This is a genomic window from Serratia sp. CY27727 (assembly GCF_052169275.1).
Lineage (GTDB): Bacteria > Pseudomonadota > Gammaproteobacteria > Enterobacterales > Enterobacteriaceae > Serratia > Serratia sarumanii.
The window spans coordinates 111,038-166,214 of the sequence record NZ_JBJNLB010000002.1; the positions used below are offsets into that span (position 1 = coordinate 111,038).

General features: G+C 61.2%; 55 protein-coding genes (1 of these 55 only partly in view). 43 read left to right on the top strand and 12 right to left on the bottom strand.

Translation table 11 applies throughout. The features are described 5' to 3' along the window. The 8 genes in view from ACJ8HB_RS05435 to mlaA are tightly spaced (at most 28 nt apart) and all read left to right on the top strand, a layout consistent with a single transcriptional unit that may run on beyond the window. On the top strand, window positions 1–95 hold the final stretch of the coding sequence (locus ACJ8HB_RS05435) for a heme ABC transporter permease (protein WP_004936270.1). Its footprint begins 643 nt before the window's first position; 95 of the gene's 738 nt are visible here — the last part of the coding sequence; its start codon lies off the left edge, out of view; its stop codon occupies window positions 93–95. Continuing rightward, a complete protein-coding gene (ccmD, locus tag ACJ8HB_RS05440) occupies window positions 92–328 on the top strand; it encodes a heme exporter protein CcmD (RefSeq protein ID WP_004936267.1) in 237 nt (78 codons plus the stop codon). Before ACJ8HB_RS05435 ends, ccmD begins: the two co-directional genes overlap by 4 nt. After that, a complete protein-coding gene (gene ccmE, locus ACJ8HB_RS05445; RefSeq protein WP_004936264.1) occupies window positions 325–819 on the top strand; it encodes a cytochrome c maturation protein CcmE in 495 nt (164 codons plus the stop codon). The genes ccmD and ccmE overlap by 4 nt, the downstream gene beginning before the upstream one ends. Then, window positions 816–2,786, top strand: a complete 1,971-nt coding sequence (locus ACJ8HB_RS05450) for a heme lyase CcmF/NrfE family subunit (RefSeq protein ID WP_033648089.1) — start codon at window positions 816–818, stop codon at window positions 2,784–2,786. Before ccmE ends, ACJ8HB_RS05450 begins: the two co-directional genes overlap by 4 nt. Then, complete coding sequence (locus tag ACJ8HB_RS05455; RefSeq protein WP_047571133.1) at window positions 2,783–3,334, top strand: DsbE family thiol:disulfide interchange protein; 552 nt, start codon at window positions 2,783–2,785, stop codon at window positions 3,332–3,334. The genes ACJ8HB_RS05450 and ACJ8HB_RS05455 overlap by 4 nt, the downstream gene beginning before the upstream one ends. Then, window positions 3,331–3,798, top strand: a complete 468-nt coding sequence (locus ACJ8HB_RS05460; RefSeq protein ID WP_047571135.1) for a cytochrome c-type biogenesis protein — start codon at window positions 3,331–3,333, stop codon at window positions 3,796–3,798. Before ACJ8HB_RS05455 ends, ACJ8HB_RS05460 begins: the two co-directional genes overlap by 4 nt. Then, complete coding sequence (ccmI, locus tag ACJ8HB_RS05465; protein ID WP_047571136.1) at window positions 3,798–5,012, top strand: c-type cytochrome biogenesis protein CcmI; 1,215 nt, start codon at window positions 3,798–3,800, stop codon at window positions 5,010–5,012. The genes ACJ8HB_RS05460 and ccmI overlap by 1 nt, the downstream gene beginning before the upstream one ends. Window positions 5,013–5,040: 28 nt before the next feature. Continuing rightward, entirely contained in the window at window positions 5,041–5,799 is a 759-nt protein-coding gene (gene mlaA / locus ACJ8HB_RS05470; protein ID WP_033635394.1) for a phospholipid-binding lipoprotein MlaA, read from the top strand. A 107-nt stretch (window positions 5,800–5,906) separates the two neighbouring features. On the opposite strand, the gene fadL is transcribed toward mlaA, so the two are convergent. Next, window positions 5,907–7,229, bottom strand: coding sequence for a long-chain fatty acid transporter FadL (fadL, locus tag ACJ8HB_RS05475; protein WP_033635393.1), 1,323 nt, complete (start codon window positions 7,227–7,229; stop codon window positions 5,907–5,909). A 405-nt stretch (window positions 7,230–7,634) separates the two neighbouring features. Here fadL and ACJ8HB_RS05480 point away from each other — a divergent pair, with 405 nt between their 5' ends. The 4 genes from ACJ8HB_RS05480 (at window position 7,635) to sixA (ending at window position 12,474) form a co-directional block, all read left to right on the top strand. Next, window positions 7,635–7,931, top strand: coding sequence for a YfcZ/YiiS family protein (locus ACJ8HB_RS05480; RefSeq protein ID WP_072270419.1), 297 nt, complete (start codon window positions 7,635–7,637; stop codon window positions 7,929–7,931). Window positions 7,932–8,127: 196 nt separating this feature from the next. Next, window positions 8,128–9,441 (top strand): acetyl-CoA C-acyltransferase FadI, encoded by a 1,314-nt coding sequence (gene fadI / locus ACJ8HB_RS05485; protein ID WP_047571139.1) that lies wholly within the window; start codon window positions 8,128–8,130, stop codon window positions 9,439–9,441. After that, window positions 9,438–11,603 carry a fatty acid oxidation complex subunit alpha FadJ gene (fadJ, locus tag ACJ8HB_RS05490; protein WP_047571141.1) on the top strand — a complete coding sequence of 722 codons (2,166 nt, stop codon included), beginning with the start codon at window positions 9,438–9,440 and terminating at the stop codon, window positions 11,601–11,603. The genes fadI and fadJ overlap by 4 nt, the downstream gene beginning before the upstream one ends. A 388-nt stretch (window positions 11,604–11,991) precedes the next feature. Continuing rightward, on the top strand, window positions 11,992–12,474 hold the full coding sequence (gene sixA, locus ACJ8HB_RS05495; protein WP_004936230.1) for a phosphohistidine phosphatase SixA: 483 nt from the start codon (window positions 11,992–11,994) through the stop codon (window positions 12,472–12,474). A gap of 71 nt (window positions 12,475–12,545) precedes the next feature. On the opposite strand, the gene smrB is transcribed toward sixA, so the two are convergent. Next, the gene (gene smrB, locus ACJ8HB_RS05500; protein WP_047571143.1) at window positions 12,546–13,076 is read right to left on the bottom strand and encodes an endonuclease SmrB; all 531 of its coding nucleotides are present in this window, start codon (window positions 13,074–13,076) and stop codon (window positions 12,546–12,548) included. A gap of 170 nt (window positions 13,077–13,246) precedes the next feature. Between smrB and prmB the strand changes: the two genes are divergently transcribed. The 6 genes from prmB (at window position 13,247) to ACJ8HB_RS05530 (ending at window position 17,925) form a co-directional block, all read left to right on the top strand. Then, on the top strand, window positions 13,247–14,179 hold the full coding sequence (prmB, locus tag ACJ8HB_RS05505; protein ID WP_033648158.1) for a 50S ribosomal protein L3 N(5)-glutamine methyltransferase: 933 nt from the start codon (window positions 13,247–13,249) through the stop codon (window positions 14,177–14,179). A 65-nt stretch (window positions 14,180–14,244) separates the two neighbouring features. Beyond that, window positions 14,245–15,330 carry a chorismate synthase gene (gene aroC, locus ACJ8HB_RS05510; RefSeq protein WP_033635387.1) on the top strand — a complete coding sequence of 362 codons (1,086 nt, stop codon included), beginning with the start codon at window positions 14,245–14,247 and terminating at the stop codon, window positions 15,328–15,330. Between the two features lie 5 nt (window positions 15,331–15,335). After that, complete coding sequence (gene mepA / locus ACJ8HB_RS05515) at window positions 15,336–16,163, top strand: penicillin-insensitive murein endopeptidase (protein ID WP_047571145.1); 828 nt, start codon at window positions 15,336–15,338, stop codon at window positions 16,161–16,163. Window positions 16,164–16,166: 3 nt separating this feature from the next. Further along, window positions 16,167–16,973 carry a sulfite exporter TauE/SafE family protein gene (locus tag ACJ8HB_RS05520; RefSeq protein WP_047571147.1) on the top strand — a complete coding sequence of 269 codons (807 nt, stop codon included), beginning with the start codon at window positions 16,167–16,169 and terminating at the stop codon, window positions 16,971–16,973. Window positions 16,974–17,053: 80 nt separating this feature from the next. Then, the gene (locus ACJ8HB_RS05525) at window positions 17,054–17,611 is read left to right on the top strand and encodes an elongation factor P hydroxylase (RefSeq protein WP_047571149.1); all 558 of its coding nucleotides are present in this window, start codon (window positions 17,054–17,056) and stop codon (window positions 17,609–17,611) included. Window positions 17,612–17,643: 32 nt separating this feature from the next. Next, window positions 17,644–17,925, top strand: a complete 282-nt coding sequence (locus tag ACJ8HB_RS05530) for a YfcL family protein (protein ID WP_016926855.1) — start codon at window positions 17,644–17,646, stop codon at window positions 17,923–17,925. A 41-nt stretch (window positions 17,926–17,966) separates the two neighbouring features. On the opposite strand, the gene mnmC is transcribed toward ACJ8HB_RS05530, so the two are convergent. Further along, window positions 17,967–19,988 carry a bifunctional tRNA (5-methylaminomethyl-2-thiouridine)(34)-methyltransferase MnmD/FAD-dependent 5-carboxymethylaminomethyl-2-thiouridine(34) oxidoreductase MnmC gene (gene mnmC / locus ACJ8HB_RS05535; protein WP_047571757.1) on the bottom strand — a complete coding sequence of 674 codons (2,022 nt, stop codon included), beginning with the start codon at window positions 19,986–19,988 and terminating at the stop codon, window positions 17,967–17,969. Between the two features lie 170 nt (window positions 19,989–20,158). Here mnmC and fabB point away from each other — a divergent pair, with 170 nt between their 5' ends. Together fabB and ACJ8HB_RS05545 are read left to right on the top strand one after the other, a co-directional pair. Further along, complete coding sequence (gene fabB / locus ACJ8HB_RS05540) at window positions 20,159–21,379, top strand: beta-ketoacyl-ACP synthase I (RefSeq protein ID WP_041036107.1); 1,221 nt, start codon at window positions 20,159–20,161, stop codon at window positions 21,377–21,379. Window positions 21,380–21,591: 212 nt separating this feature from the next. Continuing rightward, on the top strand, window positions 21,592–21,813 hold the full coding sequence (locus tag ACJ8HB_RS05545; protein ID WP_004936201.1) for a hypothetical protein: 222 nt from the start codon (window positions 21,592–21,594) through the stop codon (window positions 21,811–21,813). 62 nt (window positions 21,814–21,875) lie between these two features. Here the strand turns inward: ACJ8HB_RS05545 and apbE are convergent, their stop codons facing one another. Next, window positions 21,876–22,907, bottom strand: coding sequence for an FAD:protein FMN transferase ApbE (gene apbE, locus ACJ8HB_RS05550; protein ID WP_047571151.1), 1,032 nt, complete (start codon window positions 22,905–22,907; stop codon window positions 21,876–21,878). A 154-nt stretch (window positions 22,908–23,061) separates the two neighbouring features. Between apbE and ACJ8HB_RS05555 the strand changes: the two genes are divergently transcribed. Continuing rightward, window positions 23,062–24,174: an SLC13 family permease gene (locus ACJ8HB_RS05555; protein WP_094859992.1), complete on the top strand. Its 1,113-nt coding sequence runs from the start codon at window positions 23,062–23,064 to the stop codon at window positions 24,172–24,174. Here ACJ8HB_RS05555 and pepT read toward each other — a convergent pair. Continuing rightward, window positions 24,171–25,418: a peptidase T gene (gene pepT / locus ACJ8HB_RS05560; protein WP_047571155.1), complete on the bottom strand. Its 1,248-nt coding sequence runs from the start codon at window positions 25,416–25,418 to the stop codon at window positions 24,171–24,173. The genes ACJ8HB_RS05555 and pepT overlap by 4 nt on opposite strands. Window positions 25,419–25,635: 217 nt before the next feature. Here pepT and ACJ8HB_RS05565 point away from each other — a divergent pair, with 217 nt between their 5' ends. After that, window positions 25,636–26,532, top strand: coding sequence for an endonuclease/exonuclease/phosphatase family protein (locus tag ACJ8HB_RS05565; protein WP_047571157.1), 897 nt, complete (start codon window positions 25,636–25,638; stop codon window positions 26,530–26,532). Between the two features lie 30 nt (window positions 26,533–26,562). Here the strand turns inward: ACJ8HB_RS05565 and pdxR (ACJ8HB_RS05570) are convergent, their stop codons facing one another. Then, window positions 26,563–27,996, bottom strand: a complete 1,434-nt coding sequence (pdxR, locus tag ACJ8HB_RS05570; RefSeq protein WP_047571159.1) for a MocR-like pyridoxine biosynthesis transcription factor PdxR — start codon at window positions 27,994–27,996, stop codon at window positions 26,563–26,565. A gap of 93 nt (window positions 27,997–28,089) precedes the next feature. On the opposite strand from pdxR (ACJ8HB_RS05570), the gene ACJ8HB_RS05575 reads away from it, so the two are divergent. Further along, window positions 28,090–28,545 (top strand): rhodanese-like domain-containing protein, encoded by a 456-nt coding sequence (locus ACJ8HB_RS05575; RefSeq protein WP_047571161.1) that lies wholly within the window; start codon window positions 28,090–28,092, stop codon window positions 28,543–28,545. Between the two features lie 4 nt (window positions 28,546–28,549). On the opposite strand, the gene flk is transcribed toward ACJ8HB_RS05575, so the two are convergent. Further along, complete coding sequence (gene flk, locus ACJ8HB_RS05580; RefSeq protein ID WP_047571163.1) at window positions 28,550–29,578, bottom strand: flagella biosynthesis regulator Flk; 1,029 nt, start codon at window positions 29,576–29,578, stop codon at window positions 28,550–28,552. Window positions 29,579–29,783: 205 nt separating this feature from the next. Between flk and ACJ8HB_RS05585 the strand changes: the two genes are divergently transcribed. From ACJ8HB_RS05585 to ACJ8HB_RS05610, 6 genes are all read left to right on the top strand, one after another. After that, window positions 29,784–30,146: a hypothetical protein gene (locus tag ACJ8HB_RS05585; protein ID WP_033635372.1), complete on the top strand. Its 363-nt coding sequence runs from the start codon at window positions 29,784–29,786 to the stop codon at window positions 30,144–30,146. 49 nt (window positions 30,147–30,195) lie between these two features. Further along, window positions 30,196–32,232 (top strand): protein-disulfide reductase DsbD family protein, encoded by a 2,037-nt coding sequence (locus tag ACJ8HB_RS05590; RefSeq protein WP_047571166.1) that lies wholly within the window; start codon window positions 30,196–30,198, stop codon window positions 32,230–32,232. Further along, window positions 32,229–32,945 carry a DsbA family protein gene (locus tag ACJ8HB_RS05595; protein ID WP_047571168.1) on the top strand — a complete coding sequence of 239 codons (717 nt, stop codon included), beginning with the start codon at window positions 32,229–32,231 and terminating at the stop codon, window positions 32,943–32,945. Before ACJ8HB_RS05590 ends, ACJ8HB_RS05595 begins: the two co-directional genes overlap by 4 nt. Next, window positions 32,938–33,438, top strand: coding sequence for a protein disulfide oxidoreductase (locus tag ACJ8HB_RS05600; protein ID WP_047571170.1), 501 nt, complete (start codon window positions 32,938–32,940; stop codon window positions 33,436–33,438). The genes ACJ8HB_RS05595 and ACJ8HB_RS05600 overlap by 8 nt, the downstream gene beginning before the upstream one ends. 136 nt (window positions 33,439–33,574) lie before the next feature. Beyond that, window positions 33,575–35,116 carry a hypothetical protein gene (locus tag ACJ8HB_RS05605; protein WP_141240919.1) on the top strand — a complete coding sequence of 514 codons (1,542 nt, stop codon included), beginning with the start codon at window positions 33,575–33,577 and terminating at the stop codon, window positions 35,114–35,116. 32 nt (window positions 35,117–35,148) lie between these two features. After that, window positions 35,149–36,126 carry a DNA adenine methylase gene (locus ACJ8HB_RS05610; RefSeq protein ID WP_072021616.1) on the top strand — a complete coding sequence of 326 codons (978 nt, stop codon included), beginning with the start codon at window positions 35,149–35,151 and terminating at the stop codon, window positions 36,124–36,126. A 49-nt stretch (window positions 36,127–36,175) separates the two neighbouring features. Here the strand turns inward: ACJ8HB_RS05610 and pdxR (ACJ8HB_RS05615) are convergent, their stop codons facing one another. Continuing rightward, window positions 36,176–37,627: a MocR-like pyridoxine biosynthesis transcription factor PdxR gene (gene pdxR / locus ACJ8HB_RS05615; RefSeq protein WP_047571176.1), complete on the bottom strand. Its 1,452-nt coding sequence runs from the start codon at window positions 37,625–37,627 to the stop codon at window positions 36,176–36,178. Window positions 37,628–37,799: 172 nt separating this feature from the next. On the opposite strand from pdxR (ACJ8HB_RS05615), the gene ACJ8HB_RS05620 reads away from it, so the two are divergent. Both ACJ8HB_RS05620 and ACJ8HB_RS05625 read left to right on the top strand, forming a co-directional pair. Then, window positions 37,800–38,795 (top strand): DMT family transporter, encoded by a 996-nt coding sequence (locus ACJ8HB_RS05620; RefSeq protein ID WP_047571178.1) that lies wholly within the window; start codon window positions 37,800–37,802, stop codon window positions 38,793–38,795. 156 nt (window positions 38,796–38,951) lie between these two features. Next, window positions 38,952–39,581, top strand: a complete 630-nt coding sequence (locus ACJ8HB_RS05625) for a CatB-related O-acetyltransferase (protein ID WP_033653746.1) — start codon at window positions 38,952–38,954, stop codon at window positions 39,579–39,581. A 34-nt stretch (window positions 39,582–39,615) separates the two neighbouring features. Here the strand turns inward: ACJ8HB_RS05625 and ACJ8HB_RS05630 are convergent, their stop codons facing one another. Genes ACJ8HB_RS05630 through ACJ8HB_RS05640 form a run of 3 tightly spaced genes read right to left on the bottom strand, consistent with a single transcriptional unit; the run spans window position 39,616 to window position 42,572 of the window. Further along, on the bottom strand, window positions 39,616–41,133 hold the full coding sequence (locus ACJ8HB_RS05630) for a tripartite tricarboxylate transporter permease (RefSeq protein ID WP_033648067.1): 1,518 nt from the start codon (window positions 41,131–41,133) through the stop codon (window positions 39,616–39,618). An 11-nt stretch (window positions 41,134–41,144) separates the two neighbouring features. Further along, window positions 41,145–41,576, bottom strand: a complete 432-nt coding sequence (locus tag ACJ8HB_RS05635; RefSeq protein ID WP_033635360.1) for a tripartite tricarboxylate transporter TctB family protein — start codon at window positions 41,574–41,576, stop codon at window positions 41,145–41,147. A gap of 15 nt (window positions 41,577–41,591) precedes the next feature. After that, the gene (locus ACJ8HB_RS05640) at window positions 41,592–42,572 is read right to left on the bottom strand and encodes a Bug family tripartite tricarboxylate transporter substrate binding protein (protein ID WP_033635359.1); all 981 of its coding nucleotides are present in this window, start codon (window positions 42,570–42,572) and stop codon (window positions 41,592–41,594) included. Between the two features lie 360 nt (window positions 42,573–42,932). Here ACJ8HB_RS05640 and ACJ8HB_RS05645 point away from each other — a divergent pair, with 360 nt between their 5' ends. The 3 genes from ACJ8HB_RS05645 to ACJ8HB_RS05655 all read left to right on the top strand — a co-directional run bounded on the left by ACJ8HB_RS05645 (window position 42,933) and on the right by ACJ8HB_RS05655 (window position 45,425). Further along, window positions 42,933–43,178, top strand: a complete 246-nt coding sequence (locus ACJ8HB_RS05645; protein WP_223307145.1) for a hypothetical protein — start codon at window positions 42,933–42,935, stop codon at window positions 43,176–43,178. 167 nt (window positions 43,179–43,345) lie between these two features. Next, window positions 43,346–44,020 carry a transcriptional regulator TctD gene (gene tctD, locus ACJ8HB_RS05650; RefSeq protein ID WP_033648064.1) on the top strand — a complete coding sequence of 225 codons (675 nt, stop codon included), beginning with the start codon at window positions 43,346–43,348 and terminating at the stop codon, window positions 44,018–44,020. Next, a complete protein-coding gene (locus tag ACJ8HB_RS05655; protein WP_033635356.1) occupies window positions 44,007–45,425 on the top strand; it encodes a sensor histidine kinase in 1,419 nt (472 codons plus the stop codon). The genes tctD and ACJ8HB_RS05655 overlap by 14 nt, the downstream gene beginning before the upstream one ends. Here ACJ8HB_RS05655 and ACJ8HB_RS05660 read toward each other — a convergent pair. Next, window positions 45,422–46,342: a DMT family transporter gene (locus ACJ8HB_RS05660; protein WP_047571181.1), complete on the bottom strand. Its 921-nt coding sequence runs from the start codon at window positions 46,340–46,342 to the stop codon at window positions 45,422–45,424. The genes ACJ8HB_RS05655 and ACJ8HB_RS05660 overlap by 4 nt on opposite strands. Window positions 46,343–46,459: 117 nt before the next feature. Here ACJ8HB_RS05660 and ACJ8HB_RS05665 point away from each other — a divergent pair, with 117 nt between their 5' ends. The 9 genes from ACJ8HB_RS05665 (at window position 46,460) to cvpA (ending at window position 55,162) form a co-directional block, all read left to right on the top strand. Continuing rightward, window positions 46,460–47,233: an AraC family transcriptional regulator gene (locus tag ACJ8HB_RS05665; RefSeq protein ID WP_033635354.1), complete on the top strand. Its 774-nt coding sequence runs from the start codon at window positions 46,460–46,462 to the stop codon at window positions 47,231–47,233. A 53-nt stretch (window positions 47,234–47,286) separates the two neighbouring features. Further along, the gene (gene pdxB, locus ACJ8HB_RS05670) at window positions 47,287–48,408 is read left to right on the top strand and encodes a 4-phosphoerythronate dehydrogenase PdxB (RefSeq protein ID WP_047571184.1); all 1,122 of its coding nucleotides are present in this window, start codon (window positions 47,287–47,289) and stop codon (window positions 48,406–48,408) included. Window positions 48,409–48,518: 110 nt separating this feature from the next. Further along, window positions 48,519–49,529 carry an aspartate-semialdehyde dehydrogenase gene (locus ACJ8HB_RS05675; RefSeq protein ID WP_047571186.1) on the top strand — a complete coding sequence of 337 codons (1,011 nt, stop codon included), beginning with the start codon at window positions 48,519–48,521 and terminating at the stop codon, window positions 49,527–49,529. Next, window positions 49,529–50,350 carry a tRNA pseudouridine(38-40) synthase TruA gene (truA, locus tag ACJ8HB_RS05680; RefSeq protein WP_033635351.1) on the top strand — a complete coding sequence of 274 codons (822 nt, stop codon included), beginning with the start codon at window positions 49,529–49,531 and terminating at the stop codon, window positions 50,348–50,350. Before ACJ8HB_RS05675 ends, truA begins: the two co-directional genes overlap by 1 nt. A gap of 78 nt (window positions 50,351–50,428) precedes the next feature. After that, a complete protein-coding gene (locus tag ACJ8HB_RS05685; protein ID WP_019453745.1) occupies window positions 50,429–51,091 on the top strand; it encodes a DedA family protein in 663 nt (220 codons plus the stop codon). A 232-nt stretch (window positions 51,092–51,323) separates the two neighbouring features. Beyond that, complete coding sequence (accD, locus tag ACJ8HB_RS05690) at window positions 51,324–52,232, top strand: acetyl-CoA carboxylase, carboxyltransferase subunit beta (protein WP_025303691.1); 909 nt, start codon at window positions 51,324–51,326, stop codon at window positions 52,230–52,232. A gap of 191 nt (window positions 52,233–52,423) precedes the next feature. Further along, window positions 52,424–53,689: a bifunctional tetrahydrofolate synthase/dihydrofolate synthase gene (gene folC / locus ACJ8HB_RS05695; RefSeq protein ID WP_047571189.1), complete on the top strand. Its 1,266-nt coding sequence runs from the start codon at window positions 52,424–52,426 to the stop codon at window positions 53,687–53,689. Further along, window positions 53,690–54,427, top strand: a complete 738-nt coding sequence (dedD, locus tag ACJ8HB_RS05700) for a cell division protein DedD (RefSeq protein ID WP_047571191.1) — start codon at window positions 53,690–53,692, stop codon at window positions 54,425–54,427. A 234-nt stretch (window positions 54,428–54,661) separates the two neighbouring features. Beyond that, window positions 54,662–55,162 (top strand): colicin V production protein, encoded by a 501-nt coding sequence (gene cvpA / locus ACJ8HB_RS05705; RefSeq protein ID WP_004936119.1) that lies wholly within the window; start codon window positions 54,662–54,664, stop codon window positions 55,160–55,162. Window positions 55,163–55,177: the final 15 nt, after the last annotated feature.

A 55,177-nucleotide genomic window follows, 5' to 3' on the forward strand; every position in this document is an offset into this window, starting at 1 on the left:
CGCTGACGCTGATGCGCCTGCGCAATCTGATCCTGTTCCAGGAGCGCCAGCGCCCGTGGGTCGCCGGGCTGGTGAATAAGGAGCGTCAGTCATGAATGCCGCATTCGATTCCTGGTCGGCGTTTTTCGCCATGGGCGGTTACGCCTTCTATGTCTGGCTGGCGGTCGCCGCCACGCTGATTTCGCTGTTGGGGCTGGTGGCGCACACCGTCTGGCAACGGCGCCAGCTGCTCGCCGAGATCGGCCGCCGTCAGGCGCGCGAGCGGCGCATTCGCCATGCGCAACAATCAAAACAAAAATCCGCCGCACCGCGGGAGAAATCATTGTGAATCCACGTCGTAAAAGCCGCCTTTATCTGGCGATCGTTGTGCTGATCGGCATCGCGCTGACCGCGACCCTGATGCTGTACGCGCTGCGCTCCAATATCGATCTGTTCTATACCCCGGGTGAAATTTTGCAGGGCAAGGGCGAGAATCATGAGAAGCCCGAGGTCGGCCAGCGGCTGCGCATCGGCGGCATGGTGATGCCGGGCTCGGTGAAACGCGATCCCAATACGCTGCAGGTCAGCTTCAAGATTTACGACGCGCGCGGCGCGATCGGCGTGACCTACACCGGCATTCTGCCGGACCTGTTCCGCGAAGGGCAGGGCGTGGTGGCGCAGGGCGTGCTGGGTGAGGGCAACGTGGTCAATGCGCGCGAAGTGCTGGCCAAACACGACGAGAAATACACCCCGCCGGAAGTGGCCGACGCGATGAAAGAGAACCACAAAGGCCCGGCGGAAGCGTATAACGCGCCGCAGGCGGAGGGCGCCAAGTCATGATGCCGGAACTGGGCAGTTTTCTGCTGTGCCTGGCGCTGGCGATCGCGCTGCTGCTGAGCATTTACCCGCAGTGGGGCGCGGCGCGGCAGGACAGCCGCATGATGGCGGTGGCCCGGCCGCTGACCTACGGCATGTTCGCCGCGATTGCGCTGGCGTTCCTGTGCCTGGTGCACGCCTTCGTGGTCAACGATTTTACCGTCGCCTACGTGGCCACCAACTCCAATACCCAACTGCCGGTGTATTACCGCATCGCCGCCACCTGGGGGGCGCATGAAGGTTCGCTGCTGCTGTGGGTGCTGCTGCTGAGCTGCTGGTCGCTGGCGGTGGCGTTGTGCAGCCGGGCGATGCCGCAGGATGCGGTGGCGCGGGTGCTGTCGGTGATGGGGATGATCACCGCCGGTTTCCTGCTGTTCATCATCATGACCTCCAATCCGTTCACCCGCACGTTGCCGAACTTCCCGATCGACGGCAGCGATCTCAACCCGCTGCTGCAGGATATCGGCCTGATCTTCCACCCGCCGCTGCTGTATATGGGCTATGTCGGCTTCTCGGTCGCCTTCGCGTTCGCCATCGCCTCGCTGATGGCCGGCCGGCTCGACACCGCCTGGGCGCGCTGGTCGCGCCCGTGGACCACCGCCGCTTGGGTGTTTCTCACGCTGGGCATCGTGCTCGGATCGGCCTGGGCCTACTATGAGCTGGGCTGGGGCGGTTGGTGGTTCTGGGATCCGGTGGAGAATGCCTCCTTTATGCCGTGGTTGGCCGGCACCGCGCTGATGCATTCGCTGGCAGTGACCGAAAAACGCGGCACGTTCAAAGCCTGGACGGTGCTGCTGGCGATCACCGCCTTTTCGCTGTGCCTGCTGGGCACCTTCCTGGTGCGTTCCGGCGTGCTGGTCTCGGTGCACTCCTTCGCCTCCGATCCGGCGCGCGGCATGTTTATCCTCGCCTATCTGGTGATCGTGATCGGTGGTTCGCTGCTGCTGTACGCGGTCAAGGGCGGCCAGGTGCGCAGCCGGGTGCAGCACGAGACCTTCTCGCGCGAGACCTTCCTGCTGGGCAACAACGTGCTGCTGATCGCCGCCATGCTGGTGGTGCTGTTGGGCACGCTGCTGCCGCTGGTACACAAACAGCTGGGGCTGGGCAGCATCTCGATCGGCGAGCCGTTCTTCAACACCATGTTCACCTGGCTGATGGCGCCGTTGGCGCTGCTGTTGGGCATCGGCCCGCTGGTGCGCTGGCGCCGCGATGAGCCGAGCAAGCTGTGGCGCCGCCTCGGCGTGGCGCTGTTGGCGACGCTGGCGCTGTCGATTCTGCTGCCGTGGCTGCTGCAGGACAGTATCGCCGGCATGACGGTGGTGGGCCTGATCATGGCGCTGTGGGTGATCATCCTGACGCTGATGGAACTGCATGAGCGTGCCACCCACCGTCACGGTTTCTGGCGCGGCCTGCGGCAGCTGTCCCGCAGCCACTGGGGCATGGTGCTCGGCCACCTCGGCGTGGCGGTGACGGTGATCGGCATCGCCTTCAGCCAGAACTACAGCGTGGAGCGCGACGTGCGGATGAAGGCCGGCGACAGCGTGGATATCCACAACTATCACTTCGTGTTCCGCGACGTGCATGACATTCGCGGCCCGAACTACAGCGGCGGCGTCGGCATCATCGACGTCACGCGCAACGGCAAGCCGGAGGCGACGCTGCGCGCGGAGAAACGCTACTACAGCGTGGCGCGCAGCATGATGACCGAGGCGGCGATCGACGGCGGTTTCAGCCGCGATCTGTATGCGGCGCTGGGCGAGGAGCTGGAGGACGGTTCCTGGGCGGTGCGCCTGTATTACAAACCTTTTGTGCGCTGGATTTGGTTCGGCGGCGTCTTTATGGCGATTGGCGGCCTGCTGTGCATCCTCGACCCGCGTTACCGCATGAGCAAAAAACTCAAGCGCGAAGGCAAGCTGGAGACGCAACCATGAAGCGCAATCTGCTGTTTATCCCGTTGGTCCTCTTCCTGCTGCTGGTGGCGGCGCTGATGGTGCAGCTGACGCGCAACGCCGGCGGCGAAGATCCGACCATGCTGGAATCGGCGCTGATCGGCAAGCCGGTGCCGACCTTCAGGCTGGAATCGCTGGATCAGCCCGGCAAAACCTACGATCAGGCGGTGTTGCGCGACGGCAAGCCGATATTGCTCAACGTCTGGGCCACCTGGTGCCCGACCTGCCGCGCGGAACACCAGTATCTCAACACGCTGGCGGCGCGCGGCGTGCGGGTGGTTGGCCTGAACTACAAAGACGATCGCGCCAAGGCGGTGACCTGGCTGAATTCCCTCGGCAATCCCTACGCCCTCAGCCTGTACGACGGCGACGGCATGCTGGGGTTGGATCTCGGGGTGTACGGCGCGCCGGAGACCTTTCTCATCGACGGCCAGGGGATTATTCGCTATCGCCACGCCGGTGACATGAATGAGCGTGTCTGGCAGCAGGAAGTGCTGCCGCTGTATAAAAAGTACGGAGGTGAGGCATGAGGCTGATTGTCCTGCTGTGCGCCGCGCTGCTGAGCTGGAGCGCCGCCGCGGCGATCGATACCTATCGCTTCAACTCCGTCGAGCAGGAGCAGCAGTATCGCGAGTTGACCGAACAGCTGCGCTGCCCGAAATGTCAAAACAACAGCATTGCCGATTCCAACGCCATTATCGCCGCCGACATGCGCACCAAGGTGTACGAGCTGATGATGCAGGGGCAAAGCAAGCAGCAGATCATCGATTACATGGTGGCGCGCTACGGCAACTTCGTCACCTACGAGCCGCCGGTAACGCCGGCGACGCTGATCTTGTGGATCGGCCCGCTGCTGTTCGTGTTGATCGGCGGGGCGGTGGTGATCCTGCGCGCCCGGCGCCGGCCCGACGCGGCGGTGGACGATGTATTCTCCGAACGGGAACGGCAGCGCCTGGCGGCGCTGTTGCAAGAGACTGACAGGAAGAAACCCTAATGGCTTTTTGGCTGATTATTTGCGTGTTGCTGGCTGGCGCCGCCGCGTTGCTGGTGGTGCCGGCAATGCGCCACGGCAAGCAGAGCGCCGCCACGCGCGATGCGTTGAACAAGGCTTTTTATCAGGATCGTCTCAGCGAGCTGGAGCAGGACGAGCAGCAGGGCGTGGTGGCCGAGCGCCCGGAGCTGGTGAAAGAGCTGCAACAGAACCTGTTGAACGACATCCCGGCCGAGCAAGCGGCGCAGGCGAAACCGATCAATCGTTGGGCGCTGGTGCCGGGCGTGCTGTTATTGCTGGCGGTGACCGTTGGCTTTTATCTGAAAACCGGCGGATTGGCGCAGGTGCTGGACTGGCGTCTGGTGCAGGCGCAAATGCCGGAATTGCGCGAGCGCGTCGCCAATGAGCGCGCCAAACCGCTGAGCATGGAAGAGATCGCCCGCCTCGGGCTGGGGCTGCGCACCGCGCTGCAGCAGGACGATCGCAACATCAACGACTGGATGATGCTGGGGCGCGTCGGCATGGCGTTGAACAACGCCACCACCGCCACGCAGGCGTTTGCCCATGCTTATCAATTGGATCCGAATAGTCTGGAAGTGCGGCTCGGCTATGCCGAGGTCTTGACGCGCTCCAACGATCCGGAGGATAACAAGCAGGCGACGCAGCTGCTGCGGCGCATGATCGCGGAAAACCACGGCGATCCGCGGGTGCTGAGCCTGTTGGCGTTCAATGCCTTCGAACAGGGCGATTTCAAGCAGGCGATCGGGGCCTGGCAGGTGATGCTGCAGCTGCTGCCGGCCAACGATCCGCGCGCGGAAGTGATAAAGCGCAGCATTGCACAAGCAAAAGCCCAGGCAGGCGGAGAAAATGTTAAACTGAATGTGACCGTTTCGCTGTCACCGCAGGCGGCGAAAGCCTTGCCGGCGCAGGGGACGCTGGTCATTTCGGTCACTGACGGCGTCAGCTCGGTGCCGGTGGCGGTAAAACAATTGCCGCTGAGCCGTTTTCCGCTGTCTTTCTCTCTGGATGACAGCAACGCCATGATGCCCGAGCGTCTGCTCTCGGCGCAGCATCAGGTGCAGGTGCGTGTGCGCCTCTCACAGGACGGATTGGCCACGCCGCAGCCGGGGGACTGGTTCGGCGAAAGCTCGCTGCAGACATTCAGCGGTAAAGAGCAGGTTAGCGTTCAGATAAACAAGCAGGTCACTGAAAAATAAGACCGAACGTGTTTTTATGGAGAAAAATATGAACTTTCGCCTGACTGGGGTGGCATTCGCAACGGTATTACTGGTGGGCTGTGCCAGCGCGCCAGACAACGATCCGCAAGGGCGTTCCGATCCTCTGGAAGGATTCAACCGGACGATGTTCGACTTCAACTACAACGTCCTGGATCCCTATATCCTGCGTCCGGTCGCGGTGGCCTGGCGTGACTACGTGCCGATGCCGGCGCGTAACGGCATCAGCAACTTCACCTCCAACCTGGAAGAGCCGGCCAGCATGGTCAACGCCTTCCTCAAGGGCGACCCTTACCGCGGGATGATTCACTTCAACCGCTTCTTCCTGAACACCCTGCTCGGGATGGGCGGCCTGATCGACGTGGCCGGCATGGCCAACCCGAAACTGGCGCGCGAAGAGCCGAACCGCTTCGGCAGCACGTTGGGGCATTACGATGTGGGTTACGGCCCGTACGTGATGCTGCCGGGCTACGGCAGCTTCACCCTGCGTGAAGACGGCGGCGACTTTGCGGATACGCTGTATCCGATGCTGAGCTACCTCACCTTCTGGATGTCGGCGGGCAAATGGGTGGTCGAGGGGATCGAAACCCGCGCCCAGCTGCTGGATTCCGACGGCCTGCTGCGCAACTCCTCCGATCCTTACATCATGGTGCGCGAAGCTTACTTCCAGCGCCACGACTTCATCGCCAACGGCGGCTCGCTCAAGCCGGAAGAGAACCCGAACGCCAAGGCGATTCAGGGCGAACTGGACGAGATCGACTCGCAGTAATCACGGGCGTCACGCCAATGAAAAACCCGCCGGCAGGCGGGTTTTTTATGCCGGCGGCAGGCAAAGAAAAAGCGCCCCGCGGGGCGCTTTGGCATCCTCAGGCGAGATTAGAAGCGGTAGTTGAAGTTGGCGCCGTACAGCCAGGCTTTACCTTCAGAGTTGAAGGTGTAAGGGCCTTCTTTGATGGTGACTTTCTGGCCGTGCATGTAGGAAACGCCGACGTCGACCGACGCGTCTTTGTTGAACGCATAGGTAGTACCGGCACTCAGCCAGAAACGGTCCTGATCCGGAATGGAAATCGAACGGTTCTGTGCTGGCACTGGGCTGTCATCGAAGGCGATACCGGTACGGAAGGTCCAGTTGTCGTCGTAGAAGTAGGTGGTACCCAGCGCGATGCGGTAAGCGTCTTTGAAGCCTTCATGCTTCTCGAACAGCGTTTGGCCGTTGTTGCCGGTGGCTCTCAGCTCCTGGAACTGGCTCCAGCTGGTGTAGGCCAGGCTGTAGTGGATGGCCCACTGCGGCGCCACTTTGTTGTAACCGGACAGCTCCCACATTTCCGGCAGGTGCAGGCTCAGAGAACCCGGAATGGTGTTGCCGTTGGTGCCCCACGGAAGACCTCTAGAGGTCAGCAGCGGGTTGAAGGCAGAAGGCAGGCTGCTCTTGTAATCGCCGTCGAAGTCGATTTTCACTTCAGAGCGGTAGGTGAGGCCGTAACGGTTGTTTTCATCCACTTCGTACAGAATACCGGCGTTCCAACCGAAGCCCCATTCGTCGCCTTTCAGGTGCGAAATCTGGGTATCTGCCGGGATCTGCGAAACAGGGCCGGCTAGCTGCGGCGGTAATTGGCCGGAACCGGCGATGAGCTTCGGCAATTCACCGGCGTAACGTTCCAGTTTGGCTTTGGCGTACACCGCATCGAAGCCCAGACCGAAGCTGAAGTGTTGATTCAGACGGTATGCGCCGCTGAGGTTCAGGTTGAGGGTGGTCAGATCGGTCTTGCCGCCGTAAGCGCCGGCGGTATAGCCGTCGTTGAATTCTGTCGCCAGACCGTAGTTGCTGGTGACCGAGCCGCCTACGGCGAACTGATCGTTAATCGGGTGAACATAATGCAGGTTCGGCACCCAGGCGGTCGGCGCGATGTTTTTCGAATCCAAACTGGCGCCGGAAGGGGATTGACCGGTAATGTCAACGTCCGGGTCGATGAAGACCGCGCCGAAAGAAAGTTCCGGGCGGGTATACATCATCAGCAACGCCGGGTTGCGGCTTGCGGAGGCCGCCGTATCCGCCATGGCGCCTTCGCCAGAATACGAACGTCCTAAACCAGCTGATGAGAACTCATTCAGCTGGAATCCTGCGGCAGACACGTTTGAAGAGATAATTGCCACTGCAGCTGCGAGAGCTGATTTAGTCAATAGGTTTTTCTGGCTCATGACCAAAACCTCATTATGTGTTTATTATTTAAACTATTGTTACACGAGGTAACAAGGAGCGCGGGATTGTAGGGTCCGTTATCGTTCAGACAAATCAGACCAGTGGCTGAAGTATAGGTCTGACCTGTGAAAATGTTGCAAGTTTGTTTTTGAAATATTTCCAACCTGATATCAAAAAAGAGATCTGCTTAACAAAACGCCAGCAGTAAATAACAAAATTCTTACCATTCCTTAGCAGGCGCTCATTTTTATTTGTGATTTCCATCACTTAAAACACCCATTAAAAGTAAGTGCTAGTGATTGCCGGCGTGGAAGCGTAAAATACCTGCAGAATTTTGTGGCTTTGTGCCGGTGAGTAAAACGGCAATTTGGGCTGATAACCGAGGCCTTTGAGGAGAACCAATCATGTCAGATGCAATTAATAAATGCAGCGCCCAGGAAACCGCCGCGTGTTGCTGTGTGGATGTCGGCACCGTGATGGATAACACCGATTGCACCGCGTCCTACAGCCAGGTGTTCAGCAATCAACAAGATGCGGAGGCGATGCTGGCCGCCCTGAGCGAAAAGGCGCACGCGGTCGAATCCGACCCTTGTGACATCAGCAGTAGCATTAAACCGGTTGACGGCGGCGTGCAGTTGGCGGCCGATTTTACCTTCGCCTGCCAGGCGGAAACCCTGATCTTCCAGCTCGGCCTGCGTTAATCCCCGTTTTACCCCGGCGCCGCCTGCCGCGTGCCGGGGACTGCCTTTCCCCACACCGCCCCCGATAGAAAGTGCGCCTGCTCGCAGTTTTGATCTCTGCCGGTTTGCCAAATGTAACCGTTTGGTTAACAATGACCTCATCAGGTCAGACCTCTTTCTGCCCATTGCGCTGACGTTATTTTCTTCAGGAGCATTTATGAGTAAGGCACTGCCGTTGGTGACCCGTCATGGTGACCGCATTGCGATTGTGAATGGACTGCGTACCCCCTTTGCCAAACAGGCGACTGCCTATCACGGCATTCCGGCGGTGGATTTAGGGAAAACGGCGGTGAGCGAGCTGTTGGCGCGCAGCGGCATCGATCCGGCGCTTATCGAACAACTGGTGTTCGGCCAGGTGGTGCAAATGCCCGAGGCGCCGAACATCGCGCGTGAAATCGTGCTCGGCACCGGCATGAGCGTCCATACCGACGCCTACAGCGTGTCGCGCGCCTGCGCCACCAGCTTCCAGGCGATCGCCAACGTGGCGGAGAGCATCATGGCCGGCAGCATCAGCGTCGGCATCGCCGGCGGGGCGGATTCTTCTTCCGTCTTGCCGATCGGCGTCAGCAAGGCGCTGGCGCGCACGCTGGTGGACGTCAACAAGGCGCGCACACTGTCGCAGCGCCTCAAACTGTTCAGCCGGCTGAAATTCCGCGATCTGATGCCGGTGCCGCCGGCGGTGGCGGAGTATTCCACCGGCCTGCGCATGGGCGATACCGCCGAGCAGATGGCGAAGAGCCACGGCATCACCCGCGAGGCGCAGGATGCGCTGGCGCACCGTTCCCACGAGCTGGCGGCCAAGGCCTGGCGGGAAGGGTGGCTGCGCGACGAGGTGATGACCGCCTATGTGCCGCCTTACCGCGCGCAGCTTTCTGAAGACAACAACATCCGTAAAGATTCCAGCCTGGCTTCCTACGCCAAGCTGAAGCCGGCGTTCGATCGCAAGCATGGCAGCGTCACCGCGGCTAACAGCACGCCGCTGACCGACGGCGCGGCGGCGGTGCTGATGATGAGCGAATCGCGCGCCAAAGAGCTGGGGCTGCAGCCGCTGGGCTATTTGCGCAGCTTCGCCTTCGCCGCCATCGACGTGTGGGAAGACATGCTGCTGGGGCCTTCCTACGCTACGCCGCTGGCGCTGGATCGCGCCGGCATCGGTCTGGCCGATCTGACGCTCATCGACATGCATGAAGCCTTCGCCGCGCAAACGCTGGCCAACCTGAAGATGTTCGCCAGCGAAGAGTTCGCCCGTGAGAAGCTTGGCCGCAGCCAGGCGATCGGTGAGGTGGACATGGACAAATTCAACGTCTTGGGCGGTTCCATCGCCTATGGCCACCCGTTCGCCGCCACCGGCGCGCGCATGATCACCCAGACGCTGCATGAGCTGAAACGCCGCGGCGGCGGGCTGGGCCTGACCACCGCCTGCGCCGCCGGCGGGTTAGGGGCCGCGATGATCGTGGAGGTGGAAGGATGAGCTTCGAAAACGCATTGCATGAACAGCGCGCCAAACCGTCGGCCTTTCAGCTGACGATTCGCCCCGACAACATCGGCGTGATCACCATCGACGTGCCGGGCGACAAGGTGAACACGCTCAAGGCCGAGTTCGTCGAACAGGTGAACGACGTGCTGATCCGGGCGCAACAGCATACCGCGTTGGAAGGGTTGGTGATCGTTTCCGGCAAGCCGGACTCGTTTATCGCCGGCGCCGACATCACCATGATCGCCGCCTGCACCAGCGCCAAAGAGGCGGAAACGCTGGCCAAGAAAGGGCAGAGCACGCTGGCGCAGATCGCTGCGTTCCCGGTGCCGGTAGTGGCGGCCATTCACGGCGCCTGCCTGGGCGGTGGGCTGGAACTGGCGCTGGCCTGCCACGGCCGCGTCTGTTCGCTGGATGACAAAACCGCGCTCGGGCTGCCGGAAGTGCAGCTGGGCCTGCTGCCGGGCTCCGGCGGTACGCAGCGCCTGCCGCGCCTGATCGGCGCCGCCAAGGCGCTGGACATGATCCTGACCGGCAAGCACATTCGCGCCCGTCAGGCGCTGCGCATGGGGTTGGTGGACGACGCCGTGCCGCAGTCGATTCTGTTGCAGACCGCCATCGAGCGGGTGAAGCAGGGCTGGAAACATCAGCGCGAGCTGCCGTGGCAGGATCGCCTGCTCAACGGCCCGCTGGGCAGAAATCTGCTGTTCAGCATCGTGCGCAAGAAAACGTTGGCGAAAACCCACGGCAACTACCCGGCGGCGGAGCGCATCATTCAGGTGGTGCGCACCGGGCTGGATCACGGCAGCGCCAGCGGCTATGAGGCCGAAGCGCGCGCCTTCGGCGAACTGGCGATGACGCCGCAGTCGGCGGCGCTGCGCAGCCTGTTCTTCGCTTCCACCGCGCTGAAAAAGGAGCGGGGCGGCAATGCCCAGCCGCACGCCCTGCATCGCGTCGGCATTCTCGGCGGCGGCCTGATGGGCGGCGGCATCGCCTGCGTCACCGCCACCCGCGGCGGATTGCCGGTTCGCATCAAAGACATCAATGAAACCGGTATCAACCATGCGCTGAAATACAGCTGGGACGTGCTCGGCAAGCGGGTGCGCCGCAAGCGCATGCGCCCGGTGGAACGGCAAAAGCAGATGATGCTGATCTCCGGCTCTACCGATTACACCGGCTTTGAACAGGTGGATATCGTGGTCGAGGCGGTGTTCGAAGATCTGGCGCTGAAGCAGCAGATGGTGGCCGAGGTAGAAGCCAACTGCGCGCCGCATACCGTGTTCGCCTCCAATACTTCCTCGCTGCCTATCGGCCGCATCGCCGAAAAGGCCCAGCGGCCGCAGCAGGTGATCGGCCTGCACTACTTCAGCCCGGTGGACAAGATGCCGCTGGTGGAAGTGATCCCGCACGCCGGCACCAGCGAAGAGACCATCGCCACCACCGTGGCGTTGGCGCACAAGCAGGGCAAGACCGCCATCGTGGTGGGCGACAGCGCCGGTTTTTATGTCAACCGCATCCTGGCACCGTACATCAACGAAGCGGCGCGCTGCCTGCTGGAAGGCGAGCCGATTGAGTCGCTGGACAAGGCGCTGGTGGACTTCGGTTTCCCGGTCGGCCCGATCACCCTGCTGGATGAAGTGGGCATCGACGTCGGCACCAAGATCATTCCCGTGCTGGTCGAGGCGCTGGGGCCCCGCTTCGCCGCGCCTGCCGCGTTCGATGCGGTGCTGAAAGACGGGCGCAAAGGGCGCAAGAACGGCCGCGGTTTCTATCTCTACCCGAGCGAAGGGCAGCAGCGGCAGCGGCGCAAACGTGCGGATACCTCATTGTATACGCTGCTCGGCGTCACGCCGAAGGCGCACATGCTGCCGGCGAGCGTCGCTCAGCGCTGCGTGATGATGATGCTGAACGAAGCGGCACGCTGCCTGGACGAAGGCGTGATCCGCAGCGCGCGCGATGGCGACATCGGCGCGGTGTTCGGCATCGGCTTCCCGCCGTTCCTCGGCGGCCCGTTCCGCTATATGGACGAGCTTGGCGCCGAGAAAGTGGTGAAGACGCTGGACTACCTGCGTCAGCAGCACGGCGAGCATTTCGCCCCGTGCGAACGCCTGCAGCGCATGGCGCAGCAGGGCGAGCGCTTTTACCCGCTGGGGAGCTGAACGCAGGGCGGCCCGATTTGCACTATAGTTGCAACAGGGCCGCGTTGTGATCGCCATCACTCCTTGCAACAGCGTCAGCCGGTGAGGCTGTACAGCGAGGCTGCGGCAGCGGTAAGTTAGCTTGACCGCCATCAATAAATTTCATGGCGGAAAGGTTAAAATTTAACCCGTTGAATTGATTGTTCTGTGAGCAATCGAGGTTTGCCCGGGGAGAATTGCTGTAAAAAACAGCGTTTTCTTTAAGCAAACTTTCAGGCAAAATGCCCGGCCGCCATAAAGAGACGGCGCGTTATCGTTTTAAAGCTTTGGCTTTGGGTTGTAAAACTCGGCGGTACAGCACGCACGGCGTTTCTGTATAGCGTTACTTTGTCAACAACAGCGGTGCAATATGCAAGTTTTGATTATGCGTCACGGAGAGGCGGCGCTCGAGGCAGCCAGCGATGCGGTAAGGCCCCTTACCCTGTGCGGCCGCGACGAGTCCCGTCAGATGGCGGCCTGGTTGAACACCAAGTCTGTGGATATTGAACGCGTGCTGGTCAGCCCCTATCTGCGGGCCGAACAGACGCTGGCGACGGTGCGTGAAGCCTTGACGCTGCCGGAGGGCGAAGAAGTGCTGCCCGAGCTGACGCCGGGCGGCAACGCCGAACAGGTCGGCAGCTATCTGCAGGCGCTGGCGATGCAAGGGGTGAGCTCGGTGCTGATCGTGTCGCACCTGCCGCTGGTGGGCTATCTGGTGGCCGAACTGTGCCCAGGCGAGTGCCCGCCGATGTTCGCGACCTCGGCGATTGCCAACGTCGATCTGCCGGCGGACGGCAGCTACGGCAAGTTTGAATGGCAGGTCAGCCCGTCGCAGGTGATGGCCAAAGTGTGAACCGCGGATGCGGTGCGGAATAAACTCAGGGCGATGTCTGACATCGCCCTGAGTCGTTTCTGCGGCGGGGGCTACTCGGCCAGCTCCACCAACAGCAGGATGGCGGCGTTGCCGCCCCATTCCTTCGGCGCCTGATGAAACGCCAGCACGTCGGGATGCTGCGCCAGCCACAGCGGCGTTTGCTGTTTGAGAATGTGCTTGCCGTGCCCGTGCATCACGCAGGCGCAGTGCACGTGTTCGCGTTTGCAGGCGGCGACCAGCGCCCCCAGTTCCTGCTTGGCCTGCAGCTGGGTCAGGCCGTGCAAATCGAGAAACAGCTCCGGCGAGTAATCGCCGCGTCGCAGCTTCTTCAGCTCATACGGGCTGCTGCCGGGGCGCACGTAGCGCGTCGGGCCTTCTTCTTCCAGCTGCGGCTGGTATTCATCTGAAAAATAATAGCTGGCATCGACCTGCTCCTGCAGCAGCCGCTGCGGGGCAATCTGTTTGACCTTGGGCTTCGGCGGGCGGTGGACGATGGTGTCCTGGCGCAGCTTTTTCGCGCCCGCCACCGACTCTCTGAAGAGCTGTTGTTCGTCTTGGCTCAGAGGGGGCTTGTTCTTCATGCTTCATTCACCGGAAATCGTTTATTTCGCTAGTTTACCTTGTGAATGAGCGCTGTCGACGCAAAACTCGGGCCAGAGTGAAAAGCGCGAGGGGTAAGCGTGATTTGTCGCGGGCTTCATGGCAAACTATGCGGCTAAATCATGAAACACAGCGCCTGCCGGAGGGCAAATTGGACAAAATTTTCGTCGACGAAGCAGTGAACGAACTGCACACCATTCAAGATATGCTGCGCTGGACGGTAAGCCGTTTCAACGCCGCCAATATCTATTATGGTCACGGAACCGATAATCCGTGGGACGAAGCGGTGCAATTGGTGCTGCCAAGCCTGTTCCTGCCGTTGGATATTCCGGAGGACATGCACACCGCCCGTCTGACCTCCAGCGAGCGCCATCGCATCGTTGAGCGTGTGATCCGCCGCGTCAACGAGCGCATCCCGGTCGCCTACCTGACCAACAAGGCCTGGTTCTGCGGCATGGAATTCTACGTCGACGAGCGCGTGCTGGTGCCGCGTTCGCCGATCGGCGAGCTGATCAACGATCGCTTCAGCGCGCTGATCCCACACCCGCCACGCCATATCCTCGACATGTGCACCGGCAGCGGCTGTATCGCCATCGCCTGCGGCTACGCTTTCCCGGAGGCGGAAGTGGACGCGGTGGACATCTCCAGCGAGGTGCTGGCGGTGACCGAGCGCAACATTCAGGCGCACGGCGTCGAACACCAGGTGATCCCGATCCGTTCCGATCTGTTCCGCGACGTTCCCGCGATCCAGTATGATCTGATCGTCACCAACCCGCCGTACGTCGATGCGGAAGACATGTCCGATCTGCCGCAGGAGTTCCGCTTTGAGCCGGAGCTGGGCCTGGCGGCGGGCAGCGACGGCCTGAAGCTGGTGCGCCGCATCCTGGCCTGCGCGCCGGACTACCTGACCGACGACGGCGTGCTGATTTGTGAAGTGGGCAACAGCATGGTACACCTGATGGATCAATATCCGGACATTCCGTTCACCTGGCTGGAGTTCGAAAACGGCGGCGACGGCGTGTTCATGCTGACCAAACAGCAGCTGGTGGATTGCAAGGAACACTTCAGCCTCTACCGCAGCTAAACCGCATTTCCAGGGCCCGCACGGCGGGCCTCATAACGATAAAAGACTAACGGTAAGGAGCCGTGATGGCAGGAAACAGTATTGGGCAGATTTTCCGCGTCACCACCTTCGGTGAATCTCACGGGGTGGCGCTGGGTTGTATCGTCGACGGCGTGCCGCCCGGCATCCCGCTCACCGAAGCCGATTTGCAACACGATCTGGACCGCCGTCGTCCGGGCACCTCGCGTTACACCACCCAGCGTCGCGAACCGGATCAGGTGCGCATTCTCTCCGGCGTATTCGAAGGCGTGACTACCGGCACCAGCATCGGTCTGATCATTGAAAACACCGATCAGCGCTCGCAAGACTACAGCGCCATCAAAGACGTGTTCCGCCCGGGGCATGCCGACTACACCTACGAACAGAAATACGGCCTGCGCGATTACCGCGGCGGCGGCCGCTCTTCGGCGCGTGAAACCGCCATGCGCGTTGCGGCGGGCGCTATCGCCAAGAAATACCTGCAGCAGAAGTTCGGCGTGCAGGTGCGCGGCTATCTGGCGCAGATCGGCGACGTGACCTGCGAGCTGAAAGACTGGGATCAGGTTGAGCAGAATCCGTTCTTCTGCCCGGATCCGGACAAGCTGGAAGCGCTGGACGAACTGATGCGCGCGCTGAAAAAAGAGGGCGACTCCATCGGCGCCAAGGTCAGCGTGATTGCTGAAAATGTGCCGGTTGGCCTGGGCGAGCCGGTGTTTGACCGCCTCGACGCCGATCTGGCGCACGCGCTGATGAGCATCAACGCGGTGAAAGGCGTGGAGATCGGCGACGGGTTTGCCGTGGTGACCAAGCGCGGCAGCGAAAACCGCGATGAAATCACCCCGGAAGGCTTCCAGAGCAACCATGCCGGCGGCATTCTCGGCGGTATCAGCAGCGGCCAACCGGTGGTGGCGCATCTGGCGCTGAAGCCGACCTCCAGCATCATGGTGCCGGGCCGCACCATCAATCGCCAGGGCGAAGCGGTGGAAATGGTCACCCGCGGCCGCCACGATCCGTGCGTGGGTATCCGCGCCGTGCCGATCGCCGAAGCGATGATGGCGATCGTGCTGATGGATCACCTGCTGCGCCAGCGTGCGCAAAACGGTGATGTGGTTTCCGACGTGCCGCGCTGGTAATCGCCATGAGAAACTGGATGTTGGGCCTGGTGGCCCTGACGGCCTCCGCCTCCGCCATGGCGCTGACGCCGTGGCAGAAAATCGATCATCCGGTGGCCGGCGCGCCGCAGGCGGTGGGCGGTTTCGCCAACGGCTGCGTCATCGGCGCCCAGCCGTTGCCGCTGAACTCACCGAACTACCAGGTGATGCGTACCGACCAGCGCCGTTATTTCGGCCACCCGGATCTGTTGGCGTTCATTCAGCGCCTCAGCAGCCAGGCGAATCAGAAAGCGCTGGGCACGGTGCTGATCGGCGATATGGCGATGCCGGCTGGCGGGCGCTTCAGCAGCGGCCACGCCAGCCACCAGTCGGGGCTCGACGTCGACATCTGGCTGCAGCTGCCGCGTCAACGCTGGAGCGCGCAGCAGCTGCTGAAGCCGCAGCCGATCGATCTGGTGTCAGGGGACGGCAAGCAGGTAGTGGCGCGCCAATGGCAGCCGCAGATCGAGTCGCTGATCAAGCTGGCGGCGCAGGATGCGGACGTGACGCGCATCTTCGTCAACCCGGCCATCAAACAGCGCCTGTGCCTGGACGCCGGCGCCGATCGCGCCTGGTTGCACAAGGTGCGCCCGTGGTTCGGCCATCGCGCGCACATGCACGTGCGCCTGCGTTGCCCGGCCGACAGCCTTGAATGTAAAGAGCAGGATACGCCGCCGCCGGGCGACGGCTGCGGCGCCGAACTGGCGAGCTGGTTCGTGCCGCATCAACCGAACGCCAAACCGGGCAAACCGGTGCCGCCGCCGTTACCGCCGACCTGTCAGGCATTGCTGGATCACCATTTCTCAGCGGAATAACACATGGACTGGTTCGTCATCGGCCCCGAGATGCTCGGGGTGTTGTTTGCAGTAGCGCTGCTGGCGGGGTTTATCGACTCCATCGCCGGCGGTGGCGGGTTGCTGACGGTGCCGGCCCTGCTGGCGGTGGGGGTTCCCCCGGCGCAGGCGCTGGCGACCAACAAACTGCAGTCGGTCGGCGGTTCCTTCTCCGCCAGCCTGTACTTTATTCGTCGGCGTGCGGTGAACCTCAACGATCAAAAGCTGACGATCGTTCTGACGCTGATCGGTTCGATCATCGGCGCCATTCTGGTGCAGCATATGCGCGCCGATGTGTTGCGGCAGATGTTGCCGCTGCTGGTGATCGGCATCGGCCTCTACTTCCTGCTGATGCCGCGGCTGGGTGAGGAAGATCGTCAGCGCCGTCTCAGCGCCTTGCCGTTCGGGCTGGTGGCCGGCGGCTGCGTCGGGTTTTACGACGGCTTCTTCGGCCCCGGCGCCGGATCTTTTTACGCGCTGGCTTATGTGACGCTGTGCGGTTTCAACCTTGCCAAGTCCACGGCGCACGCCAAGGTGCTTAACTTCACCTCCAACGTCGGCGGGTTGGCGCTGTTCATCATCGGCGGCAAGGTGGTGTGGAGCATCGGTCTGGTGATGCTGGTGGGTCAGGTGCTGGGGGCGCGTTTAGGCGCCCACATGGTGCTGACCCGCGGGCAGAAGCTGATTCGGCCGATGATCGTGATAGTCTCGCTGGTGATGAGCCTCAAGCTGCTGTACGACAATCACGGCGCGGAAATTCAGCAGTGGTTGAGCGCCCTGGTGCACGGTTAAAGATGAAGAGAGGGCGCTGCTTACGCGCCCTGTCTTATCGGGTATAATGGCCTCTTTATTTTTGTGGTTATAGAGTTTTTATGTCAGACACGCAGACCTGCCATCACTATGAGCAACTGATCGAGATCTTCAATCAATGCTTCAGCGATGACTACAACACCCGCCTGGTGAAGGGCGACGACGAGCCGATCTACCTGCCGGCCGACGACGAATTGCCGTATCACCGCATCGTATTTGCCCACGGCTTCTACGCCAGCGGCCTGCACGAAATCTCGCACTGGTGCATCGCCGGCGAAGCGCGCCGCCAACGGGTGGACTTCGGTTACTGGTATTGCCCGGACGGGCGCGACGCGCAAACCCAGAGTGAATTCGAAGCGGTGGAGATCAAACCGCAGGCGCTGGAATGGATGTTCTGCGTGGCGGCCGGTTTCCCGTTTAACGTCAGCTGCGACAACCTGAACGGCGACTGCGAGCCGGATCGCATTGCGTTCCAGCGCAAGGTGCGCGACCGGGTATTGACGCTGCTGGAGCAGGGAATACCCACACGGCCTGCGCGCTTTATTCAGGCGTTGCAATCGTTCTACAATACGCCACCGTTGGCGGCCGAGCATTTTCCGTATCCGGAAGATCTCAACTGACGCCACAGCCCGTTATTTAATGAGGAAATTTGATGATCGCAGAATTCGAAGCGCGCATTTTGGCGCTGATTGATGACATGGTAGAGCACGCCAGCGATGATGAACTGTTTGCCGGTGGCTACCTGCGCGGTCATCTGACGCTGGCGGTGGCCGAAGCGGAAGAGCAGGGCGAGCACACTGCCGAAGCGCTGAAAGCGCGGGTGGAAGAGAGCCTGCACAAAGCGATTGCCGCCGGGGAACTCTCGCCGCCGGATCAGATCCTGGTGCGCGGCATGTGGGAAAACCTTTATCAGGCCGCTACCCCTGCCGCCTGACCGCCATGCCGGGGCGCGCCGCCGCGCCCCTCATTCATGAATTAAACCGCACGTCCTTTCAGCAGCTTCCGCACCCACATCCGATTTGGATTCAACGCCGCCAGCAGGCGCGCATCGCCCGGCAGCGGTTCGCCGAACAGCTGCGCCGCCAGAATTTCCGCCGCCAGCGGCGCCGAGCACAGCCCGCGCGATCCCAACCCGCCGATAGCGAACAGGCCGGGATAAACCGGCGCATCGGCGACGGTTTCGCCGCGCTGGTTTCGCCGCTGCAAATCCTGATACTGCGTCACCGTGGCCTGATAGTCCGGTAGCGCGCCGACCATCGGCAGATGATCGCGGGTGGCGCTGCGCACGCCGCAGCGCGCCTGATGAGCGCTGACGTCCACCTGCTGCGGCCAGGCCTGCTCCGGCAGGCAGCGCAGCAGGTGGACGCGGTTTTCCTGTTGCTCCTGCTCGCGGTAGTCGGTGGCGGTGTCGCCGCGCTGGTAGCTGGCGCCGATGCAGTGCTGGCCGTTGTTGGCGTTGACCGGCGTCAGGTAGCCGTCGTAGCACAACACCTGCTTCAGTTGACCGAGGGCCGGCGAGGTTGGGATGTGCGACACCTGCCCGCGCACCGCATACAGCGGCAGGGCTTGCGTCGGCGCCAGCTCGGCCAACCGGTGGCCGTTGGCCAGGATCACCGTCGCATGGCGGCGGCTTTCGCCGTGGGCGAAATCGATGCGCCAGCCGTTTTTTTCACGCGCCAGCGCCAGCGCATCGTGCCGGTAGCGGCAGACCAGACCCTGTCGCTGCGCCAGCGCGATAGCGCCGCGCGTCAGCTCGGCCGGGCAGAGCCAGCCGCCCTGCGGGTAGGTGATGCCGCCAAAGCCGGTATCGACGCCGCACAGTTCGCTGAGCGTCTCGCGGTCGGCTGCCGCCGCCAGCGCTGGCGGCCAGTCTGTTTTCAGCATATTGGCGATCTTGGCGCCGCTCTTTTCGTCGTAGGCCAGCTGGCTGACGCCGCACCACTGGTGATCAAAGGCGACGCCTTGTTGCATCAGGGCGTCGTATTGGCGGCGGGCGAAGGGAAACGCGGCGCTGAAGAAACTCTCCAGCGCGTCGCCGCTGCCGTTCAGCAGGGGGTAAATCGCCCCCTGACGGTTGCCGGATGCGCCCTCGGCCGGCTGCTCGTCGGCGCAGTACAGCGTGACGGTGGCGCCGCGCCGCAATAGGGCCAACGCGGTGAGCGCGCTGGCGACGCCGCCGCCGATCAGAGCGATGTCGGCGGTGTTGTCCGCCGCCGGACGCCGATACCAGGGCGCCGGGTGGGGCGTGGGCTGCGCATCGGCCGGCAGACTGCCGGCGAGCATCTCACGCTTTTGGCCGAAGCCTTTGCAACGGTTGACCTGAAAACCGGCCTGTTGCAAGCCGCGGCGCACGAAGCCGGCGGCGGTAAAGGTGGCGAAGCTGCCTTCCGGCCGGGCGAAACGCGCCATGGCGGCGAACAGTTGCTCGGTCCACATGTCGGGATTTTTGGCCGGTGCGAAGCCGTCGAGGAACCAGGCGTCGACCTGGTTATTCATGCTGGCGTCGAACTGCGGCAGCAGCTCGTTGACGTCGCCGAACCACAGATCGAGCGTAATGCGGCCTTCGGCCAACAGCAGGCGATGGCAGCCCGGCAGCGGCAGCGGCCATTGGGCGCGCAGCTCATCGGCATAGGGAGCCAGTTCCGGCCAGCGCGCATGCGCCGCCGCCAGATCGGCCTGCTGCAGGGGGAATTTCTCGAAGCTGATAAAGTGCAGGCGTTGCAGCGCGGCGTCCGGCTCGGCCTGGCGGAAGCCCGCGAAGGCCTGCCACAGCGTAAGGAAATTGAGCCCGGTGCCGAAGCCGGTTTCTGCCACCACCAGCAGCGGGCGCGGGTGAGTGGCGAAACGCTGCGGCAGCCGGTTGCCGTGCAGAAAGACATAGCGGGTTTCTTCCAGCCCATCCTGATTGGAAAAATAGACGTCATCAAACTGTTTCGAAACAGGTGTACCCTGTTCGTTCCAGGTTAGCGTTGCGGTTTGGATGGGGGCGTGGTTCACGGTCAATAGCTCGAAATTCAAGGGATGCCGCGAATTCTAACGGCGCTGGCGCCCTGGCGCAAACTGGACAACAATAAAGCTGAAAAACGCTGATCGGACTTGTTCGGCTTACATCTGTACGCTAAAGTGCGATGCAAAATCCCGTAGGTAAATAGTGGAAGAGGTATTGAATGAAACGTGCAGTGATTACTGGCCTGGGAGTTGTCTCCAGCATTGGTAATAACCAGCAGGAGGTCCTGGCGAGCCTGCAGGAAGGACGTTCTGGGATCACTTTCTCCCAGGAACTGAAAGATTCCGGCATGCGTAGTCACGTATGGGGGCAAGTTAAGCTCGACACAACCGGCCTGATCGACCGCAAGGCGGTGCGTTTCATGAGCGATGCTTCCATCTATGCCTTCCTGGCGATGCAAGAAGCGATCGCTTCTTCCGGCCTGAAGGAAGAAGAGTATCAAAACAACCCGCGCGTGGGCCTGATCGCCGGTTCCGGCGGCGGTTCCCCGCGCTTCCAGGTGTTCGGCGCCGATGCGATGCGCAGCCCGCGCGGCCTGAAAGCGGTTGGCCCGTACGTGGTCACCAAAGCCATGGCTTCCGGCGTTTCCGCCTGCCTGGCTACGCCGTTCAAAATCCACGGCGTGAACTACTCCATCAGCTCCGCTTGCGCGACCTCCGCACACTGCATCGGTAACGCGGTTGAGCAAATCCAGCTGGGCAAACAGGACATCGTGTTCGCCGGCGGCGGCGAAGAGCTGTGCTGGGAAATGGCCTGCGAGTTCGACGCGATGGGCGCGCTGTCCACCAAGTACAACGACACGCCGGAAAAAGCCTCCCGTACTTACGACGCCGATCGTGACGGTTTCGTCATCGCCGGCGGCGGCGGTATGGTGGTGGTTGAAGAACTGGAACACGCGCTGGCGCGCGGTGCGCACATCTACGCGGAAATCGTTGGCTACGGCGCAACGTCTGACGGCGCCGACATGGTAGCGCCATCGGGCGAAGGCGCGGTGCGTTGCATGAAGATGGCGATGCAGGATCTGGATGCGCCGATCGACTACATCAACGTGCACGGCACCTCCACGCCGGTGGGCGACGTGAAAGAGCTGGGCGCGATTCGCGAAGTGTTCGGCGACAATACCCCGGCTATCTCCTCCACCAAGGCGATGACCGGTCACTCGCTGGGCGCCGCAGGCGTGCAGGAAGCGATCTACAGCCTGCTGATGCTGGAGCACGGCTTTATCGCGCCGAGCATCAACATCGACACTCTGGATGAGCAGGCGGCCGGCATGAACATCGTGACTCAGCCGACTCAGCGCGAGCTGACCACCGTGATGTCCAACAGCTTCGGCTTCGGCGGCACCAACGCCACCCTGGTGATGCGCAAACTGGCGAAATAATCCCGCCTGAGTCTCACCTCGCTATCAAGCCCGCGTTTTCGCGGGCTTTTTACTGGCCGAAGCCCGCCGGCCGGGCGCTCGGAGTTTTCCCAAATCACATCCCCTGACACATCATTACCTCGCCATTACACGCGTTGGGCATACAATAGCCGGGTAGCGTGATTATCGCTCGGCGTAGTTTTCCAAAGTGATCGAACATTGAGGCACGAAGTATGAAAAAGTTAATTGCGGTTGGGTTACTGTCGGCCGTGTTGGCCGGATGCGCCACCGATTCTCCCTGCGTGCCGGTCTACGATGACCAGGGGCGCCTGGTGCACACCAACACCTGCATGAAGGGCACCACTCAGGATAACTGGGAAACCGCGGGTGCGATCGCCGGCGGCGCGGCGGCGGTTGCCGGCCTGACTCTCGGCATCATCGCGCTGACCAAGTGATCGGCGCAGCGCCTGCGGGCGCATGCAACCAGCCCGGCCATCGCGCGCCGGGCTTTTTTATTTCACTGCACCAAAAACGCCTTGAACTGCGGCGTCATCACGGCGCTGAAACCGTCGTCGGTTTTGCTGATCAGGTAGACCGCCAGCCCTTTCTCTTCGGCAAGTTTCAACGCCTTCTCCGTGCCCAGCACCATCAGGCCGGTATCCCAGCCGTCGGCCTCGAGCGCGGTGGGGGCGATCACCGTGGCGGAAACCAGGCGGTGGTTGATCGGCCTGCCGGTGCTCGGATCGATGACATGGGAGTAGCGCTGGCCGTTTTGTTCGAAGTAGTTGCGGTAGCTGCCGGCGGTGCTGATGCCGTAACCGTGTAGATTCACCAGCGCCTGCACCGCATTTTCACGGTCGGTCGGCTTTTGGATTGCCACCCGCCAGGGTTTGCCCTGGCCGTTGACGCCGCGTGAAGAGACCGCGCCGCCGACCGATACCAGGTAGTTGGTAATGCCGTTGCGGTTCATCAGGCGCACCAGTTCATCGGCGCCGTAGCCTTCGCCCAGCGTCGAGAGATCGACATACATATCCGGCAGATCTTTTTGCAGCCACTCCCCGCGATTGTCGCTGATAAGCTTCAGGTGCTGCAGGCCGGTGCGCTGCTTCGCCGCGTCGATCTGCGCCTGTTCCGGCACTTTGACCGGGTGCTTGTCGGGGCCGAACCCCCACAGGTTCACCAGTGGGCCGACGGTGATGTCCATGGCGCCGCCGGTATCGCGGCCGATGCGCTGGGCCATCAGCACGATGTCTGCCATGCCACGCGGGATCGGCTGCGGTTCGAGGCCGGCGCTGCGGTTAAATTGCGACAGCACCGAGTCGGCGCGGTAGGTGGAGATATCGTCGTTGGCCCGTTCGAGCACCGCGTCGATCTGCCGCTGCAGTTCTTGCTTGCCGATCGCGACGTCACCGCTGACTTTAACGCTGTAGAAGGTGCCCATGGTCTTGCCGTCGATATCGATTTGCGGGCGGGAGGCGGCATCGTCGCAGGCGGCGAGCAGGGCGCATAAGGCGCTGAGCAACGCCCCTTTGGCGAACAGGGAAGCCATAACATGTCCTTTGAAAACGAGAAAGCCGCTACAAATAAAGTAAAGCGCGGCAAATGGAAAGCGGATAAAGGTAAAATAGCATTTTGCTGGCGTAGATGCCGCGCCTGAGCTAACGTCTCGCTCATGCTTTTCGCTGAGGTTTCAAGCTGCCACCATGAGTTCAACCGCCATTTCCCGGCTTATCCACCCCTTTGTCAAAGACCGTTTCCTGCACGTGCTGTTGCTGGCCGGCGCAGCGATGTTCGCCTTTCATCCGCCGCCGCTGGCGGCACTGGGCGGTTTCATCGACGTCCGCACCCTCATCACTCTGCTGGGGCTGATGCTGCTGACCAAAGGCGTCGAGGTCAGCGGCTACTTCGACTTCGTTGGCCGCAAGATTATCAACCGGTTGCACAGCGAACGGCGGCTGGCGCTGTTCCTGGTGTTTTCCGCCGCGCTGCTGTCGTCGTTTCTGACCAACGACGTGGCGCTGTTTATCGTCATTCCGCTCACCATCACGCTGAAAAAGCTGTCGGCGCTGCCGGTTGGCCGTTTGATCATCTTTCAGGCGCTGGCGGTGAACGCCGGTTCGCTGCTGACGCCGATCGGCAACCCGCAAAATATCCTGCTGTGGAGCCGCTCCGGCCTTTCTTTCCTCGGCTTCATCGGCCAGATGGCGCCGTTTGGCGCCGCGATGATGCTGAGCCTGCTGGCGTTGACCTGGTTCAGCTTCCCGGCGCGCGACATCGTGAAAACGCCGAATACCGAGGGCTACCCCTATCAACGGCCGCTGTTGCTGAGCTGCGTGGGGCTGTATGCGATCTTCCTGCTGTGCCTCGATATCGGCCTGCCGCTGTATGGGCTGCTGGCGGTGTTCGCCGGCTTTTTGTTGCTGGCGCGCCGGGTGCTGTTGCAGATCGACTGGAGCCTGATTTTCGTGTTCGCCGCCATGTTTATCGATGTTGGCCTGTTTACCCGCCTGCCGCCGCTTCAGCCGGCGTTTGCCGCCATCGCCGGGCTGAGCGACGGTGGGGTGTATGCGTTGGGCGTTGGGCTGTCGCAGATCGTCAGCAACGTGCCGGCCACCATTTTGCTGCTCAACTATGCGCCCTCCAGCACGCAACTGGCCTATGCGGTCAATGCCGGCGGCTTCGGGTTGGCGATCGGATCGCTCGCCAACCTGATTGCGCTGCGCATGGCGGGGGAGCGCAAGATCTGGTTGCGCTTCCACTATTACTCGCTGCCGCTGCTGGCGTGGGCCGCGCTGGTCGGCTGGCTATTGAGCTAACTCTGATTACCGCTCTGCCGGGCGGCCAGCAGGCAAATGCTGCGGGTCACCTGGTAGGATTTCACGAAGGCGCTGACGGGTAAAAACTCGAAGCGCGAGTGGAAGTTATGCGCGCCGGTGAAGTAATTGGGCGTCAGGATGCCGCGGCTCGAGAGCGCCGCGCCGTCGGTGCCGCCGCGCATCGGGATCACCTTCGGCGGGATGCCGTGGGCGGCAAGGGCGCCGAAGATCAGATCGATGGCGCGCCGATCTTCGCCGATGGCGTTGCTGATGTTGCTGTAGATGTCGCTGATGCTGAAGCTGACGTTGGCGCGCGGATAGCCGGCCGCCACCTGACGCACCGTCTCCTCAAGGCGGGCTTTGCGCGCCTCGAACGCCGCGCTATCGAAGTCGCGAATCGACACCTTCAGCGTCGCCTGATTGGCATTGGCGGCCAGATCGGTGAACCAGAAATAGCCCTCGCGCCCGTCGGTGTGTTCCGGGGTATCCTGCACGTCGAAGCGGTTGATGATGTCGTTGGCGATGCGTATCGGGTTGATTAACACGTTTTTCGCCGACATCGGGTGCGCGGTCACCCCCTCGATGCGGATTTCCGCCGCCGCCGCGTTGAAATTCTCGTAAACCACTTCACCCAGTTCGCAGCAGTCGATGGTGTAGGCGAAATCGACGGGGAAACGCTGCAGATCCAGCGCCTTGGCGCCGCGCAGGCCGATCTCTTCATCCGGCACGAACGCCACCACGATATCGCCGTGGCGATCGGCGGCGGCCAGGTTGGCCAGCAGCGTCATCACCACGGTGACCGCCGCCTTGTTGTCGGCGCCCAGCACGCTGGTGCCGTCGCTGAACAGGATCTCTTCGTTGCGGTAGGGCAGGATCTCCGGGTGTTCGGCGACCCGCAGCCAGATGTCTTGCTCGGCGTTCAGGCATACATCTTCGCCGGTGAAGCGCAGGCGCTGCGGGCGAATTTCGGGCGACAGGCCGACGTCCACGGTGTCGATATGGGTGATGAAGCCGATGCGCGGCGCGCCGGGCTGGGTGGCGGGCTTGCGGGCGGTGACGGTGGCGTGGTCGTCTATCTGCACGTCGGCCAGGCCGAGCCGGCGCAGCTCTTCCGCCAGCAGCTGCGCCATTTCATGCTGCCCCGGCGTGCTGGGAAGGGTGGTTGCGGCGGCGTTGCTCTGGCTGGTGACCGCCAGGTAGCGGAAGAAACGTTCGGTAAGCTGTTCGGCAATCGGGCTGGTCATCGGAACTCCTCGCGGTTGGCAATCTACCGGTTTTAAAACGAAATCAGCCGTTTGTCCAACGGTGCAATGCGTAAACCGCCAGAATGCGAAGCATCGCGCAGAAACGAAAAATAGCGGTGCAACTAGGAAATAGTCGCAGGTTTCTGCGGCAAAATCGGTGTTAGCTGTGGGCCGGGAAGCGCCTACATAACACTTATCTGTCCCTCAAGGAGAATTCATGCACACCGGTCACGCTCTGCTTATCACCTTACTGTCCCTGGGCCTCTCTCACAGCGCCTGGGCCTCTGCCGATGCCGGCCATGCCAACAGCAACGCCAACAGCCGCGAAGTGGCCAGCGCGTTGGGTGGCCTGAAAAATAAAACCTATGAACTGGAGCAGGCGCCGAAGATCCGCGTCGCCAGCTTCAATATCGCCGCCGGCAAGGTCAGCGACATGACCGCCATCGCCAAGGCAATTCGCGCGATGAACGTCGACGTGGTGGCGCTGCAAGAGGTGGATAAACTCACCGCCCGTAGCGGCCGGGTCGATCAGGCGGCGGAGCTGGCGAAGCTGACCGGCATGCAGGCGGTGTTTGGCCGGGCGATCGATTACGACGGCGGCGAATATGGCCTGGCGTTTCTCTCGAAGTATCCGCTGCACGATGCCGTGATCTATCCGCTGCCGTCCGGCCAGCGCGAACAGCGCATCGCCTTCAGCGCCAAGGTTGACGTGCCGGAGTTCCCGGCGCCGATCACGCTGTTCAACGCCCACCTCGATACCAAGGAAGATCCGACGATGCGCCTGGATCAGGTGCGGGAGCTGAACGATCGCGCCATCGAAGTACGCGGTATCAAGCTGCTGTTCGGCGATATGAACGATGTGCCGAGCAGCGTGACCTGGCTGGAGCTGAGCCGCTATTGGAACGACATCATGCCTGACGGGCAGGACGGCCGCAGTTGGCCGGCGGAAAACGCCGAGATCAAGGTGGATTACATCTTCACCGGTAACGCGCAGCGCTGGCATCTGGACAGCCTGACGGTGCCGAACGCCAGCGGCGACTGGAACGGCGTGCATTGGCCGGCGGTGAGCGACCACCTGCCGCTGGTGGCGGAGATGCGCCTGACCGAGCAATAAACGGGGGGGGGGCATTCCATTGGGGCCGCGCTAAGCCACGGCGATCCGTGCCAGCCGCTCGACGGCGCTGCGGATCTCGCCCGGCGTCAGGGCCGAAAAGCCCAGCAGCCAGCCGTCGCGCTGCGCCTGCGCCGTCTGATATTGCGCCTTCAGCCCGGGCGTGAGGATGCCGAGCCGCCGCGCCTGTCGGCTGAGCGCCGCCTCCTGGCCGGGCGGCAGCCAGACGCTGAGCTGCAGGCCGCCGGTGGCGGGAGCGGGCGTGGCGAAGTGGCCGAGTTTTTCGCGTACTTCCGCCAGCAACACATCGCGCCGGCTGCGGTAGAGCTGGCGCATGTAGCGGATATGCGCGGCGAAGTGCCCCAAGTGGATGAATTCGGCGGTGACCGCCTGCATCAGCTGCGCGCTGTGGCCGTCATACACCGTACGCGCGGTGACGAACGCTTCAACCAGCGCGGGCGGGGCGATCAGATACGCCAACCGCAGTGAAGGGAACAGCGACTTGGAGAAGGTGCCAAGGTACAGCACTCGGCCACGGCGATCCAGGCCCTGCATCGCCGGTATCGGCAGGCCGTCGTAATGAAACTCGCTGTCGTAATCGTCCTCGATGATCCAGGCCTGTTGCCGCTCTGCCAGCGCCAGCAACGCCAATCGGCGCGCCAGGCTGAGCGCGGCGCCGGTCGGGTATTGGTGTGAGGGGGTCAGATAAATCAAACGAGGGTCGGGCAAGGAGGGTTCAGCACGCAGGCCGTCGCCGTCCACCGCGACCGGCGTCAGGGCGGCGCCGGCGCTGATAAAGGCGTTTCTTGCCCCGGTGTAACCCGGCTCTTCCATCCAGACGCTGTCGCCGCTGTCCAGCAGCAACGTGGCGATCAGCTGCAGCGCCTGCTGCGAACTGGTCAGCACGATAACCTGCCGTGCATCGCAGACCACGCCGCGCGTTTGGTTGACGTGGGCGGCAATCGCCTCACGCAGCGGTAAATAGCCCTGCGGGTCGCCGTAGCGCAGCAGGCTTTCTCCCTGTAGCCGCAGGCGCTGTGCGGTCAGCTGCTTCCACAAGGCCAGCGGAAACGCGCGCAGGTCCGGCGAACCGGCGGCGAACGCCTGTGGCTGCTGCGGATCGCGGCAGCCGCCGGTTTGCACGATCTGTTGGCCGCGCTGCGAAAGGCGCGGCATGCCGGAGCCGCTTGCCGGCGGCGGCGATTTGGCGATGGTAATCGCCACAAAGGTGCCCTGGCCGACGCGGCGCTGCAGATATCCCTCCGCCTCCAACTGACCGTAGGCCGCTTCGACGGTCACTCGCGAGAGGCTCAGATCGCTGGCCAGCACCCGGCTGGAAGGCAGGCGTTGCCCAACGTTCAATGCCCCTTGATGGATGGCCTGCCGCAGTGCGCCGCACAGGCGATCGCGCAGCGTGCCGGCGGTGTGGGGCGATTGCTGAAACAGCGTGACCAGCGAGTGCCGCATAATTGGCCTTATGATTTATGGAAAATGGGTATCAATCATAAGACCAAAATGAGGCACTATTGTCATCTGTCTTGATGCACGGGAGTGAGTGGTATGTCGAAAGAATCATTGGTGCTGGCTTTTCCACCGGCGGCGCCGGAAGAGAGCCTGGCTTACCTGGCGGCCAAGCTGAGCCGCTATGCGGATGCCTGGGACGTGGCGGAAGATCTGCGCAACGGCGTGGACGGGATAGTAGTGATCGACACCCGCGCAGAGGCGCTGTACGCCGCCGGGCATATCCCCGGGGCGATCAGCTTGCCGCATCGCCTGATGGATGAAGCCGGCACGGCGCAGCTGGATCGCCAAAAGGTGTACGTGACCTACTGCGACGGCATCGGCTGCAACGGTTCCACCAAAGGCGCCTACAAGCTGGCGAAGCTGGGATTCAGGGTGAAGGAGCTGATCGGCGGGCTGGATTTCTGGCTGCGCGACGGCCATCCGTTGGCCACCGGCGAACAGCCGGGATCGCTGCGCGATCGGGCGGCGGCTGAGGACTGCGGCTGCGCCTGAGGCGTTAAAACACCAGCGCCAGTACGATCGCCAGCGCCAGCAGCAGCAGGATCAGCGCCACGGCAGGCTTGCTGAGCGCTTTTTGCAGCGGCAGCGGCAGGGCGGCGATCAGCGGGTTGAGCAGCGGCTGCGGCTCGACGGGCTGGCTGACGATCGGCTGCGCCTGGCCGGCCTTCTCCAGGCGGCGGGCAAACAGCTGATGAATGGCGTCGCTCATTTGCGGATGCGTCAGCGGCGCATTGGCGCCGCAGTTGAAGCGCGTCTGGCAATAGTCGTTCATCTGCTGCAGCTCTTGCTCGTCCGCCGGCTGCTTGAGCGCCGCCAGCAGATTGTTCAGCGTCGGCGCGCTCTGCGGGCTGAGGGCCACCTTTACTTGCAAGAATTGGTTTAACAGCTGGAAGTGGCGCGCCGGCAGCGGATCGTTGGTTTTCACGCCCGCCAGATCAAACAGCGTTTGCCAGATTTTAGCCGGCGCTTCACCGGTGGCCGCGCTAAGTTTGGTGACCTGCTGCTGCAGGCTTTGATGCTCTGCGGGCAGCAGCGGGCGATCGCTGGTGGCGGTTTGCTGCGGCTGGGGAATGGCCAGGCCGCCGGTCTGCAACAGATTCAGCACCTGCTGCAGCTGCGGTGGGCTCAGCTGGCTCAGTACCGTGTGGCCGAACTGCTGGCGAATAAAGTCGCTGACCGCCTGGCGGTTGTTGCCCTGCGGCAGCAATTCGGCCAGCTGTTGCAATAGCTGGCGCCCGGCATGGTTTTGCTGCGCCTGCGTCAGGCGCGTTTGCAGCAGCTGTTCCGCCGGTTGAAAATGACGCGCCAGCAGTTCACCGCCGTTATCGGCGCCGAGATCGTGACGCAGAGTCGCCCAGATCTCCGCCGGCTTTGCCGGGCTGAGCGTCATGATTTTCACGATCAGCTTTTCCAGCGTCGTGCGCTGCGCCGGAGAGAGGGGTTGATCGTCAGTGGCCGCCGTTTTGCCCGGGGAGGGAGGGCGTTCGCCGGCGATTGGGGTGCCCGGCCCACTCAAAGGTTGCATATCACCAGTCCTTCGCTGTGTATCCCCGCAGAATGCCTGGAGGAGAGAATCATCATCGTACCCGGCGAAAAGCACAGGCTTACCCACTATGATACCTATAAATCGCCGCCATCAATACCGTCGCTCAGACATTTCTTTACCGACAAAACGTTGCTAATCGCGCCCGCGCCGCTAAGATAGCCCCAGACCCGAACGTGAGGATGGCATGGTTAAACGGCAGCGGATTGCAAAATGGTTTTTATGCCTGGCTTGCCTGGTGGTGCTGACGTGCATGACCCAGCGCATGGCGGGCCTGCATGCGCTGCAGCAAACGCTGGGGATCCCGGCGGCCACTGCCGTTCAGTCCGGTGATACCGCCGCCGAAGCGCAGCCGACGCCCTGTGAGCTGAGCGCCAAGTCATTGCTGGCCGCGCCGCCGGTGATGTTCGAAACCGTGCTGTTCGGGCTGGGTCTGCTGCTGGCGCTGTTGGCGCCGACCATCGCCGCGCGCCTGCGCATTCCTCCTCCCCGCGCCATTTCACCCCCCACCCTCAGGGTGCACCTTCGATTATGCGTCTTCCGTGAATGAGTTAATCGCCCGTTTTTCGCGGTGATTTAATCATTTATGGAGAATTAACATGTTGAAAATTATCAGGCTGGCCTGTGCTTGCCTGTTTATGCTGTGGCTACCTGCCTTGCAGGCGGCGGACAGCGGCTGGCTGCAAAATCCGGCCAACGATCATGCCAAGGTGCGGCTGCGCGCCGACACGTCACAGCCGGGGGAAACCCGCCTGCTGCTGTCGGTCGAGCTGCAAAAGGGCTGGAAAACCTACTGGCGTTCCCCTGGCGAAGGCGGCATCGCGCCGGCTATCGTCTGGCAGGGCAACCCGCCGCCGGCGACCTGGCACTGGCCGACGCCGCAGCGTTTCGAAGTGGCCGGCATTTCCACCCAGGGCTATCACGATCGGGTCACGCTGCCGATCGTGATGTCAGGCCCGGTATCCGGCCCGCTGGCGGGCACCCTGACGCTGTCCACCTGCAGCAACGTCTGTATTCTGACCGACTACCCGTTCAGTCTGGATCTGACGACGCCGAACGATCCGCAGTTTAACCACGACTTCGCGCAGGCGATGGGGCAGGTGCCGATCGCCGCCGGGGTGGCGGAGAGCGTCAAGGCCGGTTACCGCAACGGCGAGCTGCAGATTGCCGCCGAGCGCGCCGCCGGCTGGCAACAGCCCGCGCTGTTCTTCGATACGCTGGCGGATGCCGATCTCGGCAAGCCGCAGGTCGAGACCGACGGCGCTCAACTGTTGGCGCGGGTGCCGGTCAGCGACGGTTGGGGCGATGCGGCGCCGGATCTGCACGGCAAAACGCTGACGCTGGTGATCGACGACGGCGGCATGGCGCAGCAGATTACGCTGCCGATTGGCGATCCGCTGGCCGCGCCCGTCGGTGCGGCGTTCCCGCTGTGGCAGGCGGTATTGATGGCGCTGGCGGGCGGGTTAATCCTCAACCTGATGCCGTGCGTGCTGCCGGTGCTGGGCATCAAGCTCGGCTCCATCCTGCAGGTGGAGCATCGCGATCGGCGCAGCGTACGCTTGCAGTTCCTGGCGTCGTCGCTGGGTATCGTCGCCTCGTTTATGGCGCTGGCCCTGTTGATGACGCTGCTGCGGCTCGGCAACCATGCGCTCGGCTGGGGCATTCAGTTCCAGAATCCGTGGTTTATCGGCTTTATGGTGCTGGTGACGCTGCTGTTCAGCGCCAACCTGTTTGGCCTGTTCCACCTGCGCCTCTCGTCCGATCTGAACACCTCGCTGGCTACCCATAACGGGCAGGGGCTGAGCGGCCATTTCTGGCAGGGCGCGTTCGCCACGCTGTTGGCGACGCCGTGCTCGGCGCCGTTTCTCGGCACGGCAGTGGCCTTCGCGCTGGCGGCGTCGCTGCCGGTGCTGTGGGGCATGTTCATCGCACTCGGCATCGGCATGAGCCTGCCGTGGCTGCTGATCGCCGCCTGGCCGTCGCTGGCGCTGCGCTTGCCGCGCCCCGGCCGCTGGATGAATACCGTCAAGCTGGCGATGGGGCTATTGATGCTGGCGTCGTCGCTGTGGCTGCTGAGCCTGTTGAGCAACCATATCGGCGTGCAGGCCACGCTGTGGCTGGGGGCGTTGGCGCTGCTGGCGTTGCTGCTGGCGGTGTGGCGTCAACAGGGCGCACGGTTGGCGGCCAAGCTGGCGGCGGGCACGTTGGTGCTGGCGGGCGTGGCCTTGCTGGCCGGATCGCTGACCGCCGGCCTGTGGCGCCAGCCGTTGCAGGATCGGGTGCAGTGGCAACCGCTGAGCGAACAGGCGATTACCGAAGCGCTGGCCCAGCATAAGCGGGTGTTCGTCGACGTGACCGCCGACTGGTGCGTGACCTGTAAAGCCAACAAATTCAATGTGCTGTTGCGTGATGACGTGCAGCGCGCGCTGAGCGCCGACGACGTGGTCGCGCTGCGCGGCGACTGGAGCCGCCCGTCGGCCGACATCAGCGCCTTCCTGCAAAAGCGCGGCAGCGTCGCCGTGCCTTTCAACCAAATCTATGGCCCCGGCAGCCCGGAGGGCGAGGTGTTATCCCCGCTGTTGACCCGTGACGCCGTGCTGCAAACCCTTTCCCATGCCAAAGGAACCGAACAATGAAAAAGCTACTGATTTTACTGATGGTCATCGCCGCCCCGGTGTGGGCCGCCGAGCCTTTCACTCCGGCACAAGAGGCGCGTATCAAAGAGATGATCCGCGAAACGCTGGTGTCCAACCCGGACATTCTGGCGCAGGCGGTGGACGCCTGGCAGCAGCAAACCGCCGGCCAGCAGATCAGCCAGGCTATCAAGCAGAACGCCAAAACGCTGTATCAGGATCCGGCTAGCCCGCGCCTGGGCGCCGCCAACCCCAAACTGACGCTGGTGACCTTTACCGACTATAACTGCCCGTACTGCAAGCGTTTCGATCCGATGCTGGAGAAGATCGTCAAGCAATACCCGGACGTGGCTCTGGTGGTGAAACTGCTGCCGTTCAAGGGCGAAAGCTCGGTCAGTTCGGCGCGCGTGGCGCTCACCACCTGGCAACAGCACCCGGATCAATTCTGGGCCCTGCACCAGCGGCTGATGGCGAAAAAGGGCTTCCACGACAACGCCAGCATCGCCGCCGCGCAAGAGAAAACCGGCGTCAAGGCGGTGGCGCCCAGCGAACAGAGCATGACCACGCTGCGCACCAACATGGAATTGGCGGAGCAACTGGGCGTGCAGGGGACGCCGGCGACGCTGATCGGCGATCGGATGCTGCCGGGGGCGGTATCCTATGAAGAGCTGGAAGCGATGGTGAAACAGCAGCTGGCGAAGGCCAACAATGGCTAAGCTCAAGCGCTGGGGGCGCGAGTTGCTGCTGCTGGCGCTGATCGCGCTGGCGGTGGTGACGGTGATGGATTGGCTGAACGCGCCGCAGGCGCCGCCGGCCTTCGATGCCCAGACCCTGACCACGCTGGATGGCGAGAGTGTGTCGTTGGCGCAGCTCAGCCATGAGCGGCCGCTGCTGGTTTACTTCTGGGCCAGCTGGTGCGGCGTCTGCCGTTTCACCACGCCGGACGTCGCCCGTTTGCAGGCGGCGGGCGGCAACGTGCTGACCGTCGCGCTGCGCTCGGGCGACGATGCCCAGGTGAAACACTGGCTGGCGCGCAAACGGCTGGCGCTGCCGGTGGTCAACGATCCGGCCGGTACGCTCTCGGCGCAGTGGCAGATTGGCGTGACGCCGACCTTCGTGGTGGTCTCGCAGGGCAAGGTGGTGCAGAGCACCACCGGCTGGACCAGCTACTGGGGGATGAAGCTGCGGCTGTGGTGGGCCGCACAATAGGATTAAATTAATATTTAATTATTTCAATAGAAATAATTAAAGTGATTTGTGTTCTATTTTGTGCAATCACTTTTGATTGCACAAGTTTTTTTTTGTATTCTATCGTTGTGAAATTATAGTTAAATGTGAGGATGGAATGTTTGGTAAAATAAAGCTTGGCTCTCGTTCTTTATCTAGTTTGAAATTGGATGAGCTCAATCCTAGGCTTATTGGATATAGAAAAAGAGGGAAGATTGGTACCGAGAAAAATATAATATCCACGTTGGTTAATCATTATGATGTTATGAGTCTGTGTAGATCTATATTGCAGAATGGGTTTCAGCCGGATGAAGTGTTAATTGCTATTCCGGACGATTCTGGCTCCTCAAAAAGAATAGTCGTTGAAGGAAATAGAAGGCTATCTGCTTGTAAAATACTGAAAAAACCCGAATTATTAAAGGGGACCAATTATGAAGGTCAAATAAACAGAATAAAGAAACATAAGAACTATTTGTATGTAATTGATACGATAAAGAAGATAAATATTGTTGAGCTTAATAATCGTGCTTCAGCTAGGTCGTACATAGCATCAAAACATACAAAAGAGTCGATAAAAAGATGGAGTGTTTATACGCAGGGTGCATATTATATTGACCTCTTGAATGAATGCAGTTCTGTTCAAGAACTAAGGGGTATGATAAACAACACTGTTTCCATCTCTAGAATAAAAACTGTAATACTTTTTTCTCGTATTGCAGATTATATTGTAGATCTCAATGACTTGTCTCTAGATGAGAAGGCATTAATACTTGAAGATATTGATAATATTAAAGTTGAAGCCATTCTTAGGTTGATGCAACGCTCTGATTTTAAAGAAAAGATAGCGAGGGTAAAAATAGATGATAGGGGAGGGATGGTTTTAAATGGAATCAGTCATGATGCATTTGATGTGATATTGGCCAAATTGGCTAGAGATTCCAATTTTGAAAAAACTCTTACTACACGTCAAGAGAACTCTAAAGAGATGCAAGATTACCTGTTAGAGTTGGAGTCTTTAATATCAAGCTTTGACAAGCCAGATGTTTATTCTGACGAGCCTGGAACTTCAGAGGATATTGACCTTGGGCTTTTTAGTAATGAAGATGATGATAGTGATGATTTGTTAGAAAGTAATAATGATAATAACTCAACGCAACCAAAACCTGACGATGGGAATACAAAAAGAATAAGGGTAAGTTACAAACTTTTGAACAAAAAAACGCTGTTAATTACTGATTATTATAAGCTAAATTCACTCATAGAAGAGGCAAAGAAAATCAATTGCATGACATATAAACATGCCTCTGTGCTACTTAGTCGTACTATTATACAGGTTATGTTGACTATTCATATTAAATCGACGGAGTTGCATGATGATTATAAGAAAAATGCAAAACACAAATATTTAGAGCTCGATAGTTTGCTTGAATATTATATTTCTAACACAAGCAAGCTGATCCAGGATGATGTAAAGTTAATAAAAGAAGCAATTAAAAATTTCAAAAACGATGGCAAGAATATTGCGAATTTGGCAACACACAGTGATAAAGATATTCTTACTGAGTTAGAAGTAAAGCATATCCAAGCTAAGCTACAAATTCTTGCTGATCATTTTTTAAAAGTATTTATAGATTCAAAAAATGAAGTTTTAGCTGTATAATGTATAAGGATTTTTAAAAATGGTGATGATTTATGCAGGTATATGAGAAAGAAACATTAGAAATGCTTAATAAACAGTCTATTAGGCGTAGCCTAGGGATGCCTGTCATTCCTTCTGATGTTTCACCATTTCGCTATCCTGGTGGAAAAGGCAAGCTCTCAAAGTTTCTTGCCTTATTTATCATCACAAATCAACTTCAAGGATGTAAATTGGTTGAACCTTTTTGCGGTGGGGCTGGAGGAACTTTGCCTCTGTTGCTTACAGGTTTAGTCGATAAACTTGTTCTTAATGATGCCAACCCAGCTGTTTCTGCTTTTTGGGAGACGCTCAAGCTTAATCCTGACGCTTTAATCAATCGGGTGGAAAAAGAAGAAATAAGCATAAATAGATGGCATCATTGGAGGGAAGTCTATTTTGAGAGAAATAATGTTTCTCAAGAGGAAAAAGGTTTTTCTGCTCTGTTTCTAAATAGAACAAACCGTTCTGGCATGTTTCATGCGGGCCCTATTGGTGGGCGGGCACAATTAGGCGATTATTTACTTAATTGCCGCTTCACTCGCTCAACACTAATTAATCGGATAAAAAAAATTGTAGCTGTATCTGATAAGCTGATAGTCACAAATAAAGATGCTATTGATGCTATATCTCGACTGTCTGCTAATGACTTTATATATGCCGATCCTCCATATGTTAAAGAAGGTAAGAATATTTATAATGCCTTCTGCTTTTCTGAAGTTCAACACCAACGATTTGCTAGCTCTTTGAAGCGAAAAAAAGCACATTGGTTACTTTCCTATGATGACCATCCACTTGTTCATAGGTTTTACTCCAAGTCAGGGATAAACATTATTGAGTTAGGATATGCCATCAATAAAGCTCGAGTTGGTCAAGAGCTTTTAATAGCATCTGCAAATTTAAGACAGCCTATTATTGCCAATGTGTCGAGCTTTGATAAAACCACAATGGATAATAATGATGTATTGCTACATCGAGCTGAAGGTAAAACCTAGCAATATTAAATCAAAGTTTTTATTAAAGTGATTTTAATATTTTATTTCACTACTTTAACACCTCCTCAATCGCCCGGCACAGCCGGGCGATACCTTCTTCAATCTGCGGCGGTGAGTTGGCGGCGAAGTTCAGCCGCAGGCCGTGCGCGCCCAGCTGTTCCTGCGCATAAAAGCATTCGCCGCGTGCGAAGGTTACGCCGTGCCGCCAGGCGACCGGCATCAGTTCGGTGGTGGTCACCGTCGCCGGCAGCGTCAGCCAGATAAATAAGCCCCCCTGCGGCGTTTCGAAGCGGCACCCCGGCGGCAGCCGCCGTTGCAAGGCATCAATCATCACCTCCAGATGGCGGCGGTAGACGCGCCCGGCGCGCCGCAGCTGCTTGTCGTAACGGCCGACGGTGACGAACGCGTCCAGCGCCCGCTGGATCAGGCTGGAACTGGTGAAGCTGTCGACGTGTTTCAGCCTGGCGAAACGCTGATAGTGTTCGCTGTCCGCCACCAGATAGCCGATGCGCATGCTGGGCAGCAGCATTTTGGAGAAGGTGCTGACGTAGATCACCGCGCCCGGCTGCGCCAGCGCGCGCAGCGACGGCAGCTGTTTGCCCTGATAACGCAGATCGCCGACGAAGTCGTCTTCCAGGATCACCACGCCGGCCTGTTGAGCGATCGCCAGCAGGCGTCGCCGCCGCGCCTCGCTCAGGCAGCGGCCGGTCGGGTTGTGGAAGTTGGGGATGGTGTAGATCAGTTTGGGGCGGTGGCGTTCTAACAATTCCGGCAGCAAATCCACCCGCATGCCGTGTCGGTCGCCCGGTACGGTGACGATATTGACGCGGTGCTGGCGCAGCAGGCCCAGCGCTTCGGCGTAGGTCGGCTCTTCGACGATCGCCGTATCGCCCGGCGCCAGCAGGCTTTGCACCACCAGGCTGATGGCGTGCTGCGAGCCGTTGGTGATCAGCACCTGTTCCGCCTGCGTGGGGATGCCCTGTGCGCTGAGAATGCGGCTCAGCGTATCGCGCAGCGGGTAGTAGCCGCAGTATTCCCCGTAGCTGAAGGCCTCTTCCGCGTGGCGGCTGAGCACCGACAGCAGCACTTTGCGAAACGCCTCCAGCGGAAACACCTTAGGGCTGCCGACGCCGGCGGCGAAGTTGATCAGCCCCTCCGGCAGCGGGGCGTCGGCGCAGCCGTCCAGCCGCGAGGTGAGGGTGGTGAAGCTCTCCAGCGGGAAAGGGGCATCGCTGCTCGGCCGGGCCGGGCGCGTTTGCGCCTGCGGGTGCGCGACATAGGCGCCGCTGCCGCGCCGCTGATGCAAAAAGCCCTTGGCCGCCAGTTCGGCGTAGGCGTTATCCACCGTTAAACGGCTGACCGCCAGTTCGGCCGCCAGCGTGCGCGTCGAGGGCAGTTTGTCGCCATCGACGAATACGCCGGTGAGGATGGCGCGCCGCAGCGCTTCTTCGATCTGTAAATAGAGCGGAACGTCCTGCTCGCGATCCAACGGGATATGCATGGGAAATTGGCCCGGTTATGGAGAGAGATTTTTACTATACCCCATGTCAACAGGGCTTCAAGCGCAGAAAAGTGGCCTGCATGACAACGCCGCAAAGTGGCTATAGTGAGAAAAAATGGCCGCGTTACACTGTGCGCCTGAGCATTTATGTCGCCATTTTTCCGAGGATCTCATGTCATTACCGTCAGGCGTTTCCGCCCGGCCGGCGCTGCCCGGCGCGCGCCTCTTTCAGGGCAGCAGCCAGGGTTACGTCATCGCCATTATCAGCGCCATGCTGCTGGCCTTTACCGCCATCATCATCCGCGCGCTGACCGAGTACTATCACCTGCCGACCTTCGTGCTGGCGTTCTGGCGCGCGGCGCTGGTGGCGCTGGTGCTGTTGCCGCTGCTGTTGCTGGTGAAACCGCAGTGGGCGCGCCTGCGCCGTAAACAGGTGGCATTCTACGCGCTTTACGGGCTGCTGCTGGCGCTGTTCAACAGCCTGTGGACGCTGTCGGTGGCGCTGAACGGCGCATCGGTGGCGACCATTCTGACCTACTGTTCGGTGGGCTTTACCGTGTTCCTCGGCTGGGTGATGTACAGCGAACGCCTGACGCTGCGCCAATTGCTGGTGATCGCCATCAGCCTGGGCGGCTGCTTCCTGGTCAGCAACGGCGACAGTATGGGGAACAGCCACTTCGATCTGTTGGGGCTGCTGGTGGGGATGCTGTCGGGCATCGGCTATACCCTGTATACCCTCGGCGGGCGGGTGGCCAGCGAACGCGGCTATCCGGTGTGGAACACCATCCTGTACGTGTTCGGTTTTTCGGCGCTGTACCAATTGGTGTTCAACGCGGCGCTGACGGCGTTCCCGCTGGCGGCGTTCCACGGCATGGCCGGCTCCCTGTGGTTCCTGTCGCACGGCGCGCAGGGCATTCAGTGGAGCGGCTGGCTGTTGCTGCTGGCGCTGGCCGCCGGGCCGACGCTGCTGGGCTTCGGGCTGTACAATATCAGCCTGAAAACGCTGCCGCTGGCGGTGGCCAACCTGATCCTGTCGCTGGAGCTGGTGTTCACCGCGGTGATCGCCTATTTCCTGCTGGGGGAAAACATGAATCAGCTGCAGCTGCTGGGCAGCGCGCTGGTGATGGGCGGGGTGCTGCTGTTGAAAAGCAAGACCGCCGAGGCGTGATCGGCTACCATTACGCCTCGCAAGAGAGGCGGCAATGATGAATAACCCGAGATTGAAACGAGCGCTTATCGCTTGAATGGCCGTGTTGAGTGAACGACAACACGGCCACAGACATTCCGTTCCGTGGCTTTTATTCCCGTAACCAGAGAATACGCCATGTCCGAAAAACACTGGTCCAACACCGAGCTGCTGCATCAGACGGTGACCAACCCGAATATTATCGTCAAAGGCACCCACAGCTACTACAGCGACTGCTGGGATAACGGCTTCGAACGCTCGGTTGTGCGCTATCTGCACGGCGACGCGGTCAGCCGGCAATGGCAGCCGCTGGGCGACATAGACCGCCTGCTGATCGGCGATTACGTGTGCATCGCGGCCGAAGCGGTGATCCTGATGGGCGGCAACCATACCCATCGCATCGATTGGCTGAGCCTGTATCCGTTTATGGCAACCATCAAGCAGGCGTACCGCCCCAAAGGCGATACCCGGCTGGGCGACGGTTGCTGGATCGGCATGCGGGCGATGCTGATGCCGGGAATCTCGATAGGTGAGGGGGCGATCGTCGCCGCCGGCAGCGTGGTGGCCGGCGATGTTGAGCCTTATGCCATCGTCGGCGGTAATCCGGCGAGGTTTATCCGTTGGCGGTTCGCGCCGGAGGTCATCGCGCGGTTGCTTGCCTTGCGCCTCTATGACTTGTCGGAGGCGGACTTTACGGTGATTCAGCCCCTGCTCGCCGATGGCGATATCGATGCGTTGGAAAGGGGAATTGCGGCCTTGCGCCGTTAAACGAAACGGGCGGGGATTCCCCGCCCGTTTCGCGTTACTCGGCCTTGGCCTCGATCGCCGATTGGCGGCGTTTGCGCATCAGGCGCAGCAGCGGCGGCAGCGCCAGTACCGCGACCGCCAGCACCAGCAGCGTTTGCGCGATGCTGCTGCTCCACAGGATGCCGAACTCGCCGTTGCTGATCGACAGCGCGCGACGCAGATTCTGCTCCAGCATCTCACCCAGCACGAAGCCCAGAATCAGCGGCGACATCGGGAAGTGCATTTTCCGCAGGATGTAGCCGAACACGCCCAACCCGACCATCAGCAGCAGGTCGAAGGTGGTGCTGTGCACCGCATAAACCCCCACCGCCGAAACCGCGGCGATCGCCGGCACCAGGAACCACAGCGGGATGGTCAGCATGCGGGTGAACAGGCCGACCAGCGGCAGGTTCATGATCAGCAGGATGACGTTGGCGATCAGCAGCGCCGCGATCAGCCCCCAGACGATATCCGGCTGTTCGGTGAACATCGCCGGGCCGGGGGTGATGTTATACAGCGTCAGCGCGCCCATCATCACCGCCGTGGTGCCGGAACCCGGCACCCCCAGCGTCAGCATCGGAATGAACGAACCGCAGGCCGAGGCGTTGTTGGCCGCTTCCGGCGCCGCTACGCCGCGGATGTCGCCCTTGCCGAAGGTGTCGCTGTTGCCGCTGATTTTCTTCTCGGTCATGTAGGTCAGCGCGCTGGCGATAGTGGCGCCGGCGCCCGGCAGAATGCCGACGAAGAAGCCGATCACCGACGAGCGCAGGGTAGGGCCTGCGCACTGCGCCGCCTCTTTGCGGTTGAACAGCAACCGGCCGGTTTTACGCACCAGCTTTTGTCCGGCGCTGGTGCTTTCCAGCATCAGCAGGATTTCGCTGACCGAGAACAGGCCGATCACCACCACGATAAACTGCACGCCGTCAGAGAGGTGCACGCTGTCGAAGGTAAAGCGGTAAACGCCGGTATTGGCGTCGACGCCCACCGTCGCCAGCCCCAGGCCGATCAGCGCCGCCAGCAGCGATTTCAGCGGGTTCTGGCTCATCATGCTGCCGAGGCAGGCGATGGCGAACACCATCAGGGCGAAATACTCCGCCGGGCCGAAGGCCAGCGACCAGCGGGCCAGCAGCGGCGCGAACAGGATGATGCCGCCGATGGCGATCATCGAGCCGACGAACGAGCTGACCGCCGAGATGGACAGCGCCACGCCGGCGCGCCCCTGCTGCGCCATCGGGTAGCCGTCCAGCGCGGTCATGATCGCCGCCGCGTCGCCCGGCACGTTGAGCAGAATCGACGAGATGCGCCCGCCGTACTCGCAGCCGATATACACCGTCGCCAGCAGGATCAGCGCCGATTCGGCCGGCAGCTTGAGGGCAAACGCCAGCGGCAGCAGGATCGCCACGCCGTTGATCGGCCCGAGGCCCGGCAGCAGGCCGACGATGGTGCCGACGAAGCAGCCGATCAGGGCGATAATCAGGTTCTGCGGCACCAGCGCCACTTCGAACCCTTGGGTCAAATACATCCAGGTATCCATCATCGCTCCCGTTAGCTCAGCCAGGCGCCGAGCGGCAGTGTGACATCAAGAAGGCGGTCAAAGGCGTAATACAGCACTGCGCCCATGACGACGCCGGAGATCGCCGCCGCCGGCAGGCTGGCCTGAAACAGCAGGCCGATGCTGAACGTCAGCAGCGCGGTCGCCAGCGGGAAGCCCAGCCATTCAAAGCCCCAGGCATACAGCACCAGGGTGATCACCAGCACCAGCAGCCGCTGCAGCACCTTGTTGTGCGGCCACTCCACCGCCTGCGGGCGGCGCAGCAACAGCAGGGCCGAGCACAGCGCCATCAGGCTGAGGATCGCCAGCGGGAACGGGCGCGGCCCCAGCGGTTCATAGCTGTATTCGCTTTGGATGCCCCAGCCGATGAACAGCCCGCCGATACACAGCAGCAGCCAAAAGCCGGCAAAAATACGATCGCTCATGGTTTTCCCCTGCGGTTATTTGGCCAGGCCGAACACTTTCGCCTGCTCACGGTACTGGGCAACCTGATTCTTCACGTAGGCGTCCAGCTCTTTGCCAGTCATGTTGAATTCGAACAGGCCGCGCAGATCGCGCTGCTGCTTGAATTCGTCGGTCGCCATCATTTTCTGGAAGGTGTCGATCCACCACTGATACTCTTCATCGCTGACTTTCGGCCCGACGTAGAAGCCGCGAATAATCGGCCACACCAGGCTGTATCCCTGTTCTTTGGCGGTCGGAATGTCGGCCAGTTGGCCCGGCAAACGTTGCTCGGCATACACCGCCAGGACGCGGATCTTGTCGCCCTGCAGGTAAGGCACCATCTCGCTTAGATCACCGGAGACCGCCTGGATATGGTTGCCGAGCAGCGCGGTAACCGGCTCGCCGCCGCCTTCGAACGCCACGTAGCGCATCTTGCGCGGATCCACGCCGACTTCGCGCGCCAGCAGCGCGGTTTTCATCCAGTCCTGGCTGCCGATGGAGGCGCCGGCGCCGAATACCACGCTGTTGGGATCTTTTTGGAAGGCGTCCATCAGGTCTTTCAGGGTTTTGTAAGGCGAGTCGGCGCGCACCGCGATCATGCCGTAGTCGGTACCGACCGCCGCCAGCCATTTCACGTCGTCCACGTTGTAGCGGCCGAACTTGCCCTGGGCCAGATTGAGCAGCGAACCGCCGGAGAAGGCCACCACGGTGCCGAACTCCGCCGGGCGCTGCGCGACGATGGCGTTGTAGGCCACCGCGCCGACGCCGCCGGGCATATAGGTGACGCGCATCGGTTTATCGATGGCCTTGGTGTCCTGCAGCGACACCTGAATCAGCTTGCAGGTCAGATCGAAGCCGCCGCCGGGCTTGGCCGGCGCGATGCATTCGGTGCGTTTGGGCGCTTCCACGGCAAAGGCCTGATTGGCTGCCAGCAGCAGGGCGGCGGCGGTAAAGGTACGGGTCATTATTTTTTTCATTGTGACTTGCCCTCGGTATTGTTCTGATTGTGAAATCCCGCCGGGTGCGGTTGCAGGATTGTTAAAACAACAACCTTTCATTTACCTTTCAGTGGCCGGAAAAGTTTCCAGTCTGTGATTAGGGTCTCTTGTCGCCGGCGAATAACGGATGCGCTACCATAGAAAAGCGGGCAAGAACAGGGCGCAAAACCGGGCAAAATCCTGCGTAATATCAGGTTTGCCGTTCTGCTTTCGCGATAAAATCACGATCGGTGAAATGAATAGAGACGCAGTGATATGTTTTCGTTAGGGAAATTGTTTGGTGGCAGGGACAGCGCCAAAGTAGGTGCGATTAAACGGTTGCCTGAGGTTTACGCTGAAATGACGGGAAAAACCGGGCAGTGCCGTTTAAAGCGACTGCGTGCCGACGTTGGCGTTTTTGAGCTGCATTTCGTCAACGCCGACGGTGAAAAATATGCTTGCCAGATGACCGCCTGCGTGACCGGCATCGATCTGGTGTTTGCCGTCAACAACCGCTCCGTGCTGGTTTCTTCACCGTTTACCGCCGACAAACTGCGCCCGGTGCTGGACATCGCCGTTGCCGATAGCCCCATTCCGCTGATCTGACTCCGCCCTGCGATCGCGCCCCATACGCATAATTGTGTGCCAGCTCCCAAAACTGGCGGCGCGGCGCTCTTTTATCCCCTTATTTTCCATGCCATTCTCTGTTATCGGCCTGTTAACAGGCGCCGTGTCGGCGTCAGGTTGTTCAGGTAAATCAATGGAATGGGAACATGCGACTGTTATTGGTTGAAGATCACCCCGAGCTGTCTCACTGGTTGCAAAAGGCGCTGACTGGCGCCGGCTTTGCCGTTGACGTCGCCCCGGACGGCGTGGCGGCGGATCACCTGCTGCTCAACGAACGCTATGCGCTCGCGGTGCTGGATGTGGCGCTGCCGCGTATGAACGGCCTGGATTTGCTGGCGCGCCTGCGCAAGCGCGGGCAGGATCTGCCGGTTCTGCTGCTGACGGCACGCACCGACGTGGCCGACCGGGTGAAAGGCCTGAATCTGGGGGCGGACGATTACCTCACCAAGCCGTTCGAACTGGACGAGCTGGAAGCGCGCATCCGGGCGCTGCTGCGCCGCAGCGTCGGCGCCCCGCAGCCGGCGTTGCAGTACGGCGCGTTGACCTATCACGACGAAGGCTATTTTCTGCTGGAGGGCAAGCCGCTGGCGCTGACGCCGCGCGAACTGGCGGTGCTGACCGCGCTGATGCACCGGCGCGGCCGCCCGGTGGCCAAGCAACAGCTGTTCGAACAGGTGTTCACGCTGTCCGACGAAGCCAACCCGGAGAGCATCGAGCTTTACGTACACCGCCTGCGGAAAAAGCTGCAGGGCAGCGACGTGGCGATCGTCACGCTGCGCGGCCTGGGCTACAGCCTGGAGCTGTGCAATGCGGTGGTTTAACGCGCCGCGTTCGCTGTTCTATCAACTGCTGCTGTTTTTTGGCCTGCCGTTGCTGGCGTTGGGCGGCATCTCTATCTACACCCACTATTTCAGCGCCATGAGCGCCGCCACCCTGGCTTACGATCGCACGCTGCTGGCGTCGGCGCGCACCGTGGCGGAGCGGCTGGTGGTGCGCGAAGGCAAGCTGGCGGTCGATGTGCCCTATGTGGTGCTCGACAGCTTCGAGCGCAACATGAACGATCAGCTGTATTACGAGGTGATTTCGCCGCAGGGGAAAAGCATTTCGGGCTATGACGATTTGCCGCCTTTGCCGCCCCATATCCCGCGCTCCACGCTCTACCCGGCGCTGGTGCATTTTTACGATGCGGAATACCTCGGCCGGCCGATCCGCGTGGCGGCGCTGTTTCAACCGGTCAACGAGTCGGGGGTGAGCGGCATGGCGACCATTTTGGTGGCGGAAACCCTGGAGTCGCGCCGTTACCTGGCGCGGCAGATGATGATCGCGGCGCTGTTGAGCCAGGGCACGGTGGTGGTGTTGACCCTGATCCTGGCGTTCGCGCTGCTCAAGCGGGTGTTGAAACCGATGCGTAAACTCTCCGGCATCATGCTGCGGCGCGATCCGGGTGAGCTGACGCCCTTGCCGCGGGTATTGCCATGGTCGGAGATGCAGCCGCTGCTGGTGGCGTTCAATCGTTACATCGAACGGCTGCGGCTGATGGTGGCGCGTCAGGAACGTTTCAGCGCCGACGCCTCCCACCAGCTGCGCACGCCGCTGGCGGTGTTGAAGACTCAGGTCGGGGTGGCGCTGGCCAGCGATCGGCCGCAGCAGTGGCGTGAAAGCCTGCAGGCGATGAGCGCGACGCTGGATAATACCGTGGCGCTGACCGATCGCCTGCTGCACCTCTCACGCCTGAAGGCCAGCGAGCACCAGGCCGAGCGCCAGCTGCAGCCGGTCAATCTGGCGCAGGTGCTGCGCGACGCCTGCTTTTCCCGCTTGCCGCAGGCGCGCAGCAAACAGATCGATCTGGGTTTCGAAGGCGAGGCGGCGTGTCAGGTGGCGGGGGAGCCGCTGCTGTTGGCCGAACTGTGTGCCAATCTGCTGGACAATGCGCTGAAATACACGCCGCGTCAGGGGATAGTGACCGCCCGCCTCACTCAGGATAAGGCGGCGGGGGAAGGCGTGCTGGAGATTGAAGACAGCGGCCCCGGCATCGCCTTGCAGGATAAGGCGCTGGCGTTGCAGCCGTTTCACCGGCTGGACAACGTGGGCGATCAGCCGGGCGCCGGCCTGGGGCTGGCACTGGTGAAGGACATCACCGCCTATCACGGCACCCGCCCGGAGCTGCTGAGCTCCGCCGCGCTGGGCGGCCTGTTGGTGCGGGTGCGCTTCAGGCTGCTGCCTTAAGCCTGTTCTTTGCAGGACTCGACGTTGGCCGCCGGGGCTTTGGTTTTACGCGTCAGCGGCGTGCGCAGCCGCTGCGACAGGATAACGCCCAGCAGGGTGATGCCGCCGCCGATCAGGTGGTAACCGTGCAACTGCTCATGCAGGAACAGCACGGCGATAGCGGCGGTAAACACCGGCGCCAGGTTCATGAAGATCGAGGCGGTGTTGGCGCCTAGGCGCATCACGCCCTGGATCCACAGGAACGGGGCGATGATCGAAGCCGGAATGCCGGCGAACAGCACCAGCGGCAGGTTATGGCCATTCAAGCCGACATCCTGCGCCATCAGGAAATTAGGCAGCAGCAGCAGCACGCCGAATAGGATCTGCACGTACAGCGATTGCCAGTTCGGCAGCGCGATGGCCCAGCGTTTGGTCAACACGCCATACAGCGCGTAAGAGGCGGTGGCGAGCAGCATCATCAATTCCCCCTTGCCGATACCGTGCTGCAGCAGCACGCCGGGCTGGCCGCCGCTGACCAGCCAGATCAAACCGCCGAAGGAGAGTATGCTGCCGAGCAGTACGCCGACGGTCGGGGCAATGCGCAGCAGCACGATGCTGATCAGGATGGTCAGCAGCGGGATCAGCGACACGATGATGCCCATAAACAGCGCGCTGACGCTGTGCGCCGCGTAATAGGCCAGGCTTTGATACAGCACCATGCCCAGCAGGCCGAGGATCATCAGCTTCCACCAGTTGGCGCGCACCTGCGCCCAGTTGCGCAGCACGCCCGGCAGCACGAACGGCGTCAGGGCAATCAGCGCCAGCAGCCAACGGTAGAGCGAAATGGCCGCCGGATCGATGGCGGTGGCGGAGAGTTTGCTGACGACGGCGTTAATCGACCAAATCAGCACGGCCAACAGCGGGAAGAGCATATTCATGATAATTATTCTCAATAACGTCCAACATGCTGGCTAGTCTACGCGTGTCCGGTTTATCATATATAGCGATATCCAGACAAAAATTGGCGTAAACAAGACAAATCACGGGACGAAACCATGCCAGAAATCCGCCATTTCCCCGAGTCGCTGATCCCGGCACCCAACCCGGTGCAGTTCCGCTGCGAGGAGTTCAATGCGCGCACCGAATTCCAGCCGCACAGCCACACCTGGGGCCAGTTGATGTGGGTTAAAGCCGGGGTGATGGTGCTGCGCATCGGCGGGCAGCGCTTTCTGGCGCCGCCGGAGTTCGTGCTGTGGGCGCCGGCGGGCATCGAACACTCCTGTTACAACCAACGGCTGGCGCAGTGCCGCATGGTGGACATCACGCCGGCACTGTGCGCCGGCATGCCCGCCGATCCCTGCCTGGTGAGCGTGACGCCAATCTTCCGCGCCATCGCCGAGGATTTCTATGCGCGCAAACAGTACATTCCGCAGGCGGAGGAGGATTTGCGCCTGTGCCAGGTGCTGATCGACCAACTGCGTCTGTCGCCGCGCCAGCAAACCTATCTGCCGTCGTCGGACGACAAGTTTTTGGCGCCGGTGCTGGAAGCGTTGGAGCACTGCCCGGCGGACAACACCTCGCTGGCGGCGTGGGCGGCTCGGGTCTACACCACCGAGCGTACGCTGTCGCGCCGCTGCCAGCAGGATCTGGGCATGTCGTTCAGCGAATGGCGCCAGCGTCTGCGTTTCCTGCACGCCGTGTCGCTGCTCGAGCAGGGCAAGACGGTGCAGGACGTGGCGCTGGACGTCGGCTACAGCTCCGCGTCGGCCTTTATCGTCATGTTCCAGCAGATCGCCGGCACCACCCCTGAGCGCTTTCGCCGTGCATGATTCAGTGGCACACTATTTCGCAGACAAATAGCCGTAAACCGTCGGAGAACGCAGTGAAAATTCTGGTTGATGAAAATATGCCGTACGCGGCCGAGCTGTTCAGCCGCCTGGGCGACGTGCAGGCGGTGCCGGGCCGCCCGATCCCGCGCGAGGCGCTGGCGGATGCCGATGCGCTGATGGTGCGTTCGGTCACCAAGGTCAATGAAGCCTTGCTGGCCGGCTGCCGCATCGGCTTTGTCGGCACCGCCACCGCCGGCACCGATCACGTCGATGACGCCTGGCTGCAACGGCAGGGCATCGGCTTTTCCGCCGCGCCGGGCTGCAACGCCATCGCGGTGGTTGAGTATGTGTTCTCAGCCTTGATGCTGCTGGCCGAGCGCGACGGCTTCCACCTGCGGGATAAAACCGTCGGCATCGTCGGCGTGGGCAACGTCGGTTCGCGCCTGGACGCGCGCCTCAAGGCGCTGGGCGTGCGCACGCTGCTGTGCGATCCGCCGCGCGCCGATCGCGGCGACGCCGGGGAATTCTGGCCGTTGGAGAAGCTGGTGGCCGAGGCCGACGTGCTGACCTTCCATACGCCGCTGAATAAATCCGGCCCATACCATTCGCTGCATCTGGCGGACGCAGAGCTGCTGGCAGCGCTGCCGGACAACCGCATTCTGATCAACGCCTGCCGCGGGCCGGTGGTGGACAACGCCGCGCTGCTGCAGGCGCTGGAAAAAGGCAAAAAGCTGAGCACGGTGCTGGACGTGTGGGAACCGGAGCCGGATCTCTCCTTGCCGTTGCTGGCGCGGGTGGATATCGGCACTGCGCACATCGCCGGGTATACGCTGGAAGGCAAGGCGCGCGGCACCACCCAGGTGTTCGAGGCGTTCAGCCGCCATCTGGGGCAGCCGCAGCAGGTGGCGCTGGCCTCGCTGCTGCCGGTGCCGGAGTTCAGCCAGATCCGCCTCAACGGGACGCTGGATGAAGCGCGGTTAAAACGATTGATGCACTTGGTGTATGATGTGCGCCGCGATGATGCGCCGCTGCGCAAAGTCGCCGGGCAACCGGGCGAATTCGATCGCCTGCGCAAGCACTACCAGGAGCGCCGCGAGTGGTCTTCGCTGGCCGTGCAATGCGATGACAGCGCCAGCGCCGAGCTGCTCGGCAAGCTGGGCTTCAGCGTGGCATAGCGCGTAAGGTTGTCTTAAGCCAACGCCGCTACAGTGAGCGGCAAAGATTATCGGGCGGTGGCTGCACTGCCCGTCTGCTTTTATGAATGAAATACTCTGGAGAAAACCCGATGTCTGACGGCTGGAATATCGCGCTGCTCGGCGCCACTGGCGCGGTAGGTGAAGCGTTGCTGGAATTGTTGCAGGAACGCCAGTTCCCGGTGGGTGAGCTCTATCCTCTGGCAAGCGAACGCAGCGCGGGCGCCAATGTGCGCTTCAACGGCAAGTCTCTTTTGGTGCAAAACGCCGAAGAGTTCGACTGGTCGCAGGCGCAGCTGGCCTTCTTCGTCGCCGGCAGCGAAGCTTCCGCGCGCTATGCCGAAGAAGCCGGCAACATGGGCTGCCTGGTGATCGACACCAGCGGCCTGTTCGCCATGGAGCCGGATGTGCCGCTGGTGGTGCCGGGCGTTAACCCGCAGGTGCTGGCGGATTACCGCAACCGCAATATTGTGGCGGTGGCCGATAGCATGGTCAGCCAGCTGCTGACGGCGATCAAGCCGCTGACCGAACAGGCGGGGCTTTCGCGCCTGCACGTCACCACGCTGATGTCGGTATCGTCGCGCGGCAAGGCGGCGGTGGACGACTTGGCCGGCCAGAGCGCGCGCCTGCTGAACGGCATCCCGGCGGAGGAAGGCGTTTTCGGCAAGCAGCTGGCGTTCAACCTGTTGCCGCTGATTGCCGACGAGCAGGGCAGCGTGCGCGAAGAACGCCTGATCGTCGATCAGGTGCGCAAGGTGCTGCAGGATGAAGGGCTGCCGATTTCGGTGAGCTGCGTTCAGTCGCCGGTGTTTTACGGCCATGCGCAGGTGGTGCATCTGGAAGCGCTGCGCCCGCTGTCCGCCGAAGAGGCGCGCAGCGAGCTGGAAGAGGTCGAGGACATTCAGCTGAGCGAAGAGGACGATTACCCGACTCAGGTCACCGACGCCTCCGGCAGCGATGCGCTCAGCATCGGTTGTCTGCGTAACGATTACGGCATCCCCGAACTGCTGCAGTTCTGGACGGTGGCGGACAATGTGCGCTTCGGCGGCGCGTTGATGGCTGTCGAAACCGCCGAGCGTTTGGTGCAGGAGCAGATGTACTGATGTCTGAGGTGGTCTCGCCCGCTCAGCCGACGCTGAAGATCGCGCTGGGCATCGAATATGACGGCAGCCGGTACTACGGCTGGCAGCGGCAGCAAGAAGTGGCCAGCGTGCAGCAACGCCTGGAGCAGGCGTTGAGCAAGGTGGCGGATGCGCCGATTAGCGTGCTGTGCGCCGGGCGCACCGACGCCGGAGTGCACGCCACCGGGCAGGTGGTGCATTTCGAAACCACCGCGCGCCGCAAGGACGCCGCCTGGACGATGGGGGTGAACACCCATCTGCCGCCGGACATCGCGGTGCGCTGGGTGAGCCCCGTCGCCGACGATTTCCATGCGCGCTTCAGCGCCACCGCGCGCCGCTACCGCTACATTATTTTCAACCATCGCTACCGGCCGGCGGTGCTGCAACAGGGGGTGACGCACTTTTATCACCCGCTGGACGCCGATCGCATGCACCGGGCGGCGCAGGCGCTGCTGGGCGAGAACGACTTCACTTCGTTTCGCGCGGTGCAGTGCCAGTCGCGCACCCCGTGGCGCTGCGTAAAACACGTTAAGGTTACGCGCTACGGCGAATATATTGTGGTAGATATCAAGGCGAATGCCTTTGTGCATCACATGGTTCGCAACATCGTCGGCAGCCTGATGGAGATCGGCTGCGGCAATCAGGATGAGAACTGGATGGCCGAATTGTTGGCGTTGAAGGATCGCAATCTGGCGGCGGCGACGGCGCGAGCCGAGGGGCTGTATCTGGTTGCCGTGGATTATCCCGACCACTTTGGTCTACCGCGGCCGCCGATGGGGCCGCTGTTTTTGCCCGACGATTAAACGCCGGCACGCCTGAACGCGTCGCTCCCTTGTGCTTCTGCCGGGTGATTGAAATACCCGGTATCAATGAGAAAATTTATGGACATCATCAAGTTTATTATTGATTTCATTCTGCATATTGATGTGCACCTGGCCGAACTGGTCGCACAATACGGCATGTGGGTCTACGCTATTCTGTTCCTGATCCTGTTTTGCGAAACCGGTCTGGTGGTGACGCCGTTCCTGCCGGGGGATTCTTTGCTGTTTGTCGCCGGCGCGCTGGCGGCGTTGCCGACCAACGATCTGAACGTGCACACCATGGTGGCGTTGATGGTGGTGGCGGCGATCCTCGGCGATGCGGTGAACTACACTATCGGGCGGTTGTTCGGCGAGAAGTTGTTCAGCAACCCGAATTCGAAAATTTTCCGCCGCAGCTACCTGGACAAAACGCACCAGTTCTATGAGAAGCACGGTGGAAAAACGATTATTCTGGCACGATTTGTGCCGATCGTGCGTACTTTTGCGCCGTTCGTCGCCGGTATGGGGCATATGTCCTATCGCCACTTCGCCGCCTACAACGTGATTGGCGCACTGGTTTGGGTGCTGCTCTTCACTTATGCTGGCTACCTGTTCGGCGATCTGCCGGTGGTGCAGGAGAACCTGAAACTGTTGATCGTCGGGATCATCATCGTTTCGATTCTGCCGGGCGTGATTGAAATTTGGCGCCACAAGCGCGCGGCCGCCCGCCAGCAAAAACAGTAAAAACATCGCTTAACCTGTCGGTTCGACCAGTTTTTTGTCCACAGCGTCGGGCCGATATGGTTTAATGAGCGACATTATGGTCTGTTCCTGCGAACAACCCTGAAGCCGATGCCTCAGTCGCCGCGCTTGCCGCGCCGCGAACGGGCATTTTTTCATTGGGGTGTTTTCAGGGGGATTGTTAAAGCATGAACAGCGGACTGGCGTGTGCCAGGTTCAAACAGAAAGGTCATCGATGAGCTGGATTGAACGAATTCTTAACAAGAGCAATATCACACAAACCCGTAAGGCGAGCATTCCTGAAGGGGTCTGGACCAAATGCGACAGCTGCGGCCAGGTTCTCTACCGCGCCGAGCTGGAGCGTAATCTGGAAGTGTGTCCGAAGTGCGACCACCACATGCGTATGGGCGCGCGCGCGCGTCTGCATACCCTGCTGGACGAAGGCAGCGAAGTGGAGCTGGGCAGCGATCTGGAGCCGAAGGACGTTCTGAAATTCAAGGATTCCAAGCGCTATAAAGATCGCCTGGTCGCCGCACAGAAAGCGACCGGCGAGAAAGACGCGCTGGTGGTGATGAAGGGCACGCTGTACGGCATGCCGATCGTCGCCGCCTCCTTCGAATTCGCCTTCATCGGCGGCTCGATGTCTTCCGTGGTCGGCGCGCGTTTCGTGCGTGCGGTTGAGCAGGCGCTGGAGGACAACTGTCCGCTGGTGTGCTTCTCCGCCAGCGGCGGCGCGCGCATGCAGGAAGCGCTGATGTCGCTGATGCAGATGGCGAAAACCAGCGCGGCGTTGGCCAAGATGCAGGAGCGCGGTTTGCCGTACATTTCCGTGCTGACCGACCCGACCATGGGCGGCGTTTCCGCCAGCCTGGCGATGCTGGGCGACATCAACATCGCCGAGCCGAAAGCGCTGATCGGCTTTGCCGGCCCGCGCGTCATCGAGCAGACCGTGCGCGAGAAACTGCCACCGGGCTTCCAGCGCAGCGAGTTCCTGATCGAAAAAGGCGCGATCGACATGATCGTTCGCCGTCCGGAAATGCGCCAAACGTTGGCGAGCATTCTGTCCAAGCTGACCAACCAGCCGCAGCCGCATTTCGATGAGGCCGCGCCGGTCATTGAGCCGGAGCCGCAGGCCGACGCCTGAGGCTAAGACAGATCCCGCCCGGGTTCAGCCGCCACTTTGTGGCTAAGTGACGGCTGATGCCCGTTCCCTGCCGGCCGTGGCCTATCTCGCTGCGGTTTGCAGGCTGGCGGCAGTCACGAAGCGCATCGCCTTTACCGCGGTGAGGGTGGTGCCCTGATGGATTAATGAACCCAAGTTCAGTGATGGGACTCATGCAAAACCACCAAATTCCTCAAGCCACGTCGCCATTGAGCTCGTGGCTTTATTATCTGGAACGTCTGCACAGCCAGGCGATCGAACTCGGCCTTGAGCGCGTACAGCGCGTCGCGGCGCATCTGGATTTACTGACCCCCGCCCCCACGGTGTTCACCGTTGCCGGCACCAACGGCAAAGGCACCACCTGTCGCACCCTCGAAGCCATTCTGCTGGCCGCCGGCCTGCGCGTCGGCGTCTACAGTTCGCCGCATCTGGTGCGCTATACCGAACGCGTGCGCATTCAGGGGGAAGAGCTGAGCGAAGCGGAGCACAGCCGCTCGTTCGCCGCCATTGAGGCCGGCCGCGGCGAAACGTCGCTGACCTATTTCGAATTCGGCACCCTGTCGGCGCTGCAGCTGTTCAAACAGGCGCGGCTCGACGTGGTGATCCTGGAAGTGGGCCTGGGCGGGCGTCTCGACGCCACCAACATCGTCGATCCGAGCGTGGCGGTGATCACCAGCATCGCGCTCGATCACACCGACTGGCTGGGCAACGATCGCGAAAGCATCGGCCGCGAGAAGGCCGGCATTTTCCGCAGCGGCAAGCCGGCGGTGGTGGGCGAACCCGACATGCCGGACAGCATTCGTCAGGTTGCCGAAACGCTGGGCGCGCCGCTGTATCGCCGCGGCGAAGCCTGGAGCTTCAGCGAGCAGGGCGATCGCTGGCAGTGGCAGGGCGGCGACACGCTGCTGACCGATCTGCCGACGCCGAACGTGCCGCTGGCCAACGCCGCTACCGCGCTGGCGGCGCTGAACTGCTCCCCGCTGGAAATCGACGAACGCGCGATCTTCACCGGGCTGCAGCAGGCGACGCTGCCGGGGCGTTTCCAGATCGTGCGGCGGGAGCCGACGCTGATCCTCGACGTGGCGCACAACCCGCACGCCGCCGGCTATCTGGCCGGGCGTCTGGCCAAACTGCCGCGCGACGGCGGCAAGGTGCGCGCGGTGGTGGGCATGCTGTCGGACAAGGATATCGCCGGCACGCTGGCCTGCCTGAGCGAGCAGGTGGATGAATGGTACTGCGCGCCGCTCGACGGGCCGCGCGGCGCCAGCGTCGAACAGCTGGCGCAACATCTGAAGGAACCGCGCCGCTTTAATGATGTCGAAACTGCCTGGCGGCAGGCTATGCAGGATGCTGATAAACAGGATATTGTGATCGTCTGTGGATCGTTCCACACCGTGGCGCAGGTGATGGCGGCGTTAGACGAGATGCGGGGAGTGTGAGTGGCGAGTAAATTTCAGAACCGACTGGTCGGAACCGTGATTCTGGTGGCGCTGGGGGTGATCATCCTGCCAGGGTTGCTGGACGGCAAAAAGAAGCATTACGAGGATGAATTTGCGGCCATTCCGTTGGTGCCGAAACCGGGCGATGTCGAAGAGAACGACGTGCTGCCGCCGGTGACGCAACCGCTGCCGGCGCAGCCGCCGGAAGGGGCGGGCGCGCTGGTCGAGCAGCAGGCGGCCAATGAAGCGGCGGCGCAACAGGCGGTGCGGCAGAGCGCTCAGCAGCCGACGCAGGTGGCGCCGCCGCCGGTCGAGACGCGTCCTCAGCCGGTGCCGCAGCCCAAGCCGAAACCGGTGGAAACCAAACCGGTGGAAGTGAAAACGAAACCGGCACCGCAACCGAAGCCGGTGGAAGTGAAGCCGACGCCGAAACCTGAGCCGACGCCGAAACCTGAGCCGGCGCCGCAGCCGAAACCGGCGGAAGAAAAAGCGCCGGCAGGGCAAGCCTATGTCGTGCAGCTCGGGGCGCTGAAGAACGCCGCCAAGGCGAACGAGATTGTCGCCTCGCTGCGCCTCTCGGGCTACCGCGCCTTCACCGTGCCGTCAACGCCGGTGCAGGGGCAGATAACCCGCATCTACGTCGGCCCGGACGCCTCCAGGCAGAAGCTGCAGGCGGCGTTGCCGTCGCTGAACTCGATCAGCGGGCTGAGCGGGCAGGTGAAGCCGTACGGCCGTTAAACCCCGCAGGGGCGCAGCACGATGCGCCCCTGAATGAAGGAGTGGTGGAGAGAAAGCGAGAAAAACCGCGCCTTTTACAGGCGAAATCACCTATGTAGGCGCGGCGATTGAGAATTTTTTGATCGCCGCTTTTTATTTGTAACGTGGTAGGAAATCCCCTACGCAAACGTTTTCTTTTTCTGTTAGAATTCGCCGCGAATTGGATGCAGGGGCGATTCATCATTGGAATAGTTCATGGTCTGGATTGATTACGTCATTATAGCGGTAATTGGATTTTCGGCTCTGGTGAGCCTGATCCGAGGGTTTGTTCGCGAAGCATTGTCACTTGTGACATGGGGATGTGCGTTTTTTGTTGCCAGCCATTTCTACTCTTACCTTGCGGTCTATTTCACTCGTTTTGAAGATGAACTGGTGCGAAACGGCATCGCGATCGCGATTTTGTTCATCGCGACCTTGATCGTAGGGGCTATTGTTAACTATGTGATTAGCTCACTGGTAGAGAAAACCGGGTTGTCGGGCACCGACCGGGTGCTGGGCATCTGCTTCGGCGCGCTGCGCGGAGTATTGATCGTCGCGGCGATCCTGTTCTTCCTGGATACCTTTACCGGCTTTTCACAGAGTGCCGACTGGAAACAGTCGCAGCTCATTCCCCAGTTCAGTTACGTCATCAGGTGGTTCTTTGACTACCTGCAGAGCACGTCGAGTTTCTTGCCGACCCAATTGCCGGGGCGGTAGCGCTGATGAGGAAAA

Bases quoted from the DNA above. Each gene is read 5' to 3' on its own strand.
- ccmD (WP_004936267.1), top strand. From the start codon at position 92: ATGAATGCCGCATTCGATTCCTGGTCGGCGTTTTTCGCCATGGGCGGT.
- ACJ8HB_RS05450 (WP_033648089.1), top strand. From the start codon at position 816: ATGATGCCGGAACTGGGCAGTTTTCTGCTGTGCCTGGCGCTGGCGATC.
- ACJ8HB_RS05455 (WP_047571133.1), top strand. From the start codon at position 2,783: ATGAAGCGCAATCTGCTGTTTATCCCGTTGGTCCTCTTCCTGCTGCTG.
- ACJ8HB_RS05460 (WP_047571135.1), top strand. From the start codon at position 3,331: ATGAGGCTGATTGTCCTGCTGTGCGCCGCGCTGCTGAGCTGGAGCGCC.
- ccmI (WP_047571136.1), top strand. From the start codon at position 3,798: ATGGCTTTTTGGCTGATTATTTGCGTGTTGCTGGCTGGCGCCGCCGCG.
- mlaA (WP_033635394.1), top strand. From the start codon at position 5,041: ATGAACTTTCGCCTGACTGGGGTGGCATTCGCAACGGTATTACTGGTG.
- fadL (WP_033635393.1), bottom strand. From the start codon at position 7,229: ATGAGCCAGAAAAACCTATTGACTAAATCAGCTCTCGCAGCTGCAGTG.
- ACJ8HB_RS05480 (WP_072270419.1), top strand. From the start codon at position 7,635: ATGTCAGATGCAATTAATAAATGCAGCGCCCAGGAAACCGCCGCGTGT.
- fadI (WP_047571139.1), top strand. From the start codon at position 8,128: ATGAGTAAGGCACTGCCGTTGGTGACCCGTCATGGTGACCGCATTGCG.
- fadJ (WP_047571141.1), top strand. From the start codon at position 9,438: ATGAGCTTCGAAAACGCATTGCATGAACAGCGCGCCAAACCGTCGGCC.
- sixA (WP_004936230.1), top strand. From the start codon at position 11,992: ATGCAAGTTTTGATTATGCGTCACGGAGAGGCGGCGCTCGAGGCAGCC.
- smrB (WP_047571143.1), bottom strand. From the start codon at position 13,076: ATGAAGAACAAGCCCCCTCTGAGCCAAGACGAACAACAGCTCTTCAGA.
- aroC (WP_033635387.1), top strand. From the start codon at position 14,245: ATGGCAGGAAACAGTATTGGGCAGATTTTCCGCGTCACCACCTTCGGT.
- mepA (WP_047571145.1), top strand. From the start codon at position 15,336: ATGAGAAACTGGATGTTGGGCCTGGTGGCCCTGACGGCCTCCGCCTCC.
- ACJ8HB_RS05520 (WP_047571147.1), top strand. From the start codon at position 16,167: ATGGACTGGTTCGTCATCGGCCCCGAGATGCTCGGGGTGTTGTTTGCA.
- ACJ8HB_RS05525 (WP_047571149.1), top strand. From the start codon at position 17,054: ATGTCAGACACGCAGACCTGCCATCACTATGAGCAACTGATCGAGATC.
- ACJ8HB_RS05530 (WP_016926855.1), top strand. From the start codon at position 17,644: ATGATCGCAGAATTCGAAGCGCGCATTTTGGCGCTGATTGATGACATG.
- fabB (WP_041036107.1), top strand. From the start codon at position 20,159: ATGAAACGTGCAGTGATTACTGGCCTGGGAGTTGTCTCCAGCATTGGT.
- ACJ8HB_RS05545 (WP_004936201.1), top strand. From the start codon at position 21,592: ATGAAAAAGTTAATTGCGGTTGGGTTACTGTCGGCCGTGTTGGCCGGA.
- apbE (WP_047571151.1), bottom strand. From the start codon at position 22,907: ATGGCTTCCCTGTTCGCCAAAGGGGCGTTGCTCAGCGCCTTATGCGCC.
- ACJ8HB_RS05555 (WP_094859992.1), top strand. From the start codon at position 23,062: ATGAGTTCAACCGCCATTTCCCGGCTTATCCACCCCTTTGTCAAAGAC.
- pepT (WP_047571155.1), bottom strand. From the start codon at position 25,418: ATGACCAGCCCGATTGCCGAACAGCTTACCGAACGTTTCTTCCGCTAC.
- ACJ8HB_RS05565 (WP_047571157.1), top strand. From the start codon at position 25,636: ATGCACACCGGTCACGCTCTGCTTATCACCTTACTGTCCCTGGGCCTC.
- pdxR (WP_047571159.1), bottom strand. From the start codon at position 27,996: ATGCGGCACTCGCTGGTCACGCTGTTTCAGCAATCGCCCCACACCGCC.
- ACJ8HB_RS05575 (WP_047571161.1), top strand. From the start codon at position 28,090: ATGTCGAAAGAATCATTGGTGCTGGCTTTTCCACCGGCGGCGCCGGAA.
- flk (WP_047571163.1), bottom strand. From the start codon at position 29,578: ATGCAACCTTTGAGTGGGCCGGGCACCCCAATCGCCGGCGAACGCCCT.
- ACJ8HB_RS05585 (WP_033635372.1), top strand. From the start codon at position 29,784: ATGGTTAAACGGCAGCGGATTGCAAAATGGTTTTTATGCCTGGCTTGC.
- ACJ8HB_RS05590 (WP_047571166.1), top strand. From the start codon at position 30,196: ATGTTGAAAATTATCAGGCTGGCCTGTGCTTGCCTGTTTATGCTGTGG.
- ACJ8HB_RS05595 (WP_047571168.1), top strand. From the start codon at position 32,229: ATGAAAAAGCTACTGATTTTACTGATGGTCATCGCCGCCCCGGTGTGG.
- ACJ8HB_RS05600 (WP_047571170.1), top strand. From the start codon at position 32,938: ATGGCTAAGCTCAAGCGCTGGGGGCGCGAGTTGCTGCTGCTGGCGCTG.
- ACJ8HB_RS05605 (WP_141240919.1), top strand. From the start codon at position 33,575: ATGTTTGGTAAAATAAAGCTTGGCTCTCGTTCTTTATCTAGTTTGAAA.
- ACJ8HB_RS05610 (WP_072021616.1), top strand. From the start codon at position 35,149: ATGCAGGTATATGAGAAAGAAACATTAGAAATGCTTAATAAACAGTCT.
- pdxR (WP_047571176.1), bottom strand. From the start codon at position 37,627: ATGCATATCCCGTTGGATCGCGAGCAGGACGTTCCGCTCTATTTACAG.
- ACJ8HB_RS05620 (WP_047571178.1), top strand. From the start codon at position 37,800: ATGTCATTACCGTCAGGCGTTTCCGCCCGGCCGGCGCTGCCCGGCGCG.
- ACJ8HB_RS05625 (WP_033653746.1), top strand. From the start codon at position 38,952: ATGTCCGAAAAACACTGGTCCAACACCGAGCTGCTGCATCAGACGGTG.
- ACJ8HB_RS05630 (WP_033648067.1), bottom strand. From the start codon at position 41,133: ATGGATACCTGGATGTATTTGACCCAAGGGTTCGAAGTGGCGCTGGTG.
- ACJ8HB_RS05635 (WP_033635360.1), bottom strand. From the start codon at position 41,576: ATGAGCGATCGTATTTTTGCCGGCTTTTGGCTGCTGCTGTGTATCGGC.
- ACJ8HB_RS05640 (WP_033635359.1), bottom strand. From the start codon at position 42,572: ATGAAAAAAATAATGACCCGTACCTTTACCGCCGCCGCCCTGCTGCTG.
- ACJ8HB_RS05645 (WP_223307145.1), top strand. From the start codon at position 42,933: ATGACGGGAAAAACCGGGCAGTGCCGTTTAAAGCGACTGCGTGCCGAC.
- tctD (WP_033648064.1), top strand. From the start codon at position 43,346: ATGCGACTGTTATTGGTTGAAGATCACCCCGAGCTGTCTCACTGGTTG.
- ACJ8HB_RS05655 (WP_033635356.1), top strand. From the start codon at position 44,007: ATGCGGTGGTTTAACGCGCCGCGTTCGCTGTTCTATCAACTGCTGCTG.
- ACJ8HB_RS05660 (WP_047571181.1), bottom strand. From the start codon at position 46,342: ATGAATATGCTCTTCCCGCTGTTGGCCGTGCTGATTTGGTCGATTAAC.
- ACJ8HB_RS05665 (WP_033635354.1), top strand. From the start codon at position 46,460: ATGCCAGAAATCCGCCATTTCCCCGAGTCGCTGATCCCGGCACCCAAC.
- ACJ8HB_RS05675 (WP_047571186.1), top strand. From the start codon at position 48,519: ATGTCTGACGGCTGGAATATCGCGCTGCTCGGCGCCACTGGCGCGGTA.
- truA (WP_033635351.1), top strand. From the start codon at position 49,529: ATGTCTGAGGTGGTCTCGCCCGCTCAGCCGACGCTGAAGATCGCGCTG.
- ACJ8HB_RS05685 (WP_019453745.1), top strand. From the start codon at position 50,429: ATGGACATCATCAAGTTTATTATTGATTTCATTCTGCATATTGATGTG.
- accD (WP_025303691.1), top strand. From the start codon at position 51,324: ATGAGCTGGATTGAACGAATTCTTAACAAGAGCAATATCACACAAACC.
- folC (WP_047571189.1), top strand. From the start codon at position 52,424: ATGCAAAACCACCAAATTCCTCAAGCCACGTCGCCATTGAGCTCGTGG.
- cvpA (WP_004936119.1), top strand. From the start codon at position 54,662: ATGGTCTGGATTGATTACGTCATTATAGCGGTAATTGGATTTTCGGCT.